At 70.7% G+C, this 56,335-nt stretch carries 49 protein-coding genes and 7 pseudogenes (1 of these 56 cut by a window edge); 26 read left to right on the top strand and 30 right to left on the bottom strand.

Annotation, left to right across the window (positions count from 1 at the left end):
- The 3 genes from ACIP79_RS18290 to ACIP79_RS18280 form a co-directional block, all read left to right on the top strand.
- A protein-coding gene (locus ACIP79_RS18290; protein ID WP_401224407.1) for a helix-turn-helix domain-containing protein crosses the window boundary here: on the top strand, positions 1-811 show its 3' portion. 53 nt of this gene lie to the left of the window's left edge; only the last 811 of its 864 coding nucleotides appear in the window; its start codon lies off the left edge, out of view; the stop codon is at positions 809-811.
- A 199-nt stretch (positions 812-1,010) separates the two neighbouring features.
- Complete coding sequence (locus ACIP79_RS18285) at positions 1,011-1,412, top strand: hypothetical protein (protein WP_383688593.1); 402 nt, start codon at positions 1,011-1,013, stop codon at positions 1,410-1,412.
- A gap of 63 nt (positions 1,413-1,475) precedes the next feature.
- Entirely contained in the window at positions 1,476-2,393 is a 918-nt protein-coding gene (locus tag ACIP79_RS18280) for a hypothetical protein (RefSeq protein ID WP_401224405.1), read from the top strand.
- Positions 2,394-2,421: 28 nt separating this feature from the next.
- Here ACIP79_RS18280 and ACIP79_RS18275 read toward each other — a convergent pair whose 3' ends face one another.
- Positions 2,422-3,915 (bottom strand): amidohydrolase family protein, encoded by a 1,494-nt coding sequence (locus ACIP79_RS18275; protein ID WP_401224403.1) that lies wholly within the window; start codon positions 3,913-3,915, stop codon positions 2,422-2,424.
- Positions 3,916-4,015: 100 nt separating this feature from the next.
- A pseudogene (locus ACIP79_RS18270) lies at positions 4,016-4,159 on the bottom strand (IclR family transcriptional regulator); the annotation flags it as partial.
- A 46-nt stretch (positions 4,160-4,205) separates the two neighbouring features.
- On the opposite strand from ACIP79_RS18270, the gene ACIP79_RS18265 reads away from it, so the two are divergent.
- On the top strand, positions 4,206-4,433 hold the full coding sequence (locus ACIP79_RS18265; RefSeq protein WP_401225015.1) for a hypothetical protein: 228 nt from the start codon (positions 4,206-4,208) through the stop codon (positions 4,431-4,433).
- Between the two features lie 47 nt (positions 4,434-4,480).
- Here ACIP79_RS18265 and ACIP79_RS18260 read toward each other — a convergent pair.
- The 6 genes and pseudogenes from ACIP79_RS18260 to ACIP79_RS18235 all read right to left on the bottom strand — a co-directional run.
- Positions 4,481-4,606 (bottom strand): annotated as a pseudogene (locus ACIP79_RS18260) (helix-turn-helix domain-containing protein); the annotation flags it as partial.
- A 134-nt stretch (positions 4,607-4,740) separates the two neighbouring features.
- Positions 4,741-5,031 (bottom strand): hypothetical protein, encoded by a 291-nt coding sequence (locus tag ACIP79_RS18255; RefSeq protein ID WP_401224400.1) that lies wholly within the window; start codon positions 5,029-5,031, stop codon positions 4,741-4,743.
- Between the two features lie 100 nt (positions 5,032-5,131).
- A complete protein-coding gene (locus tag ACIP79_RS18250) occupies positions 5,132-5,839 on the bottom strand; it encodes a hypothetical protein (protein WP_401224398.1) in 708 nt (235 codons plus the stop codon).
- A gap of 118 nt (positions 5,840-5,957) precedes the next feature.
- On the bottom strand, positions 5,958-6,767 hold the full coding sequence (locus ACIP79_RS18245; protein ID WP_401224396.1) for a hypothetical protein: 810 nt from the start codon (positions 6,765-6,767) through the stop codon (positions 5,958-5,960).
- A gap of 78 nt (positions 6,768-6,845) precedes the next feature.
- Positions 6,846-8,645 carry a substrate-binding domain-containing protein gene (locus ACIP79_RS18240; protein WP_401224393.1) on the bottom strand — a complete coding sequence of 600 codons (1,800 nt, stop codon included), beginning with the start codon at positions 8,643-8,645 and terminating at the stop codon, positions 6,846-6,848.
- A gap of 243 nt (positions 8,646-8,888) precedes the next feature.
- A complete protein-coding gene (locus ACIP79_RS18235; RefSeq protein ID WP_401224391.1) occupies positions 8,889-12,656 on the bottom strand; it encodes a S8 family serine peptidase in 3,768 nt (1,255 codons plus the stop codon).
- Positions 12,657-13,050: 394 nt separating this feature from the next.
- Between ACIP79_RS18235 and ACIP79_RS18230 the strand changes: the two genes are divergently transcribed.
- The 7 genes from ACIP79_RS18230 (at position 13,051) to ACIP79_RS18200 (ending at position 24,410) form a co-directional block, all read left to right on the top strand.
- Positions 13,051-14,148 (top strand): LacI family DNA-binding transcriptional regulator, encoded by a 1,098-nt coding sequence (locus ACIP79_RS18230; RefSeq protein ID WP_401224389.1) that lies wholly within the window; start codon positions 13,051-13,053, stop codon positions 14,146-14,148.
- 124 nt (positions 14,149-14,272) lie between these two features.
- Positions 14,273-15,871 (top strand): FAD-dependent oxidoreductase, encoded by a 1,599-nt coding sequence (locus ACIP79_RS18225; protein WP_401224386.1) that lies wholly within the window; start codon positions 14,273-14,275, stop codon positions 15,869-15,871.
- A gap of 97 nt (positions 15,872-15,968) precedes the next feature.
- Complete coding sequence (locus tag ACIP79_RS18220) at positions 15,969-18,098, top strand: hydantoinase/oxoprolinase family protein (protein WP_401224384.1); 2,130 nt, start codon at positions 15,969-15,971, stop codon at positions 18,096-18,098.
- Complete coding sequence (locus tag ACIP79_RS18215) at positions 18,095-18,694, top strand: hypothetical protein (protein WP_401224381.1); 600 nt, start codon at positions 18,095-18,097, stop codon at positions 18,692-18,694. Before ACIP79_RS18220 ends, ACIP79_RS18215 begins: the two co-directional genes overlap by 4 nt.
- A gap of 3 nt (positions 18,695-18,697) precedes the next feature.
- The gene (locus tag ACIP79_RS18210) at positions 18,698-19,978 is read left to right on the top strand and encodes a TRAP transporter large permease subunit (protein ID WP_401224379.1); all 1,281 of its coding nucleotides are present in this window, start codon (positions 18,698-18,700) and stop codon (positions 19,976-19,978) included.
- A 47-nt stretch (positions 19,979-20,025) separates the two neighbouring features.
- Positions 20,026-21,027 (top strand): hypothetical protein, encoded by a 1,002-nt coding sequence (locus tag ACIP79_RS18205; RefSeq protein WP_401224377.1) that lies wholly within the window; start codon positions 20,026-20,028, stop codon positions 21,025-21,027.
- A gap of 254 nt (positions 21,028-21,281) precedes the next feature.
- Positions 21,282-24,410 (top strand): discoidin domain-containing protein, encoded by a 3,129-nt coding sequence (locus ACIP79_RS18200; RefSeq protein ID WP_401224376.1) that lies wholly within the window; start codon positions 21,282-21,284, stop codon positions 24,408-24,410.
- A gap of 202 nt (positions 24,411-24,612) precedes the next feature.
- On the opposite strand, the gene ACIP79_RS18195 is transcribed toward ACIP79_RS18200, so the two are convergent.
- A complete protein-coding gene (locus ACIP79_RS18195) occupies positions 24,613-25,173 on the bottom strand; it encodes an SMI1/KNR4 family protein (protein WP_401224373.1) in 561 nt (186 codons plus the stop codon).
- 360 nt (positions 25,174-25,533) lie between these two features.
- Between ACIP79_RS18195 and ACIP79_RS18190 the strand changes: the two genes are divergently transcribed.
- Positions 25,534-26,781 carry an MFS transporter gene (locus ACIP79_RS18190; RefSeq protein ID WP_387187392.1) on the top strand — a complete coding sequence of 416 codons (1,248 nt, stop codon included), beginning with the start codon at positions 25,534-25,536 and terminating at the stop codon, positions 26,779-26,781.
- A gap of 2 nt (positions 26,782-26,783) precedes the next feature.
- Here the strand turns inward: ACIP79_RS18190 and ACIP79_RS18185 are convergent, their stop codons facing one another.
- Positions 26,784-27,707: an SDR family NAD(P)-dependent oxidoreductase gene (locus ACIP79_RS18185; protein ID WP_401224371.1), complete on the bottom strand. Its 924-nt coding sequence runs from the start codon at positions 27,705-27,707 to the stop codon at positions 26,784-26,786.
- Between the two features lie 499 nt (positions 27,708-28,206).
- On the opposite strand from ACIP79_RS18185, the gene ACIP79_RS18180 reads away from it, so the two are divergent.
- Positions 28,207-28,599 (top strand): ATP-binding protein, encoded by a 393-nt coding sequence (locus tag ACIP79_RS18180; RefSeq protein ID WP_401224369.1) that lies wholly within the window; start codon positions 28,207-28,209, stop codon positions 28,597-28,599.
- Positions 28,600-28,623: 24 nt separating this feature from the next.
- Here the strand turns inward: ACIP79_RS18180 and ACIP79_RS18175 are convergent, their stop codons facing one another.
- Positions 28,624-29,364, bottom strand: a complete 741-nt coding sequence (locus tag ACIP79_RS18175) for a VOC family protein (RefSeq protein ID WP_401224366.1) — start codon at positions 29,362-29,364, stop codon at positions 28,624-28,626.
- A 226-nt stretch (positions 29,365-29,590) separates the two neighbouring features.
- On the opposite strand from ACIP79_RS18175, the gene ACIP79_RS18170 reads away from it, so the two are divergent.
- Positions 29,591-30,355, top strand: a complete 765-nt coding sequence (locus ACIP79_RS18170) for an SDR family NAD(P)-dependent oxidoreductase (protein ID WP_401224364.1) — start codon at positions 29,591-29,593, stop codon at positions 30,353-30,355.
- Between the two features lie 55 nt (positions 30,356-30,410).
- Here the strand turns inward: ACIP79_RS18170 and ACIP79_RS18165 are convergent, their stop codons facing one another.
- Positions 30,411-31,019 (bottom strand): TetR/AcrR family transcriptional regulator, encoded by a 609-nt coding sequence (locus tag ACIP79_RS18165; RefSeq protein ID WP_401224362.1) that lies wholly within the window; start codon positions 31,017-31,019, stop codon positions 30,411-30,413.
- A gap of 289 nt (positions 31,020-31,308) precedes the next feature.
- Between ACIP79_RS18165 and ACIP79_RS18160 the strand changes: the two genes are divergently transcribed.
- The gene (locus ACIP79_RS18160) at positions 31,309-31,884 is read left to right on the top strand and encodes a hypothetical protein (RefSeq protein WP_401224360.1); all 576 of its coding nucleotides are present in this window, start codon (positions 31,309-31,311) and stop codon (positions 31,882-31,884) included.
- Positions 31,885-31,949: 65 nt separating this feature from the next.
- On the opposite strand, the pseudogene ACIP79_RS18155 reads toward ACIP79_RS18160, so the two are convergent.
- A pseudogene (locus tag ACIP79_RS18155) lies at positions 31,950-32,204 on the bottom strand (TetR/AcrR family transcriptional regulator); the annotation flags it as partial.
- Between ACIP79_RS18155 and ACIP79_RS18150 the strand changes: the two are divergent.
- The 3 genes and pseudogenes from ACIP79_RS18150 to ACIP79_RS18140 form a co-directional block, all read left to right on the top strand.
- Positions 32,112-32,555 (top strand): annotated as a pseudogene (locus tag ACIP79_RS18150) (fumarylacetoacetate hydrolase family protein); the annotation flags it as partial. The pseudogenes ACIP79_RS18155 and ACIP79_RS18150 overlap by 93 nt on opposite strands.
- Before the next feature lie 18 nt (positions 32,556-32,573).
- Positions 32,574-32,969, top strand: coding sequence for a DoxX family protein (locus tag ACIP79_RS18145; protein ID WP_401224358.1), 396 nt, complete (start codon positions 32,574-32,576; stop codon positions 32,967-32,969).
- A 485-nt stretch (positions 32,970-33,454) separates the two neighbouring features.
- Positions 33,455-34,006, top strand: a complete 552-nt coding sequence (locus ACIP79_RS18140) for a type 1 glutamine amidotransferase domain-containing protein (RefSeq protein WP_401224355.1) — start codon at positions 33,455-33,457, stop codon at positions 34,004-34,006.
- 384 nt (positions 34,007-34,390) lie between these two features.
- On the opposite strand, the pseudogene ACIP79_RS18135 reads toward ACIP79_RS18140, so the two are convergent.
- Positions 34,391-34,549 (bottom strand): annotated as a pseudogene (locus ACIP79_RS18135) (alpha/beta fold hydrolase); the annotation flags it as partial.
- 773 nt (positions 34,550-35,322) lie between these two features.
- Between ACIP79_RS18135 and ACIP79_RS18130 the strand changes: the two are divergent.
- A pseudogene (locus tag ACIP79_RS18130) lies at positions 35,323-35,624 on the top strand (sodium-independent anion transporter); the annotation flags it as partial.
- A gap of 62 nt (positions 35,625-35,686) precedes the next feature.
- Here ACIP79_RS18130 and ACIP79_RS18125 read toward each other — a convergent pair.
- The 9 genes from ACIP79_RS18125 to ACIP79_RS18085 form a co-directional block, all read right to left on the bottom strand.
- Positions 35,687-36,181 carry an SRPBCC family protein gene (locus tag ACIP79_RS18125; protein WP_401224353.1) on the bottom strand — a complete coding sequence of 165 codons (495 nt, stop codon included), beginning with the start codon at positions 36,179-36,181 and terminating at the stop codon, positions 35,687-35,689.
- A 136-nt stretch (positions 36,182-36,317) separates the two neighbouring features.
- Positions 36,318-37,346 (bottom strand): iron-containing redox enzyme family protein, encoded by a 1,029-nt coding sequence (locus tag ACIP79_RS18120; RefSeq protein WP_401224351.1) that lies wholly within the window; start codon positions 37,344-37,346, stop codon positions 36,318-36,320.
- On the bottom strand, positions 37,343-37,603 hold the full coding sequence (locus ACIP79_RS18115; RefSeq protein WP_401224349.1) for a CDGSH iron-sulfur domain-containing protein: 261 nt from the start codon (positions 37,601-37,603) through the stop codon (positions 37,343-37,345). The genes ACIP79_RS18120 and ACIP79_RS18115 overlap by 4 nt, the downstream gene beginning before the upstream one ends.
- 43 nt (positions 37,604-37,646) lie before the next feature.
- Positions 37,647-38,327, bottom strand: a complete 681-nt coding sequence (locus tag ACIP79_RS18110) for a HemK2/MTQ2 family protein methyltransferase (protein WP_401224347.1) — start codon at positions 38,325-38,327, stop codon at positions 37,647-37,649.
- Positions 38,328-38,483: 156 nt separating this feature from the next.
- Positions 38,484-38,714 carry a DUF6479 family protein gene (locus ACIP79_RS18105; RefSeq protein WP_401224345.1) on the bottom strand — a complete coding sequence of 77 codons (231 nt, stop codon included), beginning with the start codon at positions 38,712-38,714 and terminating at the stop codon, positions 38,484-38,486.
- A 172-nt stretch (positions 38,715-38,886) separates the two neighbouring features.
- The gene (locus ACIP79_RS18100) at positions 38,887-39,726 is read right to left on the bottom strand and encodes an RNA polymerase sigma factor SigF (RefSeq protein ID WP_401224342.1); all 840 of its coding nucleotides are present in this window, start codon (positions 39,724-39,726) and stop codon (positions 38,887-38,889) included.
- Between the two features lie 206 nt (positions 39,727-39,932).
- Positions 39,933-41,471: an FAD-dependent oxidoreductase gene (locus ACIP79_RS18095; protein ID WP_401224339.1), complete on the bottom strand. Its 1,539-nt coding sequence runs from the start codon at positions 41,469-41,471 to the stop codon at positions 39,933-39,935.
- Between the two features lie 123 nt (positions 41,472-41,594).
- Positions 41,595-42,785 carry an aromatic acid exporter family protein gene (locus ACIP79_RS18090; RefSeq protein ID WP_401224338.1) on the bottom strand — a complete coding sequence of 397 codons (1,191 nt, stop codon included), beginning with the start codon at positions 42,783-42,785 and terminating at the stop codon, positions 41,595-41,597.
- Positions 42,786-42,940: 155 nt separating this feature from the next.
- Positions 42,941-43,540, bottom strand: a complete 600-nt coding sequence (locus ACIP79_RS18085) for a flavodoxin family protein (protein WP_401224336.1) — start codon at positions 43,538-43,540, stop codon at positions 42,941-42,943.
- 319 nt (positions 43,541-43,859) lie between these two features.
- Here ACIP79_RS18085 and ACIP79_RS18080 point away from each other — a divergent pair, with 319 nt between their 5' ends.
- Positions 43,860-44,435: a helix-turn-helix domain-containing protein gene (locus ACIP79_RS18080; RefSeq protein ID WP_401224334.1), complete on the top strand. Its 576-nt coding sequence runs from the start codon at positions 43,860-43,862 to the stop codon at positions 44,433-44,435.
- Between the two features lie 35 nt (positions 44,436-44,470).
- Positions 44,471-45,532 (top strand): threonine aldolase family protein, encoded by a 1,062-nt coding sequence (locus ACIP79_RS18075; protein WP_401224331.1) that lies wholly within the window; start codon positions 44,471-44,473, stop codon positions 45,530-45,532.
- Between the two features lie 179 nt (positions 45,533-45,711).
- Here ACIP79_RS18075 and ACIP79_RS18070 read toward each other — a convergent pair whose 3' ends face one another.
- Complete coding sequence (locus ACIP79_RS18070) at positions 45,712-46,947, bottom strand: MFS transporter (protein ID WP_401224328.1); 1,236 nt, start codon at positions 46,945-46,947, stop codon at positions 45,712-45,714.
- Positions 46,948-47,156: 209 nt separating this feature from the next.
- Here ACIP79_RS18070 and ACIP79_RS18065 point away from each other — a divergent pair, with 209 nt between their 5' ends.
- Both ACIP79_RS18065 and ACIP79_RS18060 read left to right on the top strand, forming a co-directional pair.
- Positions 47,157-47,291, top strand: a complete 135-nt coding sequence (locus tag ACIP79_RS18065; protein WP_383688437.1) for a hypothetical protein — start codon at positions 47,157-47,159, stop codon at positions 47,289-47,291.
- Between the two features lie 99 nt (positions 47,292-47,390).
- The gene (locus ACIP79_RS18060) at positions 47,391-48,890 is read left to right on the top strand and encodes an aKG-HExxH-type peptide beta-hydroxylase (RefSeq protein ID WP_401224325.1); all 1,500 of its coding nucleotides are present in this window, start codon (positions 47,391-47,393) and stop codon (positions 48,888-48,890) included.
- 60 nt (positions 48,891-48,950) lie between these two features.
- Here ACIP79_RS18060 and ACIP79_RS18055 read toward each other — a convergent pair whose 3' ends face one another.
- The 4 genes from ACIP79_RS18055 to ACIP79_RS18040 form a co-directional block, all read right to left on the bottom strand.
- Complete coding sequence (locus ACIP79_RS18055) at positions 48,951-49,670, bottom strand: LuxR C-terminal-related transcriptional regulator (protein ID WP_401224322.1); 720 nt, start codon at positions 49,668-49,670, stop codon at positions 48,951-48,953.
- Between the two features lie 116 nt (positions 49,671-49,786).
- Complete coding sequence (locus ACIP79_RS18050; protein WP_401224321.1) at positions 49,787-50,131, bottom strand: STAS domain-containing protein; 345 nt, start codon at positions 50,129-50,131, stop codon at positions 49,787-49,789.
- Positions 50,132-50,152: 21 nt separating this feature from the next.
- The gene (locus ACIP79_RS18045) at positions 50,153-51,412 is read right to left on the bottom strand and encodes a PP2C family protein-serine/threonine phosphatase (protein ID WP_401224319.1); all 1,260 of its coding nucleotides are present in this window, start codon (positions 51,410-51,412) and stop codon (positions 50,153-50,155) included.
- Positions 51,409-52,218 carry an alpha/beta fold hydrolase gene (locus ACIP79_RS18040; protein WP_401224317.1) on the bottom strand — a complete coding sequence of 270 codons (810 nt, stop codon included), beginning with the start codon at positions 52,216-52,218 and terminating at the stop codon, positions 51,409-51,411. Before ACIP79_RS18040 ends, ACIP79_RS18045 begins: the two co-directional genes overlap by 4 nt.
- Positions 52,219-52,540: 322 nt before the next feature.
- On the opposite strand from ACIP79_RS18040, the gene ACIP79_RS18035 reads away from it, so the two are divergent.
- Positions 52,541-52,840: a hypothetical protein gene (locus ACIP79_RS18035; RefSeq protein ID WP_401224314.1), complete on the top strand. Its 300-nt coding sequence runs from the start codon at positions 52,541-52,543 to the stop codon at positions 52,838-52,840.
- A 17-nt stretch (positions 52,841-52,857) separates the two neighbouring features.
- Complete coding sequence (locus ACIP79_RS18030; RefSeq protein ID WP_401224969.1) at positions 52,858-53,226, top strand: low affinity iron permease family protein; 369 nt, start codon at positions 52,858-52,860, stop codon at positions 53,224-53,226.
- A 217-nt stretch (positions 53,227-53,443) separates the two neighbouring features.
- Here ACIP79_RS18030 and ACIP79_RS18025 read toward each other — a convergent pair.
- Positions 53,444-54,190: pseudogene (locus ACIP79_RS18025) on the bottom strand (TetR/AcrR family transcriptional regulator); the annotation flags it as partial.
- Between the two features lie 142 nt (positions 54,191-54,332).
- Between ACIP79_RS18025 and ACIP79_RS18020 the strand changes: the two are divergent.
- Positions 54,333-55,466: an FAD-dependent oxidoreductase gene (locus ACIP79_RS18020; protein WP_401224312.1), complete on the top strand. Its 1,134-nt coding sequence runs from the start codon at positions 54,333-54,335 to the stop codon at positions 55,464-55,466.
- Between the two features lie 90 nt (positions 55,467-55,556).
- Here ACIP79_RS18020 and ACIP79_RS18015 read toward each other — a convergent pair.
- Positions 55,557-56,335 (bottom strand): ABC transporter permease (locus ACIP79_RS18015; protein WP_401224310.1); only part of this gene is annotated, 779 nt, incomplete at its 5' end.

Below are 56,335 nucleotides of genomic sequence, written 5' to 3'. Positions count from 1 at the left end.
GACGGAGCGTCTGAGGCCCGGCGTACTGCGCTACCACGGTTTCCGCGCCCAGTTCAGCCGCCCGCGGCGACGACTGGAACTGCCGAGCGGGACGGTGACCCTCGTGGTCGGATTCGACGAGAAACTCTCGCTGGACAACGCCCAGGGCCACGACGCCGACCTCTACAGCGCGGTTCTCGCGGGAGTGCACGCTTCCGCGGGCAGCGGTGGCCACCAGGGCCGACTGTCCGGCATGGAGATCGTGATGACGCCGTGGGCCGCCTACTCGTTGCTGGGAGCGGCGATGCACGAACTGGCCGGCCGCCACCTGGCGGCCGAGGACGTGCTGGGACGCCGACTCGGCCCGCTCGCGGACGCGTTGGCATCGGCACCGGACTGGCCGCGGCGCTTCGCCCTGGTGGACGCGGCCCTCGTCTCCTGGAGAGCCGCCGGCCCGTCCTGTTCACCGCTCGTGGCACGGGCCTGGGACGAGGTGGGCGTACGACGCGGCCTCGTCACCACCGACATGCTGGCAGAGACCGTGGGCTGGGGGCGCAGGCAGTTGGAGAAGCGCTTCCGTGAACAGATCGGCGTGTCCCCGAAGATCGCCGGACGGATCGTACGCCTCAACCACACCCTGCGCGCACTGGCCGCCGGTCGCGGTCTGTCCGAGACGGCGGCGGCCGTCGGCTTCTCCGACCAGTCACATCTGAGCCGGGAGTTCAAGGCGATGACGTCTCTCAGGCCGCGCCAGTTCGTTCAGGCGATCGCCGAGCACCGCGTCGTCGAGCGCATCCCCGGACACCTGACGAGCGTGCTGCTGGAGAACTGAGCGGCGAGCCCAGGAGCAGTCTCCAGAGCTAGCTCAGGCGCGGCATCGAGGGCCCGCTCAGGCGCTGTCTCAACAGCCCGCTCGGGAGCTAACTGACAGTGCGCATTCCTTCAAGACCGCGCCACCGCGCCGCTGTCAGTGTGCAGGGCGACGGGCGGACACCAACCAGTCCGTCCGCGGTCCGAAGGGGGAGCATCCCATGAAGAAGACCTTGTCCGCGCTGGCGGCCTCGGCCGTCGTCGCCACCTCGCTGGTCGTCCTGGCCCCGGCCGCCGAGGCCGCGCCCCAGGCGTGCGCCACCGCGGAGATCCGCACCGGCTACCGGGGTCCGGGCACCGTTGTGAACAAGTCGTCGACGAGCACCTGCAACGACCTCAACCTCACCGCCTCGTACGAGAACAGCGCGGCGACCAGTGACCTGTACGCGGGCTTCTACCGCAACTCCTCCGGCACCTGGATCCGGGGCTCCCGCGGCTACATCCGCGCCTACGACGGCGGGCACAGCCCCTGGATCGTCCTGCTGTCCGACGTCAACAACGGTGTGCCGATGAGCGTCGGCAGCTACAACACGAGCAACGACATCGCCGACGTCGCACACTGACCAGCGGAACCAGGGGCCCGCGCCCGTCGCGGGCCCCGACTCCCGTCACAGAGAGGATGGCCGGTGCCACACCGCCTCCGTCCGGCGCAGTTGGTGCCGGCCGTGCTTGTGATGATCGCGGCGATCGGCGGATGCTCCGCGTCGGCGAGCCCCGCGTCCGACCGGCCCGCACCGGCCGGCCGGACCACGGCAGCAGCCCGGTTGTCCCACGCGCTCCCCCAGGATCCGGTCCCCATGGTGCTTCCGGCGACCGGTGCCGACAGCCGGTTGACCGTGGGTCTTGGCACCTTCGGCCAGACCGTCGGCGCGGCGGTGACCGCCCGTTGCACCTCCGACGCCGGGCACCCGCCGCCGCCGGGGCCGCCTCCCATGTTCGTCCGGCTCGGGGCGCTGCCGGACCTGGATCTCCTGGAACGCACGGGCTTCAACGGCGGCCCCTCACCCGAACTTCCGAGCGTCCTGCGGACCTCCGCGCCACCTGCGGAACCCGGTGCCGACGGCAACGGCCACGGCGACTCCGACAGGGTCGTCCGCCGTTGCGCCTCAGCCGGAACCGCCGCGGTCCGCGCCCTGGACGCGCTCTCTTCACCCCTGCAGGGCAAGTGGTGGAACGAGCTCGAAACACTGCGGGACCAGCCGCAGGCGCGGCATGCGCTGGCCAAGGTGCCAAAATGCCTGGACCACCGGCACAACCTGCGGGTGAACAGCGAGGACGACTTCTTCGCCCTGGTCGACAGCCGGCTCGCGGACCATGCCGACGACGCCGCCGCCCTCGTACGGGAGGACCGCGAGTTGGCCGCCGTGTACGCCGACTGCATGCGACCGGTGGAAGCCGTCCGCGAGCCACTCCGCAAGAAGCTGCGCGAACGGTTCGTCGCGGAGAACAGCCGTGAGATCGCTTCCCTCCGCGCAGAACTGGGGCCGGTCGTACGGGAGTTGGAAAAGCGCCACGGGGTCCGCATCTCCTTCCCGGCTCTCTAGGGTCGCGCTCCTCCTCCCCCGAGTGACGTCACTTCTCCGACGACGTGTCCGCCGAGGCAGGTTTCCCTGGGGCGTTGCGGTAGTCGGTGTAGGTGTAGGGGTTGTCGAGGACCTTCGACTCGGGGATGTCAGGGTGCATGCCGGCGGTCCACTCCTCCTCGCCCAGGGTGCCGCGGAGATGCTCCAGGGTGTTCTGGATCGCCCGACGGGCCTTGGGGAGGTCGGCACCGACGAGGTGGCCGTCGTACTTCACCAGTCGGCCGTTCACCAGGACGGTGTGCACGTCGCCGCGTTGGGCCTGGAGCACGACGTGGCCGTAGGGATTGATGATCGGGAACATGGCGGGTGACTCGTCGTTCTTGATCAGTACGAGGTCCGCGCGCTTGCCCGGTTCGATGCTGCCGACGATCCCGTCCAGCCCGAGTGCCCGGGCGCCTCCGCGCGTGGCGTACTCGACGACGTCCTCCGCTCGCAGCGCGATGTGGGTCACCGTGTCACCCTTCGCGTGCGCCTCAAGGTGCTCGCGGGTGCGGTCGGAGGAGAGGGTCGACCTCATCGCGGCGAACGCGTCGGCGCTCCACCACACGCTGGTGTCGACCGAGAGGGAGATCGGGATGCCGTGGCGGCGCAGTGCCCAACTCGACGGGTAGCCCTGGCCGCAGGACGCCTCGCTCTCGGCGGAGACCGACGCGTGGCCGCCGGTGGCCGCGATGCGTTGGTAGGAGTCGTCCGAGAGGGTCGCGGCGTGGACGTAGACCGTTTCGGGGGTCATGAAACCGTGCTCGTGCATGAGCCGGATGCCGTTGTCGTTCGTGGCGCCCCACACGCCCGCGTGGGTGGTGACGGGGGCGCCGAGTTCGCGGGCCGCCTCGAAGGCCGCCTTCTCCGGGAAGTCGGGGTCGCCGGTGACGTCGAAGGCGAGTTGGAAGCCGAGCATCTCCGAGCGGGGCATACGGCGTTCCACGAAGCTGCGGAAATCAGGGGAGGCGGTCCACTCCCAGGGCGCGCCGTGGATGTTGCCGTAGCCGAAGACGAAACGCCCCGGTATCTCCTGGAGGGCGTCCACCGCGGCTTCGGCGTGCTCGACCGTGGACAGACCGTGCGACCAGTCGACGCTGGTGGTCACTCCGGAGTCGATCGCCTCGATGGCCGAGAGGAGGTTGCCGGCGTAGTAGTCCTCGGGGCGGAACTTCCTGCCGTGCTCAAGGTAGTTCCAGACGAAGTACTGGGTGAGGGTCCAGTCCGCGCCGTAACCACGCATGGCGGTCTGCCACATGTGACGGTGGGTGTCGATCATGCCCGGCATGAGGATGCCGCCGGACGCGTCGATCTCGACGGTGCCCTCCGGCACCTCGACGTGGGGGCCGACTTCCTTGATGGTGTCGCCGACGACGAGGACGTCGCCCGAGCGCAGGACGGTGTGTGCGTCGTCCATCGTCAGGACGAGGCCGCCACGGAGAACGACGGCGGGAGCGGCGGTGATCCCCTCCGGTGTCGGAGTGGGTGGGCTGCGGTCTGGCACGGCGAGTCCTCCGGTCGTATGGGGCGGCGAGATCAGATCGTACGGCGCCCCCGGCGTCCCTCAACGGCACCGCGATCGACCGGATGCCCGGCGCCAGTTCCTCGTCGGCCAGGGCCCAGCCCCGCGCGCGTACCTCCGCCAACTCCGCGGCCAGCGCCTTGCGATCGACCGGTTTCGTCACCACCCAGGAGAGCGAGGGTGTGTCGAGCGCCTCGGCGAACTCCTCGTCACCGAGCTGGGCGAGGAGCACCTTGCCCTGAGAGGTGGGCGGGGCCGGGAACTTCGTCCCGATGTCGACCCGCAGAGTGATGATCTTCGGCACCGAGACCCGCGCGACGTACACGATGTCCGAGCCGTCGAGCTGGGTGATCGAGGAGGACTCGCGCGTACGCGCCACGAGTGCCTCCATGTGGGGGCGGGCCATCTCCCACAGGCCGAGAGAGCCGGCGTACGCGACTCCCAGCCGGAGTACCTGCGGTGTCAGGGCGAAGCCGCCCTCACCCGTCGCGCGGACGTAGCCCAACTCCTGGAGCGTCAACAGCAGTCGCCGTGCCGTCGGCCGGGCCAGGCCGGTGGCGACGGCGACCTCGGAGAGGCTCAGTTCTCGGCGGGTCGCGTCGAAACACGTGAGCACGTCCAACCCGCGTGCCAACGCCTCGACGAAATCCGCACCCTTGCCTCGTCCTGCCATGTCATCCTCCGCTCGGCGCCTGCCGCCTCGTAGGCACGCCTACCGTCACCTGCCCAAAAACCCTCCGGCGTGTTCGTGACCCGCGCGACCGGTACGAGAGGACCGTCCCCGCTGCGGCGCCCTGGACCGCACCGTCAGGCGTCGTCGAAGCCGGGGACGAGCAGCCCGGGATCGATGTCGGTCACGCAGTCCGCGTAGTCCAGCGCGCTGGCCGCCGCCATGAGCCGGTCGTACTCGTCCCGACTCAGCGCGAGCCGGAACGAGTTGACCGTGTTGACCAGGTGGTCGACCGCGATTTCCGCGTCACCGTTGGCGACGAGTCCTCGGACCGAGCCGAGGGCCCCTACGGTCTGGCCTCGGGCCGCGGCTCGTTGCTCCAGAGCGTCGGCCACCGCGGTGATGACGCCGTCCGGGGAACTGTTCATGGCTGAGTGTGATCTCCCGATCGGGGGAAGGACGTTCGCGCTTCACGGGACAGGACCGGCGACGGCCTCCCTCTGGGCTGGGTCGGACCGATCGTGCCCGTCACCACCGCTTGCGCGGCCAGCAGGCCCACGCTGCGGCGCAAACCACTGCATGGACGGACGCGATGGAGGCGAGAGCGGTCACGAGGGGCTCCGCCCTGCCCTCGTCCAGCCGTTCGGCACTGACCGGTCGCGCCCAGCCGCCCGGAACGACGGAGACCTCGACGACCGCGCCGACCGGAGTGCGCGAGCGCGGTCCGAACGACATCCATCCCAGGTCCTGTTCGGTCGCGGCGTCGGCGAGCCGGTAGAAGACCTGCCCCGAACCCTTCTCCGCCTTTTCCGCGGCATTGGGATCCGCCGCCATGACCCGGGCGAGGACGGGCCGCCCCACCGCCTCGTGCACCGCCCATGGGGCCAGGAAGGGCGCGGCGCCGAGAAGCACGGCGGCGGTGACCAGGGGCGCCGAGGTCAGGCGCTCCCTCGCGCTCGCGCCCGATCCGTAGTCCCAGGTGCCGAAGACCGCGACACCGAGGGGCAGGCAGGCCACCGCGGGGAGGACCGCGGCCAGCCCCCACGCGCCGCCCCGCGCACCGAACAGCGCGGCCACCGGCACGACGATCAGCGACCAGCCCAGCACCGCGGCCAGCAGCGGCTTCTTACGCCGGGGCCGCGTGTGCACCATGACGAACTCCAGGGACGCTGACAGGAGTTGTACGCACCACAGAAGCGCCTCGGACAGGCGGCCCGTTCTACGTCCGGAGCTCATACGTCCGGAGACCATCCGTCCGGGACGCATATGTCCGGAGCCCACACGTCCGCCGCGCCCGTGTTCCGCCCGGCCCGACTAGGACGTCCCGCGCGTCCGGACATGTCCGGGTTCCGGGTCACCTTTCTTCCCTCCGGGCCGGCCCGGTGTCGTGCAGGGAGCGGCTGATCTCGTCGAGCCTGTCGAGCCCGGCCTGCACGGCCTCCAGCTCGTGTTCGAGGGAGGTGAGGTCCGGCTCGGACGCGGTGGCGTCTCCGGCGGCGTGCAGGGAGACAAGCAGCGAGCCGCGGTCGGCCGCGGCCTCCAGACGCAGCACGGTCGATTCCAGCGTGGCCATGAGGACTTCGCGCAGCTCCGCCAGGCGCGCCAGCGAGTCGGCGCGTTCGCCGATGGCGCGGGCGGACGCCTCCTTGGCCTCCCGCATGGCTCCCCGCGAGGTCTCGGCCTCCTTCTTCAGCCGCCGCTGGTCGTGGCGCAGTGCCTCGTGGTCGGTGTCGGCGGTGGCCGCGTCGATGACCCGGACCGCTTCGGCCCTGGCGTGGAGTTCGTCGGCCGCGCCCCGGACGAACGTGACCGCGGTGGTGAGCGCCTCGGTCAGAGCGGGCGAGGTGTTCTCCCGCCGGTGCCGGTCGAGTCTGCCCGCGGCGGCCGAGGCACGTTCCAGCCAGAGCTTGGCGTCCGTCGGGGGTTCGGGCCGCGCGGAATCGGTTCCTACGGGTCCGGTGCCGGCGGACGCCGACGGCGACTCGGCGTCGGACGGGCGCGTCAGGCGGTCGGTGACGGTGTGGGCCGCCCAGACCAGAAGGCCGATGCCGAGTCCGGCGGGCAGGGCCACGGCGGTCGTGGCTCCCGCCAGGCCGACGGCCACGGCACCGGCCGCGCCCAGCACCGTGGCCGCGGCGACGGCCGGGAGGAGTTCGCCTTTCATCGTGTGCTCACCGCCTTTCGGCCTCTCCCGCACAGGGCGGGAGGGTGGTGGCCGTGTCGTCGAAGGAGTCGGCAGGGGCTAGAAGTTGCTGATGACGGAGACCATCACTTTGTCGATGACGGCGGGGTCGCGCGCGTCGTACGAAGTGGCCTTGGTCGCCGCGGAGATGTCGCTGAGGGTGTCGAAGTCGGCCTGGTCGCTGAAGGCGACGGTGAAGACGCGTACGGAGCGTTCCAGTCGGGTGGCGTCGATGTCGCTCAGCAGGGAGTCGAGGTCGTTGTCGGCCGGGTACTCGTTCTTGCCGTCGGTCAGGACCACCACGGCGTTGATCCGGCCGGTGTCGAGGTCGGCGAGCACGGCCTGCTGGGCGGCGCGCACGGTGGAGTAGAGCGCTGTTCCGCCTTCGGCGCTCAACCCGTTGATGGAGTTGGCGAGTTGGTCCTTGGTCTCCCCGACGGGTTTCGGCGGAAGGATCTGCCGGTACGGTTCGGGATGGTCGCCGGTCTCGGTGGAGAAGGCCCACAGCCCGACCTCGTCGTCGGGGTGGTACTGGCCGAGGGTGTTCACGGCGGCCTTCTTGGCTGCCTCAAGTCTGCTCTGTCCGTTTCCGGCGGGCTGGTTCATGGAGCCGGAGACATCCATCACCAGCAACACCCTTGCCTTCTTGCGCAGTTCGTCCCAGCTGTCGAGGACCGCGCCGAGCACGTCGGGGGCGGGCGGCTCGATGAGTGACAGCTTTCGTTTGCCCTCGTCGGGGAGGCTGACCGATTCGGCCAGTTCACGACCGGCGTTGCCCTCGTGGTCGCGGAAGCCGTGCTGCTGGAAGCGGCGCTGCTGTGCGGGTTCGAGGAGGAAGGCGCGGAAGTCGTCGGCCGCGGCCCGCTGATCCTCACTGGCCGAAGGCAGGACCACGAAGGGATGGTCGAGCATGAGGGTGCCGTCGTCCGGGTGCACGGCCACCAGCGGCACCTTCGGCTTCCTGCCCTTGCCGAGCTGCTCCACGTCGCCGGTGGGACTGCCCTGGTTGTAGAGGTGGATCAGCTGTTCCTGGACGGTGATGGCGCTGGCGTAGGAGAGTGCCTGGCCCTTCGCGTCCGCCTCGGCGAGGTTGGCCATGTAGGCCGTCGCGTCGGAGCCGTAGTGGAGCACTCCGGCCTCCACTCCCGCCACGAACTTCCTGGCCTCGGTGTCCTTGACCTCGTCGAGGGTGAGGTCGCTGGAGCGGCCGGTGGCCGCGTAGAAGGCGGCCACCGTTGCGGCCAGGCCCGAGGTCGAGGTGTGCGGGTTGTCCTTGCCCAGGTGGAAGCGGCCCCACTCGGGGTGGCCGAGCGAGCCCCACCCCTTCTCGGTCAGCGACAGCACGTCCCGCCAGCCGATCTTCTTCTCCGGCCAGCCCACGGCCTCGGCCATGGGCCGCGGCATGGCGATGGCCAGCGGGCTGGTGGCGAGGGAGACGGGCTTGTCCCCGGTGAGGACCGTACGGTCGGACGCGGCGCCCCGCTCGGTGAGCAGCGTCAGCCACAGCGAGGCGGTCGGTGTCCAGGCCTGCGGTTCGGGCGCCTCGTCGCGCGCCTCGTCCCAGCCCTCGGCCAGCGCGTCCATCGCCACGCCCGAGCTGGTCTCCGACACGGACACGCGGGCGCACTCGCCGCCTTTCAGCTCGCGGTCCGATTCGTTGTACTCCCCCGCGAGTTCGGCGAGCAGATCACCCTTCTCCGTGGAGGAGTTCACCTCCAGCCTGACTCCGCAGTCCCGTCCGGCGCCGTCTGACACCTGACGGGTCACCAGGAAGCCGGCGAGTATCGCCACCAGCCCCACAGCCGTGCTCACCAGAAGCGGCAGCCGGCGCGACAAGAGTCCACCCGTGCGTCGGTTCATGGTCCCCCCTGGAATCACTCGCGACCGGACGTTGCGGAACGGACGGCCCTGCGTGACCGTCCATCCTCCGCAAGCCCGAGAACACCCGTTCAATTGTCCTGCTCATCGCTTTGACGCAGCGAAGTGCCTTACTGGTTGCGGCAGTTGGGGTGCGTGGTGGAATCGGCCGGGCACCAGAGCCCGGCCACGCGGCTGTCACCGTCGAGGGCGGGTCCGGCCATGGCGCCGGACCCGCCCCGCCGGTCATCGGACGATGCCCGCGGCCCTCACCACCGTCTGCGTGACGGTGTTGCCCCGGCTGTCGCCCGCGGCCACCCGCAGGGTGACGTACTGGGCGGACTTCGGCGCCTTCAGTACGGTGCTGACCTTGCCCTCGCCCCGGCCGCTGAGGCGGGCCGTGGTCCAGGTGGCGCCGTCGTCGTAGGACAGCTCGACCTTCCGGGTGTGCAGCGCCGCACGCGGTCCGCCCGCCAGGTGCAGCGGCGTGACGGTCAGTGTCGCGTCACGCGCCGCACCGCCCTCCTCGGTGGTGGGCAGGGTGTAGTCGAGCTGTACGAGCGGCAGTTGGGCCGTGCCGTCCTTGTCGCGCGGAGCGTCCGAGATGAAGCTCCACTCGGTTCGTGTCGCGGTCGAGTACGGGAACTCGGCCGTGGCGTCACGCGTGGCCGTGTGCACCAGCCGGTAGGCGCCCTTCGTCGCGGGCACGGTCGCCGCCACACCCGAGGAGCCGGTGGCGAGCAGAGTGCCCCCTCGGTACAGCTCGGCCGTCTCCTCGACCGCCGTGCTGCCGAACGCGGCGTAGTTGGCGTGGTTGCCACCCGAGTCGCCCCAGGCCGGGACCGTGACATCGATCCGGTCGGCGGTACGGGTGGGCGGCTGGACGGTGGCGTTGAGGCGGGGCCGGGTCACGGTGCCGAACCAGTGTGCGTCCGTGGTACGGCCCGCCGGGTAGCGGACGGGGCCGGACGCGCTGAACACGACCGGGTACAGCAGGGCTTCCTCGGACCACGTGAACGTGGGGTCGGTGGTGACGTAGTCGGTGCGGTGGACCCCGGCCGTACTCAGACGCGTGGTGGCGACGTTGTACGTGGTCCACGGGTGGACGTCGTACCGGTTCTCGTACACCTCCCGGCCCTCGGGGTTGCGGTAGCGCGTCTCGACACGGGCGAGCTGCCGCTCGGTGGGCGCGTAGGTGAGGTCGGAGGAGATGCGGCCCTTCCAGGTGCGGACCAGGTCGTAGAGGTAGTCGGTGTCGGGGCGGGAGGCGGCGTGCAGGGAGACGGCGTGCGAGGGGCTCGCGTCGACGCGGGCGATCAGTTTCTCGCCCTCGGTGCGGGACAGACCGGCTACTTCGATGGTCGATCTGATGATGGGCTGGCGCAGCCGTCCGTCGAGGTCGTGGACGAACAGCAGCAGTTTCACACCGGCTTTCTGCGCGGCCCTGATCTGGTCGTCGGCGGTGTCCTCGTCGTCGGAGTCCCAGCGCACCACGGCTGCCTTGCCCGCGGCGTCGACACCCTCGTAGTCCTCGGCCAGACCGTCGCCGGGGTGGATCAGGTCCAGGTCGTGGTCGCCCCTGGGGAGCTTCGCCGAGCCGGGCAGGATCCACAGGTCGTCGAACTCCTGCGATCCGGCTGTCACCGACAACAGCGGCTGCTGGTTGCGCCAGCGGGCCGTCAGATACTGCTCGCCGTCGGCGGCCGGCGTCGCCGGGGCCGTCCACATGCTGTCGAACCCGTCACCGATCTGCGCGCTGTCGGTGACCGAGGTGCCGTCGCCGAACTGACGGTGGTAGTCGAGGCGCCGGGCGAAGTTCTCCGTCTTCTTCGGGGTCACCGCGCCGACCTGCCGCAGCTTCCTGCCGTCGAACACCAGGTCCGTGTCGCCGGTGATGTCCACCTGCGGCAGGATCATGCGGGCGTATCCGGCCGAGGAGGCTCCGTGGGTGCCCTCGACGCGGAAGTCGGCGTAGACGGTGTACCTGCCGGGCGGCAGGAGTTCGTCGGAGGCGCCGTTGCCGTAGAGGTAGGTGCCCGCGTACTCGTCTCCCTTGCGGAAGAAGGTGAGGGTTCCCTCGGTGGCCTCACCCGAGCGGCCGGTGACGGTGGTGCGGACATGGGCGAGGCGCTGCCGGGTGCTGACGCCCAGCAGGGTGCTCGTGCACACGCTGCCGTCGACGGACCCGGTGAGCCGGCCGGTCCGGCGCTGCGACTGGCCCGCCTTGCCCAGGTCGGTGGTGACGGTGACGCTCGCCGTGCCGTGCGCCGGGACCTCCAGGCGGTCCTGGGTGACGGTGAAGACGCCTGCCGGGACGCCGGGCGCGTCCACGGACAGGTCCACGGCGACGGCCTGGTCCGCGGTGTTGGTCCAGGTGGTCACGGACTCGACGGTGCTCTCCCCCGTGTCGGGCGGGTGGATGCCGGCGTCCGCCTTGCCGGTGGCGGTGAGGGTGCTCGTCGCCGCCGCGGCGACATCGACCCGGCCGTTTCCGCCGTCGTCGACGGTGATGTCCGGGGTGGGCTTCACTGTGCTGACCAGCGCGTCCTTGATGCGGCTGCCGGTCCAGTCGGGGTGCGCGGCGGCGACCAGCGCGGCCGCGCCGGCCACGTGCGGAGTCGCCATGGACGTACCGCTGAGGCTCAGGTAGGAACCGGAGCCCTCACCGGCGTACTGGGACCTGGCGGCGAGGATGCCGACGCCCGGTGCGGTGATCTCGGGCTTGAGTGCGTCGTCGCCGTAACGCGGTCCGCGGCTGGAGAAGTCGGCGATCGCGTCGGCGGAGTCGACCGCGCCGACGGTCAGGGCCGCGTCGGCCGTGCCCGGTGAGCGCACGGTCTGGGCGCCGGGACCGTCGTTGCCTGCCGCGATGGTGAACAACGCACCTGTCTCGGCGCTGAGTTCGTCCACGGCGCCGGCCAGCAGCGTCTCACCGTCGGCGTACTCGCTGCTCCCGAGACTCATGCTGACGACCCGGGCGTCCGCGTCCCGCGCGGCCCACTCCATGCCGGCCACGATCCAGGAGTCGTACCCGATGCCCGCGTCGCTCAGCACCTTGCCGACGTGCAGGTCGACGCCCGGCGCGACGCCCTTCTCCTTGCCGTCGGAGGCGGCTCCGCTGCCCGCGATGGTGGAGGCGACGTGCGTGCCGTGGCCGTTGCGGTCGGTGACGTCCTCACCCGGCACGAAGCTGCCGCTGTCCGCGACGACGTCCTTCAGGTCGGGGTGGCCGGGGTCGTAGCCGGTGTCGAGGACGGCCACGTCCACGCCCTCACCGGTGTTGCCGCCCGACCAGACCTCGGGGGCGCCGATCCGGGCGACCGAGTCGCTGAGCGCGGCCTCGGCCTTGCCGTCGAGCCACACCTTGGCGACGCCGCCCCTGAACGCCGAGGTCGTGTCAGGTGCCGTGCCCGCCCCGCCGGTGAGCGCGGACCACAGGACGTCGGTGTCCTCAAGGTCCGCCGCCAGCGCGACGCCGTTGACGCTGGTGAGCGGTCGTACGCCGGTGATGTCGCCCGGCATCGCGTCGCCCCGTCGGCGCAGGGTGGCCGCTGCGGCCTCACCGCCGCCGTAGGTCACGATGAGCGGCAGACGGCCCAGGTGCGCGTCGTCGTAACCGTCCGCCACGAGTTGGGTCACGTTGAACAGCCGCTGGTCCAGGGCTCCGGACGCCAGGTACGAACCGGCGGAGTCGGGATAGACGTAGGTGTCGCCGCCGACGGTCATCACCCGTGCGCCGACTGGCCGGTCGTCGGGGCCCGTCACGGAGATGGTGCCGGGTCCTTCGCCGGCGCCGGGAGCGATGGTGACCTTGTCGCCGGTGAGCAGGGTCACGACCGACTCGGCCGGCCGGGCACCGGACTTGGCAACGATGTCAGACTGCGCGGAGGGTGCCGCGTCAGGGACAGCGGGAGTATCTGCGGAGGCGGTCAGCTGCGGGGTCGCCGCGGTGACCAGGAGGGCGGCCGCTAGCGCGAACAGGCGCCGCCGTCTTCCGGATGGCTGGTGTGTCAACGGGATTCCCTTGACTCGATGGTCCTACAGGCCGACGGGAATCTAAGTCCTCGAACACGATCTTGGGAAGACGTGACATCGGCGGTAGCGAACCGTCAACTCCCCTGTAACAAGGGCAGGTTGCTAGCTCATCCACCTCAAGGGGTACGGCCGTTCCGCTAGCGGTACCCCGGGCGCGCCGAGGACCGGGCGGCACCCCGGCGCACCCGACGACCGGCCGCGACCACCGACCTCACCGCACGGTCGTGGACGAAGACGCCCCGCCGAACACTTCTGTCGCAACTCTTGACCGACCGGACGACGCAGTGCACAGTCTCTCGTTAATGCGCATTAGGTAATACGCATTAACGAACTGTCGAGGGAGCCGGATCCGGCCCCGGAGGAGAGAAACACTGTGGAACCCAGGAAGCGGCCCGGACGTGCCCCCGCTCCGGCCGGGCGTACGTCACGACCCCGGCAGGCCGAGGTGGCCCGGCTCGCCGGAGTGTCCCAGGCGACCGTGTCCCTGGTGCTCTCGGCGAGACCCGACGGCAAGGGACCCGCCATCTCCGAGGAGACCCGGCGACGGGTACTGGAAGCCGCCCGCAGTCTCGGTTACGTGCCCGACCCGGCCGCTCGGAGCCTGGCCGCCGCCCGCAACAACCTCCTCGGCGTCTTCAGCTTCACCGCCGCCTTCCCGACCGATGTGCAGCACTCGTACTACCCCTTCCTGGTCGGCGTGGAGCGGGAGGCCGCGGCGCTCGGCTACGACCTGGTGCTGTTCACCGGGTCGAGCACGGGTGGCGCGGGGGCCGCGGGGCCGGACGCCCTGAGCCGGGTACGGCTCGCGGACGGCTGTCTCTTCCTCGGCCGGCACACCCCCCGGGCGGAGCTGAAGCGGCTGGTCGAGGACGGCTTCCCGGTCGTACACCTGGGCCGCCGCGAGGAGTTGGAGGGCGTGGCCTGGGTCGGCGCGGACTATGTCGAGGCCACCCGTGACGTCGTGGGCCACCTGACCGAACTGGGTCACCGGCGGATCGTCCTGGTCCGCGAGGACGACGACGCGCCGGCTTCGACGGACCGCCAACAGGGCTTCCTGGAAGGGCTGGAGGCGGCGGGCCTGCCCGCGGGCCCCACCGCCGTCTTCCGGACAGCGGACCCGCAGCGCGATCTCACACCGGAACGGCTGCGCGCCTGGGCCGACGAGGGGGTGACCGCATTCGTCGCGGAGGAGACCGACACCGGGGCCGCCTGGCGCGGACTGCTCACCGCCGTACGCGGAGCGGGCCTCGACTGTCCCTCAGAGGTGTCCCTCGCCCTCCTCGGCAGCCCGCCCGCCGACCTGGCGGACGAACGCGAACCCACCGGATTCGACATCCCCCGGCCGCAGTTGGGTGCCGCGGCCGTGCGTCTGCTGGCCGGGCTCGTCTCGGGCGAGGCGGCGCGAGAGCCACTCGTCGGCTGTGTCTTCCGACCGGGCCTGACGGCCGGACCGCCCCTCGCTCGTCCCTGAACACGGTCCGCGCGGAAGCACGGTCCGGCGCGGAAGCACTCCGCGTCGAAGCACGGCCCCACGGAGCAACGAAGCGCGGTCCGTACGAGGCACCCAAGAACCCGCACCAGCAGCTAGGAGAAACGTGATACCCGAAGCCGACATCCTCGTCGTGGGAGGCGGGCTCGGTGGCGTGGCCGCCGCACTCGCCGCCTGCCGGGCAGGACGCAGCGTCGTGCTCACCGAGGAGACGGACTGGATCGGCGGCCAGCTCACCAGCCAGGCCGTACCGCCCGACGAGCATCCGTGGGTCGAGCAGTTCGGCACGACCGCGTCCTACCGGCGGATGCGCGAGGAGATCAGGCGGTACTACCGCCACTGGTACCCGCTGCGCGCCGAGGCCCTGGCACTCACCGACCTCAACCCGGGAGCCGGCCGAGTCAGCAAGCTCTGCCACGAGCCGAAGGTCGCCCTCGCCGTCCTCGAGGGCATGCTCGCCCCCCACCGGGCGGCGGGACGGCTCACCGTGCTGACCGAACACCGGCCGGTCTCCGCCGAGTCCGACAACGATGTCGTACGGTCGGTCACCCTCCAGGACCTGCGCGAGGGGACACGTCGCACGCTCACCGCGCGGTACGTCCTGGACGCCACCGAGACGGGCGAACTCCTGCACCTCGCGGGCGTCGAGCACGCCAACGGGGCCGAGTCGCGGGGCGAGTTCGACGAACCGCACGCACCGGACGAGGCCCAGCCCCTCAACCAGCAGGGCATCACGGTCTGTTTCGCGCTCTCCCACCACGAGGGCGAGGACCACACGACCGACCGCCCTCGGGACTACGACTTCTGGCGCGCCTACCGGCCCTCGTTCTGGCCGGGTCCGCTGCTCGGCTTCGAGGCGCCCGACCCGCGCAGCCTGGAGCCGGTGCCGCGGACCTTCGTACCCAATCCCGACCTCGACCCGCTCAGCGTGTCCGCGGACCAGAGCGCCGACGCCGGCGACAAGGAACTGTGGGGCTTCCGGCGCATTCTCGCCCGCAAGCTGCACTCCCCCGGCGCCTTCGACTCCGACATCACGCTCGTCAACTGGCCGCTCAACGACTACTGGCTCAAGCCGTACATCGGCCAGGAGGCCGAAGCGCTGCGCGAGGCACGGCAGTTGTCGCTGTCGCTGCTGTACTGGCTGCAGACCGAGGCACCGCGCGCGGACGGCGGTACCGGCCTTCCGGGTCTGCGGATCCGCCCGGACGTGACCGGTACGGCGGACGGCCTGGCCAAGGCGGCGTATGTCCGCGAGTCGCGCCGTATCAAGGCCGTCACCACCGTCACCGAACACGATGTGGCGATCGACCTGGTCGGCCCGCACGGCGGCACCAGGCACCGCGACTCCGTCGGCGTCGGCGGGTACCGCATCGACCTGCACCCCTCGACCGGCGGCGACAACTACATCGACATCGGCTCGGTGCCCTTCGAGATCCCCCTCGGGGCGCTGGTGCCGCGGCGGGTCCGCAACCTGCTGCCCGCGGGCAAGAACATCGGCACCACGCACATCACCAACGGCTGCTACCGGCTCCACCCGGTGGAGTGGAACATCGGCGAGGCCGCCGGCGCCCTGGCCGCGCACTGCGTCGCCGAGGACATCGAACCGCACCAGGTCCAGGCCGAGGACAAGCGGTTCGAGGAGTTCGCACGGCTCCTGGACCGAAGCGGCGTACAGCGCCACTGGCCCGACGTACGCGGCTACTGAACAACCCCCGAACAGGCGGGAGTTCGGGCGGGGCCACGCATCCGCCCCGCCCGGCGACCGCTCGCGCGACCGATCCAGCACAAGGAGGTGCCAGGACATGAACACTCCCCGCATCCGCGTCGGCATCGACGTGGGCGGAACCTTCACCGACGCCGTGGCCGTGGACGCCACGACCCTCGAACTCCTGGGGCAGGTAAAGGTCCCCACCAGCCACCATCACCAGGACGGTGTCGCACACGGCATCGTCGAGGCGCTCGACCGGCTCCTGGAGCACACCGGCCGAGCCCCTGCCGACGTGGCCTTCCTGGCGCACGGCACGACCCAGGCCACCAACGCCCTTCTGGAGGGCGACGTGGCGACCGTCGGACTGATCGGCATCGGGACCGGTCCCGCGGCGGTGCTCACCCGCCGCCTCGCCTCGTTCGGCAAGCTCGAACTCACCCCCGGCAAGCGGCTTCCGCTGCTCTACGCGCATGTCGCCGACCCCCAGGACACGGCGGCCGTCCGCCGAGCCGTCGAGCAGCTCAAGGGCGAAGGCGCCCAAGTCCTGGTCGCCAGCCAGCCGTTCAGCGTCGACCGCCCCGAGGGCGAACAGGCCGTCCTGGACGCGGCACGCCCCTACGGGCTGCCGATGACCGCCGCGCACGAGATCACCTCGCTGTACGGGCTGCACAAACGCACCCGCACCGCCGTCATCAACGCGGCGATCCTGCCCCGGATGCTGGCCACCGCCGACCTCGTCGACGCCTCCATCACCAAGGCGGGCGTGACCGCGCCCCTGATGGTGATGCGCTGCGACGGCGGTGTGATGGCGCTCGACGAGATGCGCCGTCGGCCGCTACTGACGGTCCTGTCGGGTCCTGCCGCCGGAGTCGCGGGCGCGCTGATGCGCGAGCGGGTGAGCGAGGGCGTGTTCCTGGAGACCGGGGGCACCTCGACCGACATCAGCGTCGTACGCCGCGGCAAGGTCGCCGTCCGGCACGCCACCATCCTCGGCAAGACCTCGTACCTGAACGCCCTCGACGTGCGCACCGTCGGCGTCGGCGGCGGCTCCATGGTGCGGATCGGCGACGGCCGGGTGACGGGTGTGGGACCGCGCAGCGCCCACATCGCGGGCCTGCCGTACGCCTGTTTCGCCTCCCCCGACCAGCTGCGCGACGCCAGGCTGGAAACCGTCAGGCCGATGGACGGCGACCCCGCCGACCACGCCGTGCTCGACGCGGCGGGCGGGCGGTTCGCCATCACCATGACCTGTGCCGCCAACGCTCTCGGCCGCGTCCCCGAGGGCGACTTCGCCCGCTGCGACCCCGAGACCGCACGCGCCGCGATCGCGCCGCTGGCCGCCGCGCTCGGCACCGACGTCGCGACCGCGGCCTCGCGGATCCTCGACGCGGGCGTCGCACAGGTGAGGACGGTGGTGGACGCCATGATCCGCGACTACCGCCTCGACAAGGACACGGCGGTCCTCGTCGGCGGAGGAGGCGGCGCCGCGTCCGTCACCCCGCACCTCGCCGACTCCAGCGGAATGGAGGGCCGGATCGCCCGTGACAACGAGGTCATCAGCCCCATCGGCGTCGCCCTGGCACTCGTCCGGGAACAGATCGAGCGGATCGTGCCCGGCGCCTCGCAGGAGCAGATCCTCGCGATCCGGGCCGAGGCGGAGCGGGCGGTCGTCGCGCAGGGCGCCGCGGCCGAAGGCGTCGAGGTCGAAGTCACCGTCGACCCGCAGACCAACACCGTGCGCGCCGTCGCGACCGGCGCCACCGAACTGCGCACCCAGGACCGGGCCCACCGCGCCGACGACACCGAGCGCCTCCGCGCCGCGGCGGCCAGCCTCAAGACCGACCCCGCGGCGGTCCAGGTCCTCGCCGGTACGGCCGCCCACACCGTCTACGGCACCCAGACGCACCGCCGGCTGCGGCCGACCCGCCGACCCGTCCGGATCGTCGACGCGGACGGCGTCGTACGCCACCACGCCGCCGACGCCCGCGTGGAGACCACCACCGTGGCGGGCGCCCCCGAGGTGCTCGCCCGACTGGTGGGCGAGTCCACCTCGTACGGCGACGGCGGGGTACGCGCTCCCGCGCTGCGGCTGCTGCTCGGTTCGCGCATCGCCGACCTGTCCGGCGTCCTCGACCCCCAGCCGCTGCTCGCCCTGGCCCGCAGCGAGTTGCGGGCCCGTGCCGCCGACGAGCCGGTGGTCGCGGTCCTGGAGGTGCGGTCATGACGGCGCCCGAACTCACTCTTCAGAAGGCCGAGTTGACGGATCTTTCGGCCGTCGACGACATCGAGTGGGGCGTCCGGCTCCTGGCGGCGACACCCACCCACGAGGGCCGCGACCGTGAGCTGCTGCGCCAATGGGCGTGCAGGGCAGACGAGTTCGGTTCCGGGCTCGCCGCCGTCACGTCCACCGCGAGGGTCGTCGAGCGGGACGGCGGTGTGCGGGAGATGCTGCTCGCCCGCTACACGTCACGCCCCCAGACGGTCGAGCTGTACACCGACACGCTGGCCCTCGCCGAGGAGTTGATCGACGCCCGCGGCTGGCGCGCCTGGTACCCGCCGGGTTCGATGCGCGCGGCGGCGCTCGCCCACGAGGCCGTGCACGCCCACCTCCACCACGGTCCGGCGAAGGCCGCGCTCAAGCAGGCTCTCGACCACACCGTGCTGCGCCTGGGACGTCACCGCCTGGCCGGCCATGTCGCCGGCGCCGAGGAGGTCGCCGCGCACGCCTACGCCCGAACCGTCTGCGGTCTCGGCCGTAGCCCCCTGCTCGTCACCGCCGCGCTGCGCGCGGCACTCACCCGGCCCGGAAGAGAGAACTGACCCATGGGTGTCGTCATCCTTCTCGTCATGGCGGCCGGCGTCGCCCTGATGCTCACCCGCAGACTGCCCACCGCCTTCGCGCTGGCCCTGCTCGCCATCGCCATCGCCTTCCTCGCCGGGGCACCGCTCACCGGCGAGAACAGCGTGCTGGACACCGTCCTCCAGGAAGGCGCGCCCGCCCTGGCCGCCACCATGATCGCCATCATTCTGGGCTCCTGGCTGGGCAAACTCCTCGACGAGACCGGCATCGCGGGCACCCTCGTCCGCAAGATCGTCGAGTTCGGCGGAGACCGGCCGACCGTGGTGGCCCTCGGCGTCCTCGCCGTGTCCGCCCTCGTCGGTACGGTGACGGGCTCGGCCCCCGCGGCCATGCTCGCCGGCATCATCGGCATCCCCGCCATGATCGCCGTCGGGGTGCCGAAGGTGACCGCCGCGGGCACGGTGCTGATGGGCATCGCCGTGGGCATCCCCTTCGAGCTGCCGGTGTGGCAGTTCTTCTCCACCGCGCTGGAACTGCCGATCCCGACCGTGCGCGGCTTCATGGTGAAGCTCTTCCCGTTCGCGCTCGCCGCCGCCCTCGCCTTCGTCCTCATCGAGACCCGGCGGCGCGGCACCGAGCACGCCTGGTCCCTCAAGTCCCTGGATGAGAGGCCCCGTTCACGACGCGAGGAGCTGGGCGACGCACCCTGGTACGCGCTCCTCGCCCCGGCGATCCCGCTCGTCCTCGCGCTGGGCTTCGAAATCGCCATCATCCCCTCGCTGTTGGCGGGCGTCCTGTACGCGCTGTTCACCACGACCCGCCCCGGCGAACTGAACAAGCGCCTGCTGCGCACCCTGTACGGCGGCCTCGAGGTGGCGGCCCCGCCGATCGCCCTGTTCATCGCCATCGGCATCCTGCTCGCGGCGGTGAAGCTGCCCGGCGCCGTCGACGCGCTCGAACCGCTCGTGAAGGCCGTCAGCCCGCAGAACCCCGTGGTGTTCGTCCTCGTCTTCACGCTCCTGGTCCCGCTCTGCCTCTACCGCGGACCCCTCAACGTGTTCGGGCTCGGCGCCGGTATCGCCGGCGTGCTCATCGCCACCGGCATCTACCCCGCGGTCGCCGTCCTCGGCATGACCACCTCGTACAACCAGGTGTTCGGCGTCGCCGACCCCACCAGCACGCAGACCGTGTGGAGCGCCCAGTACGCGGGCGTCACTCCACAGCAGGTCATGGCGCGCACCCTGCCGTACGTCTGGGCGGTCGCCCTCGGCGGCCTGTGCGTCACCGCCGCCACCTACCTCTGAGACCGCAACCCCGCAGAGCCGCACACCTTCTGGCATTGGAGACCACCATGCACGAGCAGCACCTCGACCGGCGTCTCTTCCTGCGAGCCACCGCCGCCACCGCAGCCGCGCTCACCGTCGGAACGGCCCTGGGCGCCCAGCCCGCGGCCGCGGCGCCCGGCGGATTCCCCGACTACACCTACGTCCGCACGCTCCTGACGCCGTCTCAGCTGAAGTACAACCCCACCGGCGAGATCATCTTCCCCTGCATCCGGGGTGTCTACGACAAGTTGAGCTCGCCGCTCGGCCGTTACTACCTGTACTACGCGCCGCACGACGCGCCCGGTGGCATCTGCCTGGCCTACGGCGACTCGCTGGAAGGCCCGTTCACGGAGTACCCGTCGAACCCGATCGTCTCCAACAACTGGTCCCCGCACTACTCCGTCAGCCACGTCTCCTCCCCCCACGTGCTGTGGAACGCGGACGCCAAGGAGTTCTGGCTGTACTTCCACGGCGAGAACACCACAACCCGCCTCGCCCGTTCTGCCGATGGAATCCACTTCACGTACGACAAGGTCGTCCTGTCGGCGTCGATGCTCCCGGCGGGCACCACGGAGACGTCGTACGCCCGCGTCTTCCGCCACGACCTGCCCTCACGCGGCGCCCGCTACGTGATGGTCTTCATGCTCAACAACACCACCAACCACCGTGACATCCACTGGGGTTGGTCCGCCGACGGCCGCGCGTGGACCTACGACCAGCAGCCGCTGATCCGGCACGGCGACGTCGGCGCGGTCAACGTGGGCGGCCCGCACCTCCTCCACCGCGACAACAGCACGTACGTCGTCTACAACAAGGACAAGGCGAGCGGCGGCGACATCATGATCACCGAGGTCGGCAACGACTTCAGCAAGCGAAGCCACCTCGGGGTCTTCTACAACTCACGCAGCGCCGCTCCGGAGAACGGGCGTGCCGCGGCGCCTTCCTTCGGCACCGACGGCGGCGTCCCGTACATGATTTTCGAGGCGGGAGAGCGGCTCGCCGGGGCCATCGCTCTGGCCAGGGGCTGACCCGGCCGGGCCGCCGACTCAGCGACCCCGGAAGGCCACGCCGCGAGGCTCAAAAGCCCTCGCCGCGAGAGACAGAAGGCCGCCCCGCGAGGCCCCGGAGAGCCTCCTCGGTGACGCCCGGGACGGCGTCACCGGGGACGGGCCCCGCGCGCGAGCCGCCGAATACCGCACGGTCAGCAAGAGCCTTGACGTGCGGTATTCGGCGGCCACAAAATGACCAGACACTTTGACAACGTTGTCGAGAGGTTCAGCCGATGTCGCAGCACGCCATGGGATTCACTCGCCGCCAAGCCGTGCAGTTGCTCGGCGCATCCGGCATCGCGGCCGGGATCCCGCTCGCGTCGGGCGCGGGGCGGGCGTCCGCCGCGACCCCTACGACAGCCCCGGCATCGGACCCCGTCTCCGACACGTACTACCGCGTCCTGCTCTCCCACACACGCTGGTCCGAGGAGCAGTGGGACGCGGCCCAGGGCCACTACACCGACAAGGACTTCGGTTTCGCGGTCGTCCTCGGCAACGCCGTCCTGCTGACCCGGGGCCCCTACGACGCCGAGCGTGCCGGAGTCGACAGGGACACCCTGCGCGCCAGGACCCTCGCCACGCTGAAGTACTTCGCGGCCGCCAACCGGCTCGCCGGCGGCACTCTTTGGGGGCGCAGGCTGTTCTGGGACAGCACGTTCCAGTCGTACTTCGTGCTCGCGGCCCGCCTGCTGTGGGACGACCTCGACGAGGCGACGCGCCGGAACGTCGACTCCATCGCCCGCGAACAGGCGGAGTTCACCACGCAGTTGGGCACGAGCGACGATCCCGACTCGGGCGGCTGGACCCCGCACGGGCTGAGCGGCGGTTTCGACGGCGACACCAAGCTGGAGGAGATGGGGGTCTACACCCAGTCGCTGGCCCCCGGTCTGGCCTGGGCGAGCGATGATCCGCGCCACGAGGCCTGGCGGGCGGCGTTCGGCCGGTGGGCCCGCAACGAGGCGGGCCTGCCCGCGGCGGACCTCGCCAACCCGGCCCGGGTGGACGGGGTCGCCGTCAGCGCGAACACCGCTCAGAACCTCTACGACACGTTCATCGTCGAGAACCACGGCTCGTTCGGCCCGCACTACCAGCAGGAACTCTGGCGCACGTCGGGACGCAACAGCGCCCACTTCCTCACCGCCGGCCGGCCGCTGCCCCAGGTCCTCACGGCGCAGCCGAACGCCGGCCTGCTGTGGCGCACCCTGCTCGGGGTCATGAGCGACGCCGGAGAGCCCTTGATGCCGATGGTCGCCGACCGTGAGCACCTCTACGGCCGGGACGTCATTCCGCTCGCCTTCCTCGCCCAGGTCGCGGGTGACCGTGCGGCGGCCCGCTGCGAAGTGGCCCTGGCCGAGCGGCTGGAGGCATACCAGCAGTACCCGCCGCAGTACCGGCTCGCGAAGTTCTCGGGCGAGCCCAAGTACGAGCCGGAGGCCCGCGCCGAACTGGCCATCAGCTACCTCCTGCACGAGTGGCGGGCCCGGTCGGGACAGGCGCCCGTGCGTCCCCTGTCGGAGCGCGAGCTCTTCGACCTGGCGAGCGGTGTCGCCGACTACGGCACGGGTCCCGGCCTCGTCTCCCACCAGTCACCGGGCGCGTGGGCCGGCGTCGTCAGCAAGCCCGGCTTCGTCAAGTTCGCCTGGCAACCGGCCCATGACGACTGGCTGTTCGCACTCAGCGGTACGACGCCGATGTTCCTGCCCGGCATCGGTGCCAAGGTCACGGGGCGTTCGGTCGTCACGTACTCACGGCCGCGGGACGGGTTCGACGGCAGCGCGAGCCTGCTCACGCTGGACCAGGGGTACGCGGGGTTCACCACGTTGCCGTCCGGTGCCGTGGTGTACGCGACCTCCGGAACGGCTTACGGCGAAGGCCACTTGGAGGTGCACAACCTCAGCATGCCCGGGGTGCCGGGGCTGGACGGGAACCGGACCTATCGGGTGACCGAGGGGAGCACGACGGTCACGGCCGGGAGCGGTACCGGCACGTCCGCCGGGCCACGGGTCGACGAACTCACTTTCCCACGCGGCCAGTTCCGCTATCTGCGCATGCTCGGGGTGCGCCCCGACCCGACGTACGGCTATTCGCTGTACGCCTTCGAGATACGTGACGGTGCCTCGGGCGACGACCTGGCCCGTGCGGCAGGGACGGTGGCCTCCGCCTCCTCCTTCGACCCGGGCAAGGAACCCGCCCTCGCCGTCGACGGCAACGCCACCAGCCGCTGGGCGGTTTCGCGCACGGACCGTCCCCGTACGGACAGTTGGATCGCCGTCGACCTGGGCGCGCCCCGGGACGTGGACCGGGTGACGCTTCGCTGGGAGTCCGCTGCGGGCCGTGCGTACCGGATCGAGGGATCGGCCGACGGGCAGCGGTGGACCGAGCTGGCCGCCTGGCCGCGGCCGGACCTCACCAGCCGGGGCGGATGGCTGGACATCGACGGCCGGGCGGGGCTCGTCGTTCGCGGGGGCACCAACCCGCTCTCCGTGTACGGCGACACGGTCGTCCTCTCCGACGGTCCTGCCGAAAGCGTGCTGATCGAGGCCCTTCCCGGCGCGACGCGCGACGAACTCCGTGCCGCGGCCGCCCACCCAACCCCGTCGGCGCAGTCCGCTCAGGTGAAGGCCGCTGTCACCGACCACCACCTGAGCCTGTTCAACCTCTCCTCGGAGGCGGTGACCACGACCGTGACGATCCCGGGTTCGTCCGCCGCGGGGATCCGCCTCTACGAAGGTGTGCAGACCGTCACCGCGTCGGGAACCGCTCTCCATGCCGAACTGTCCGCCGCCTCCGCCACCCTGGCGCCGGCCCGCGTCGTCCTCACGGGCACCCGCGTTCCTGTGGGCCTCCGCGCCGAGGTGTGTGACGGCCGTACCGTACGGCTCAGCGGGCCGTCCTGCCACGTCGTCGTCTCCGCGCAGGGCAGGAGCGTCGGTGCCTCGGTCCGTGCGGGCCGTACGACCACCGTCACCGTGCCGCGCGCCACGGCCTACCCCCTCGCCGACCTGGCACTCGGCCGCACCGTCTTCCCGACGGCACCGCTGCCGCCCGGCATGACGGACCCCAGGGCCGCGGTCGACGGCGACGCGGGCACCGCGTGGTCCCCCGGTCCCGACGGCCGCATGGTCGTCGACCTGGGCGCCGAACAGCACATCACCGAGATCCGGACGCAGTGGCGAGGTGGCGAAGTCCCGCCGTCTCAGGTCGAGTTCAGCGCGGACGGTCGCACATACAGCGGCGCGGCCCGCCTGTCGGCGCGCGGAGTCCTGCGCACCGACACCACGGCCCGCTACGTGGCGCTTCGCGTCACCGGATCATCCACGCGAGGCGCCTCACTCGTCGCGCTCAACATCGGGCAGGAGTGACCGCCGGCATTGTCCAGCAGTGACCCCCCGGCCGACCGCCCTGAAGTTCGGGGCGGTCGGCCGGGGGCAAGGAAAAGGGGACGGCTCGGGATTCGTACGGCCCCTCAGGACGGCCCGCCTCCGGTGCGTACGGCTCCAAGGACGGCCCGATCAGATGCCGGTCGGGACGGGCAGTGGACCACGGCTCACCGGCGTGGTTCGATCACGCGACGTCGAACCAGGGCTTGTTCGCCGCCCAGTGGGCGACCCAACCCGCGAACCCGGCCTCAGCGGTGGTGAAGCCGAACCGCGCCCCGAAGGGAACAGCGCCGACGTCACTGATCATCCAGACGTGCCCCCGGTGCGGACCGGTGACGACGAGGTGCCAGTTCATCGCGCATCCGTCGGTGCCGAGAACGATCGAGCCGTGGTTGTAGACCCGTTCAAGGATCTCGTCAGTGTCCTCGGCCGGCTCGGAGTCCTCCTCCCACATCCACGCCTCCGTCAGCGGGAACGGTCTGCTCAGGTCGCGCTCCTCCTCTTCACCACCCCAGTCGTCCGGCACCTCTGCCACCGACAGCAGTCCGTAGTCGGGCGGACCGGAGTACGAACCGTCCGTTGTCTCAGCGACAAAGGTCCGATACGGCTCGGGCAACACGATCCCCTGCTCCGCCTCGAAGGCACGCACCCCCTCCCACCCCAGAGCCGACTCCCCCATGTCATCGACATCGAACGCGGCCCGTATCGCCGCCAGTTCAGCGGGATCCGCATGATCAGTGTTCATCCGGAATGGATACCACCTCGCACCGACAAGACCTCGGGATGACGTCGTAGCGAGCAAGCCACCCCACCCCCACCTCGTTGACCAGGATAAATACGGACGTTCGACTGGAGTACAGTCCTCCCCGGGGAGAGCCGGCCGGGCCTGAGGGATCGGGCGTGACCCAGGTCACGAAGGTCTGGTACTCGATGTCGGTATGCCGGGCCGCTCTGTTTCTACCGCTGCCTTCGTCGGCTCGGTCTGTTCCGAGGTTGCCGGGCAATGGTGCTCAGCGCGACGGGCCGTGGAGGGTCCGGGAATGTCCCTGGGCTCGCCCGCAACCCCCATTCACCGGACCTCTGTCTCCGAAAGGCCTCCCGCACCATGCCCCTGGCACTGCTGGCCCTGGCCGTCGTCGCGTTCGGCATCGGCACCACCGAGTTCGCCACGATGGGGCTGCTCCCCCAGATCGCCGACGGGGTCGGGGTCTCCGTGCCGCACGCCGGCAACCTCGTCTCGGCGTACGCGCTCGGGGTCGTCGTCGGCGCCCCCGTCCTGACGGGCCTCGGCGCGCGCATACCCCACAAGCGACTGCTGCTGCTCCTGTCCACGCTGTTCGTGGTCGGCAACGCCGCGTCCGCGCTCGCGCCCGACTTCGGTCTGCTCTTCGCCGCACGCTTCCTGGCGGGCCTGCCGCACGGAGCGCTGTTCGGCGTCGGCGCGGTCGTCGCCTCCCGGCTGGTCGCCCCCGAGCGCGCGGCTCGCGCGGTATCGAAGATGTTCCTCGGACTGACCGTCGCGAACATCGTCGGCGTACCGGCCAGTACGGCCCTCGGACAGCAGCTCGGCTGGCGCTCCGCCTACTGGGCGGTCGCCGTCATCGGCCTTTTCGCCCTCGTCGCCCTGGCCTTCTTCGTTCCCCACCAGCCACGCGGGCAGCAGTCGGGGATCCGGCACGAGCTGCGGGCGATGGGAAACAGGCAGGTCGCGATCGGCCTCGGCACCGCCGTCATCGGGTTCGGCGGGTTCTTCGCCGTCTACAGCTACCTGGTTCCCATGCTGACGAACCTGACCGGCATATCCGACTCCTCGACCACCCTGGTCCTCGCGCTCTACGGCGTCGGCATGACCGCCGGCACACTGATCGCGGGCCCGCTCACCGACCGCGCACTTCGGCCTACGCTCTACGGGGGACTCGCCCTGCTCGCCGGAGGGCTGGTGACGTTCTTCTTCACCGTCCACCACACCGTGCCCGCCCTGATCACGATCGTTTTCATCGGTGCGATGGGCGCCCTCATCACCACGCCCGTCCAGATGCTCCTCATGGCCAAGGCGAAGAACGCTCCCACCATGGCGGCGGCCTCCAACCACTCCGCCTTCAACCTCGCGAACGCCGGCGGCGCCTGGCTCGGCGGCCTGGTCATCTCGGCGGGATGGGGCTGGGCCGCGCCCAACCTGGTCGGCGCGGCCCTGGCCGTGGCCGGCCTCGGTCTCGCCTTCACGGGCGGCCTGATGGACCGGGGCGGACCTCGTTCCAAGACGATCACATCACCCGCGGGAGAAGCCTCCGCGTCGGCGGCCCCGGAAGACTCGGCGGCCCCGGAAGACACCGTGCCGCAGCGCACGCCGTAGGGCTATTTGCAGAGTCCAAGGGCCCGGACACGGGCCCTGACCGGGCGTGCCGCGGTGGCGTCATCGCGCTTCGGGTAGTGGCGGCGCAGGTTGGCGGCGAGGATGCGGTCGAGCGTGCGGTCGGACAGGATCCGGGCCAGCCGGGTGACCACGGCGGCATCACGGCCCGCGGTATAGCGGGTACGGGGCCTGCGGGTCGTCACGGCCTTCGCGATGATCCGGGCGGCGGCGTCGGCGGTCAGGCCCGACGCGGTACCCGAGGTCATCAACTCGTTGTTCGCCCGGACCAGACTCCCGTAGCGCTCCTCCTGGTCCGGCGTCATCCGGCCGGCCAGTCGGTTCGCCGTCGCGACACCGCGCGCGGCCATCTCCGTGCGGACGCCGCCGGGTTCGATCACGACCACCTGTACGCCCAGCGGCGCGACCTCGCGGCGCAGCGAGTCGCTGACCGCCTCCAGGGCGAACTTCGCACCGGCGTACGCGCCGTAGGTCGCCATCGCGACCGTGCCGCCGATCGAACTGATGTTGATCACACGCCCGTTGGCACGCAGCAGCGCCGGCAGTAGCGCCTGGGTGACGGCGATGTGGCCGAACAGGTTCACCTCGAAAACGTGCCGCCACTGCGCCATCGGCAGGGCTTCGACCGGGGCGTTCACCTGGATGCCGGCATTGTTCACGAGTGCGTGCAGCGCGCGCGGGTCGTCGGCGACCCGCGCGGCGAGCGCCTCCACCTGCTCGGACTTGGTGATGTCGAGGATGACCGGCTCGATGCCGGTCGACCGGATGGCATCGGCGTCACGCTCGCGCCGCACGCCGGCCAGGACGTGGAACCCCTGGCGAGCCAGTTCACGGGCGGCTGACGCGCCCATGCCCGTGGAGGCTCCGGTCACGACGATCAGCTTCTGATTTTCAGATGACGTTGTCACATCGACTACGGTACCGGTTCAGATGACACTGTCAACCGTACGATCGCTTTCGTCGACTTCTCGGGAACACGTCGAGGGGCCCTGGTGCCGTATGGCACCAGGGCCCCGAAGGAACTGCTACACCATCTGCCGGCCCTACTGCCGCGCCGGCCTACTTGCTTCCGCTGACCCGACCAACCTGCCGTCGGGAACGCGGGGATCGCGGTTGCTCGACCGGAGACCACCTCACTGTCGATGTCCTGCGGTACCCGGGCTCAGCAGTTCCGCCCAGGCGATCCTGATGGCGCTCGACTTCCTCCGCTCTTACTGCGTCTCTGGGCTATGGAAGAAACTATAGCCAGGCGATCTCCTAATGTCTACTCTCGTCAACATAGATTTTGAGAGGTTCGCCAACCAGGTAATCGCCCTCCGCACAATGACCCAGGTTGATCGGGCACAGCCGGGGCATCAGATCGGCAGGCCTACAGGTATGGACGATCCGGAGACCAGGGTGCCTCTGATGGACACGATGAGCGTGAGCGCCGCATCCGCCCGTTCCGAGACCTCCGCCGCGGGCGCACGCCAGAGAGCCCGGGCCTTCATCGAAGGGCTCGGAGAGCGGCCCGCCGTGGCGGGGGCCGCCGACGCCGTCGTCCTGGTCGTCTCCGAACTCGTCACAAATGCCCTCCGCCACGGCGGCGGCACCTGCACCCTGAATCTGACCGCCCACCCGGGCACCATCGAGGTGGCCGTGCACGACCACAGCCCCCAGGCGCCCCGTCTCCGCGACCCCGACCTGACCGGCGGCACCGGAGGATTCGGCTGGGCCATGGTCAAGCGCCTCGCCCGCGCCACCGCGGTCACCCGCGGAACGGGCGACGGCAAGACCGTGAGCGCCCTCCTCGCCTGGTGACGCCAAGGCATCGGCGCCTCCCCGTCAGGACAGAGCGAGGACACAGAACTCGTGCCCCTCCGGATCGACCAGACACGTCCACGGGACATCGCCCTGGCCCAGGTCGAGGTCGGTGGCGCCGAGATCCCGCAGCCGTGCCACCTCCGCCGCCTTGTCGTCACCCGGGTACGGCAGCAGGTCGAGATGTACGCGGTCCGGCACGGTCTTCACGCCGGGCGAGCGGAGAAATTCGAGGTAGGGGCCGGAACCCTTGGCGGAGCGCAGTACCGCCTGGTCGTCGGACACGTCCCGCACGACCCAGTCCGTCGCCTCGCCCCAGAACCGGGCCATGGCCCGTGGGTCCGCACAGTCGACCACCACCGCGGCGATCGGTCCGGTGTCCCGGTAGACCTCCCGGGGCTCCAGCACACAGAACTCGTTGCCCTCCGGGTCGGCGAGGACCGTCCACGGCACGTCACCCTGGCCGACGTGCACGGGCGTCGCACCGGCAGTCCGCAGGCGCGCCACCAACTCCGCCTGATGGGCCTCGGAGGTGGTGGCGAGATCGAGATGCAGACGGTTCTTCGTCGCCGTCTTGGGTTCCGGAACGGGAACGACGTCGACGCCGACGGCGACCGGGTCCGGCCAGACGAGACCACCGGCGGGTCCCACGTAGGTGGTCACGCCGGGGCTGTACGCGCTCCAGCCGAGCGCCGCCGCCCAGAACCGGCCGACCGCCGGGGCGTCAAGGGCCTTGATGTTCACCTGAACAGGTCGCAACGCCATGCCGGCAATCCTATGCACCCCGCAGGAAGAGCCAAGCACTCTCGGATGAGGTGCCGAGCACTCCCCGGATGACTGAATACCACCTGTTTTTTGGACTTGCAGGTCCATTTTGTTCGTCGCACAGTGGCACTCCGCCCTGGCTTCCCATAGCCCCGACCGGTCGAACGCGCCATGTGTGGTTCGACCGTGCGGTCCGTGGCGGAGATCGAAACGAACGGAGTGGACCATGTCGACGCGCCTTGAGGGCAAGACCGCCCTGGTGACCGGAGCGACCAGCAACATCGGACGAGCCATCGCGGAGGCCTTCGCCGCCGAGGGGGCGCATGTCGTCGTCTCGGGCCGCAGCGCCGGACGCGGCCAGGAGGTCATCGACGGCATCCGCGCCCGAGGGGGCCGCGCCGACTTCGTACGGGCCGCCCTGGACGGCAGCGCCGCCGCGTCGCGCGCCCTGGCCGAGGAGGCGACGCGGGTCCTCGGCGGCCGTATCGACATCCTGGTCAACAACGCGGGCATCTACCCCGGCGACCCCACTCCAGCCACCGATGAGAAGACCTTCGACGAGGTCTACACGGTCAACGTGAAGGCCCCGTTCTTCCTCACGGCAACCGTCGCCCCCGCGATGGCGGAGGCCGGTGGCGGAGCGATCATCAACCTGGGCTCCTGGATCGCGCGCCTCGGTATTCCGGTCGGCGCCCTCTACAGCTCCACCAAGGGAGCCGTGGAAACCCTCACCCGGGCCTGGGCGGCGGAGTTCGGACCGCGGGGTGTCCGGGTGAACGCGATCTCCCCGGGCGTCGTGCTGTCGCCCGCCCCCGGCGAGATCCACCCGGCCGAGGCCATGATGAAGGGCACCCCGGCGGGCCGGATGGGGACCCCCGACGCCATCGCGAACGCCGCCGTCTACCTGGCCAGTGACGAGTCCGCCTTCGTCCACGGCACCGTGCTCGACGTCGACGGCGGCCGCACCACCGCCGCCGTCATCGCCAACTGACACGCGGTGTCGCCCCGGGGCGGCGTTGATGCGGGAAGCGCTGTGTCGCAGGGGATCACGGACCGTCGCCGCCCGCGCGGCGCAGGTCCGTGATCCCCTGGCCGAGGGCGGCCCGCAAGTGGGTTGACTGACCGGTCGAGAGCAGGATCGACACGCCCCCTTGAATCGCGGCCAGCAGTGCGGCAGCCCTCGTATCGACATCGAGTTCGGCGGGAAGCCGCCCTGCGGCCTGCAACGACCGGATGCCCACCGCCAGGCTCTCCTGCCAGCGGCGCATCAACTCGACCACGATCGCCCGCGCTCCGGGGGTCGAGCGCCCGATCTGAAGGAACAGCGACCCGAGTGGACACTCGTCCCCCTGGGCCTCGTAACGCCTGATCACCACGTCCCGCCACTGCTCCCAGGCTTCCCACGAGTCCAGACGCCCCAGATACGGCTGCTGGTCCTCCATGACCTGATCGGCCTCGAACTGGGCCACCGCGACCAGGAGTTCGTCCTTGCCGGCCGGGAAATAGTGAAACAGCTGACTCTTGCTGGTGCTGGTCCGCGCCATGATGTCGTCCAGCGTCGCCGATCCGACACCCTTCTCCCGCAGCACCGCCGCGGCCCCTTCGACGATCCGGCCGCGTGTCGCCCTCCCCTTCGTCGTCAGCTCTCCACGCATGACCGCCTCCAGGAAATGGACTACGGAGTCCATTGTAGTCGGACGCCCCGGCAGAGGCTTACGGCCACGACTCCGCGGCGGGTGCGAGACCATGACCTCGCATCCGCATGCCATCTGCCGCCGTCGGTCGCGACCCGCACGCATGCGGGCGGATCCAGTCGAACCGGATGCGCCTGTTTGAAGACGAGGCCCGCGCGCCGGCAACGTGGTGATCGGTTCCGACCGAAGGACGGACCATCGGCGCGTAGCCTCGCGCACGAACACGGACGAGGAAGCTCGCGGAGGTCGCATGGATCAGGGTTGGTCCGCGCTCATAGCCGGATTGGCCGGCCTCGTCGACGCCGCGGTCGGCGGTTACTTCGCCAAGGCCGGAGCCGTGCAGGGCGCGAAGACGGCTGCCGACGCGGTCGCCCGGCAGGTCGAGGAGCAGCAGGCTCACGAACTCACCCAGTGGATCCGGCAGGAGCGGCGGGCCGCGTTCGGTGAGGTCGTACGAGCCCACGGTGAGCTGGCCGGTCGACTGGCGGCTCTTCGTGTCGCCGTGGAGCGGGGGTCGGTGGTCGGCGCGACGGGCGAACAGGTCGATGAGGCATGGACTCTGCTCTCACTCGCGTGCAGCGGCGTCCATCTGTTCGGGCCGGAGCCGGTCTGGATCGCGGCGGACCGGGTACGGAGCACCGCTCATGAGTGCGTGATCGCGCACCGTCCCCTCATGACCCCCGCGTCCGACACCGATGAACGGCAGCGGGTTCTGGCCCGGCACGATCTGGCCCGGCACGATCTGGCTCGGCCTCGCGAGGAGATGCGGTCGGCCATGACCGACTTCTCGGCCCGCTCCCGCGAAGCCCTGGAAGTCTCCTCGTAAAAGCGTCCCTCGCCGAGGCAGCGTGGGTGGTCTCGGCCGACGCGTGGGGACCCGCGTCGCCGGCCTCAGTCGATGACCGGCAGCGGGCGCCGGGCGACCTCGTGGGCGTCATCCGGCGGTACGCCCAGCATGCGCAGGACCATCTCGGCGAGGTTCGCCGCGGCCTCGTCGCCGTCCAGGTCGGGGCGCGCGAATCGCAGCTCCAGCAGGGACAGCAGGGTCCCGCCCAGTGCGGAGAGGCCGACGGTCGGGTCGAGGGCGGTGAAGCGGCCGGAGTCGATGCCGATCTGGAGGTCGCGGAGGCCCCGGCCAGCGACCTGCGGCTGAGGTTGTCGGTCAACGGCGCGCCCCGCCAGGACAGCACCCTCGGCGACATGATCGTCCGTCCGGCGCAGGCCCTCACGCTGCTCGCCCGCTTCCAGACCCTGGACCCCGGGGACCTCCTGCTGACCGGCACCCCCGGTGGCACCGCCCTCAAAGCCCCGCCCAAGCCGGTCGAGAAGATCGGCGCGCTGCTACCGCCCGCCATGAAATGGAAGGCGTTCTTCAAGAGCCAGGCCAGGAACCCCAAGTACCTGCGGACGGGCGATGTCGTCACCGCGACCATCGTGACCCCGGACGGACGGATCGACCTCGGCGAGCAGCACACGCCCGTCACGCACGCCCAGTAGGCCAGGAACGAGCCGCACATGTACGTCTGCCTCCACGCCGCCGTGCTCTTCCTGGTGTTCCTTCCCCTGAGCCTGGCGAAGATCGCCGCGGTGGGGTTCATGCGCCGGGCGGCAGCGCATCTCGGCATGTCACCCGGCCTCTACCGCGTCATCGGCGCGCTGGAGCCGGCCGGAGTCGTCGGGCTGTTGCTCGGACTGGCCTCGGCCCCCGTCGGAGTGCTGCCGCGACCGGGCGACCCTGCTGACGGCCGCCGCGGCCGTGGTCCACCTCCGCCATGGCGACCCGCCCGTCCGGGCCCTGCCCGCGGCCGTACTGGCCTAGGCGGCAGCGGCTTACGCCGGGGCGGCGGTGGCCGCCGACCGACTGCCGGGAACGCCGCTCGGACAGGCGCGAAAGGCGTGCTCACCCGGTGAAACCTCCGTCGGTGCCGTCGGTCGTGGAGCCGCGAGGCGAGCGCGCCCGCTGCCGGCACAGATGGACACGTGCACCGGTGGACACGTCGCCTGGCGCGATTTCCCGGTCACCCTCCGGATTCACGCTCCGCCGTGCGCACCGCTGCCGCCCGGCGTCGGCGGATCAACGTGTCGGATCCGTCTCCACGGGTACGCGATCATTGCCCCCGGAGACCTGGTGGGAAGGGAACCCGCGGGCGAGCCCGTGGCTGGGCCGCCGCTCCACCGGCGGCTGACACGCCGATGTCGGCCGGAGTCCTGCGGCCGGCTCGTCGGGATAGCCATCTGGTGGGGTCCGAGTGGCCGGTCGCGTGCCCCTCGCCCACGGTGAGGAACCGCTGCGCTTTCGCCAGGCAGCCCGTGCCCGCCGCGGATCACGAAGCCCGGACAAGAAGCCCGGACAGGAATAGGGCCCTCGAACAGGCCGGAAAAGGAGACTGATCACGATGCGCATCGCGTTCCTCACGGCGCCAGAAGGCGTGGAGCAGATCGAACTGACCGACCCGTGGCAGGCCGTGCTGGACGCCGGTCACACACCCGTCCTCGTATCGACCGAGCGCGGCGACGTCCAGGCCTTCAATCACCTCGACAAGGCCGACACCTTCCCCGTCGACGAGGTCGTCTCAGACGTGACGGCCGACTCCTTCGACGGCCTTGTCCTGCCCGGCGGCGTCGCCAACCCCGACGCGCTGCGGCTCGACGAACAGGCCGTCTCCTTCGTCCGCGCCTTCTTCGACCAGGGCCGCCCCGTCGCCGCGATCTGCCATGCCCCCTGGACTCTCGTCGAAGCGGACGTCCTCTCCGGCCGGGTCCTCACCTCCTGGCCGAGCCTGCGTACGGACATCGGCAACTCGGGCGGCACCTGGGTCGACGAACAGGTCCGCGTCTGCGACCACGGCCCAAACACACTCATCACCAGCCGCAAGCCCGACGACCTCAAGGCGTTCCGCGAGGCGTTCCTCACCGAGTTCGCCAAGGCGGCAGCGAAGTCGGACTGACCTCGGAGCGCTACTTGAGGAACTCGCGGAGTACGGCGACCGTTTCGGTGCCTCGAAAGGCCAGAAGTGGCCGGAATCGAAGAGGTGCACGCCGCTTCCTCGCGGGAGTTTCGCGATGACTTCAGGGTCAGCGTAGAACTCGCGGGGCTGGACAGGGTCGTCCGATGCCTTCACCGGGCGTTCGGTCAGCAGGGAGTACGCCGTGCCGACTAGCCGGCGGGCATCCGCCATCACGGTGTGAGCGTCGGGCGAGGTGAACAGCACCTCTGGCACCTCCACCCCGACCTGCATCCCCAGCAGGAGCTGCCCCCGGCCGTATCGGATGACGCGGTTCCCCGTCCGGGCGACGAGGTGGTCGCCGACCGGAGTCCCCCTGTCGTGCGTGATCAGGCTGAACCGCTCTCTCTGAAGATGGTCGAGCAGGGCTTCGAGCTGGACGGCGACTCCCTCCTGACGAAAGTCGCCGATGCCCTTTTCGGACTGACCGTCGCCCTTCAGGTCGATAGCCAGGCAACGGTGGTCAGAGCCGAGGAGTTCAGCCACGAGTCGGGCCCCCTGGACAGATTTGTGTACGTGTGCGGGGATGCCTTGAGCGACATGATGAGTTCCTCTCGCGAACGGCCCGGGTTATCGGTTGGCCCTTCCCGCGAGGGCGAATTCGAGCTCTTCGACGGGCCCGCGGGTGCTGCACAGGAACGGCGCCCAGGCCGCGGTGTCCATGAAGCTCCGGCCGCCCGTCGGGACGACGTCCATCACGACGCGGTCGGGACGCCCCAGGACGGCCTCGGCACGACCCCGTCGCAACCAGGCGGCAAGGGTGCCGTCGTCCCGGAGTTCGGCCACGGGTGTCGCCCGGACGCCGAGCCCGTGGGCGAGTGCCCTCAGTGAGGGCGAGGGCTCGGCGGCGGTCAGGATGGCGAAGGTGTCGCCGAGTACGTCGTCGAGACGGGCCCGCCGTCCGTCGGCGTCGGTCCACGGCTGCGGACCGTAATTTCCCAGGAGGCGGCTGCTCCGTCGGGTACGGCGTCCGGTGAGCGGCCCGGAGGTCAGTGCCGGGCTGAGGTTAGCGGACGAGCGGAAGTGACGCTTTCGTTAGAACTGGCGCGGCCGTATCCACGACTTGACGCGGCACTATGCGGCGCGTGCGGCCCGGCGCGACCACAGACGCGCGAGCAGGAGGGCAAGAGGCAGCGCCCGGTGAACGGCGGCGCCGTCAGCGGGTGGGCACGCGGGTAAGACGTTCACCCAAGGTGGCGGCGAACTCCTCGGCCCGCGCCAACTGGGTGCGCAGGTGTCCACTTGTTCGGCGGCCTCGCGCGGTGATGGTGATGGTGTCCTTCGCGACCTTCGACTGGCACTCCATCGCCCTGAGGACGCTCAGGGCGAATGCCCGCCGGCGAGATCGCCGCTCGTCGGGCGGTTCAACTACGCCTCCGACCCCGACAAGGCCGTCATCGACCTCACCGCCGCACACATCTGGGACGCCTCCTCCGTCGCGGCCCTGGACAGCGTCGGGACCAAGTACGCCGAGCGCGGCAAGAAGGTGGAGATCATCGGCCTCAACGACCCCAGCGCCGATCTGCACGACAAACTCAGCGGCGAGCTCACCAGCCACTGACGGTCACCCCTGAGGGCCGCCCCTCCGCACGAGGGACCGGAGCGCACGCTTACGGACGTCCGTCACTTACGGGCGCCGGCGTGCGTCCCTCCGCCGGACTCCGATTGACCTGCCCCGCCCTCCGCCGCCACCCGTTCCACGGTTCGCGCGAGGCGGGGCAGCATGCTGCGGTGCCGCAGCTGGATCAGGAGGTCGAGAGGTGCGGCGTGCAGAGCTCCTCCCGGCCCGCGCAGCGGGTGTTCATCCACGATGACCAGGGTCTGGTCACCCCACGGGCGCACCTCGATGGCGATGCGCGCCGTACCCAGGCGCCCGCTGTCGGCCTCCAGCTCCAACCAGTGGGGCGGTTCCAGCCGCCGAACGATCGTCCGCCCTTCGTACGTCCAGGGGCCCAGACTCAGTCGGTAGGCCAGCGCGGCCCCGACCAGCGGCCACCGGCCGTCCAGTGGCCATGAAGCGGAGGTCCCCACCACCCAGTCGGCGTAGAAGTCGGGATTCTCCAGAGTCGCCCACACGACATGGGGAGGCTGCTCGATCACTTGATGCCGTACCGCCACGAGAACCCCTCAAATCGGACGAATAGGTTGACGTACGTCGAGTACCCCTCCGCCCTGGCGCCATGCCCGGGACAACCACAGGCGCCCCTCCACGGAGTGATCGGGTGATCCGCCCGCGAGTCCGGCCCCCGGCGGGTCAGCCCTGCGGCAGGGGCGTACGCAGGGCGGACCGATTCCGCTGCCAGGCGGTTCTGATGTGCTCGGCGAGCCGGTCCTCCAGCAGGACCGTGGCCGCGCAGCCGAAGGCGATGTCGGCTTCCAGGTCGGGTTCGTCGGCGAGCAGGCCGCCGACGACCTCGTGGCGTACGACCTGTTCGTGGACGGCGTCGGCCTCGACGTGCTCGGCGTAGAAATGCTCGGCGGCAGGACCCGCACCGCACCGGTGCATGGCCTTGGCCAGGCGGCGGGAGCCGGGAGACGACGTGACCTCGACGCAGGCGAAGTGACCCACCAGCGCACCGCGCAGTGCCCGGTGCAGGCCGAACAGCGACATCAGATTGACGGTGGCCAGGAGCGGCGCGGGGGCCTGGTCCAGATAACGGCCGTAGGCGGGGTCGAGGCTCAGGTCGGTCATGAGGTCGGCGAAGAGCCGGGCGTGGATACGGTCGGCATGCCCGGCGCCGAACTCGTCGTACTCGATGGCCACCATCCCGGCCTTGGCCCTCCCGGTCAGCCGGGGGATCACCCAGACGTGCGGATCGGCCTCCTTGAGGTGGTAGAGCGAGCGCAGCGCCGCGTATTCGCGCAGCTGCCAGAGCTCTCCGGTGGTTTCGAGCTGGTGGCTCAGGCTGTCGGAGAGGTCGACGGGTTCGACGAGCAGCGGCGCGAAGGCCTCCTCGACGGTGCGGGGTGCGTCGGCCAGGTCGGCGCGCAGGGCATGCAGGAACCGGGTTTCCAGCCCTTGGCGCAGGCGCAGCAGGTCCGGATCCCATTCCCGGTCGTCGTCGACGCCGTCGAAGCCCCGGTAATGGAGCTCGTACAACAGGTGGAGGGCGAGCTGAAGGTCCTCCCCCCACGGGTCGGCCATCAGGATCGACTTGGGTTCGTACGTGGGCGGCAGACCGGTGCGCAGAGACGCCACGACGGCCTCTGACAGGTTGCCTCGCCCTTCGACCAGGGCGGCGCCGGTGGCGGGCGGGGCGGCGGTGAGACCGGACGGATTCATCGGGGGTTCCTGTTCTTCGCGCTGGTCCTGCCCGCGAGAGGGTCGTGACCTTCGCGGGTCTGGTCCGTTTGTGCGGGAGTGCCCGCGTCGGCCTTCTCGCGGGCCCGGTGACTGGTGTCGCACCAGGGGTAGGAACGGCTGCGGCGGCATGTACAGACGGCGACCATGAAACGTTCGGATCGCGCGAGTGTGCCGTCCTTCAGAACGATCTCCACCGGCCCCTCGACCAGAACGGGTCCTTGAGGTTCGACGCTCACGCGGCGAGCCTGGCGGGGCGCCGGCGCCGCGGCGGGGGTGTCCTCAGAGTGCTCGGGCACGGATGATCACCAGTTCTTCCTGGTTCTGGCCGGCTTCGGCGAGTCCTTGCTTCTGCAGCCAGGCCCGGCGTGAGCGCAGAACCGGTCCCCAGGGCACGACTGCCGTCGCCAGGGCCTGACCTGCCAGACCGGCCTTCTCAAGCCGGTGCAGCGTGCGCTCAGCCCCGGACATGGCGGAGTGCACCATGAGCAGGGTGCCGCCGGGGCGCAGCAGGGAGGGGGCGGAGGCGCATATCCGGTCGATGACGAGGCGGCCGTCGGGACCGGCCTCCCAGGCGCGGGCCGGGCCTCTGGAGGGCAGCCCCTTGTTCGGCGAAGGCACGTAGGGGGGATTGGCGAGGATCATGTCGAATGTGCGGCCGCTCGTGCGGGCCGTGAAATCCCCGTGCAGGACCCGCAGCGGCAGGCGTCTGTGGAGGGCGTTGAGCCGGGCCGTGGCCACCGCCCGCCACGACACGTCCACGGCCGTGACCCGCGCCCCCCGGCTCGCCGCGCTCAGTGCCAGGGCTCCCGTGCCGGTGCCGATCTCCAGTACCTCGGCCGCGGGGCGCAGGTCCTCCCTGGCCAGGGCGTCGGCGAGGAGATGGGTGTCGGCTTGGGGCCGGTAGACGCCGGGCAGCGCCAGCAGTGGGCCTACGGGCAGTATTCCTTGAGTCACAGCCATGGTCGTCACCGGATGCCTCCAGAGTCGTTCGTCCGCGGCGCGCAGCCTGGTACGAGGGGTTTGTCGAGCGGAGTCGCAGGAGATTCCGCGCGGCCACGCTTCCTGGGCCGGGCTTCCTGTTTCGAGATGAGCGCGGGTCTCGCCGGAGGCGGCGGCTCAGTGGCGCGACTGCCCGTCGGGGCCGTCGTCGGGCGTCTGCCAGGAGTCCTTCCGCGCGGCCGCCTGCGGATTCTGGTCCGCCGGGCGGGGCCGGGGGGTCTTACGCTGTGCCGCGCGGCGGCTGCCGTACCAGAACGCGCCGATCAGGAGAGCGGCCACCACGACGCCTGCGACCAGCAGAAAAAGCGATGCCGAACCGTCGGCTGCGAGAAATCGTGAAGCGATCATGCTGACCGTGTACCCACGTTGCCGCATTCCTCTCGGAAAGCGATCAAACAATGCGCGAAGGCAAAGTCGTCCTGACCCAGTTCGGGCGGGGGCGGGCCCAGGCACAGCAGCGTGAACCCGCGGCAGTGCCTGCGCTCTCCGTATTTCCTGGGTTTCGTGCCGCCCCGTGTGCTCAGCGGGTGGTGAGCATGCCTTCGCGCAGCTTGGCGAGGGTGCGGGAGAGCAGCCGGGAGACGTGCATCTGGGTGACGCCGAGTCGTTCACCGATCTGGGCCTGGGTGAGTTCGTCGACGAAGCGCAGGTGGATGATGTGCCGCTCACGGTCGTCGAGCTCGGCGAGCAGAGGGGCCAGAGTGGTGAAGTCCTCGACGAGTTCCAGGGCCGTGTCCTCGGCGCCGATGAAGTGCGCCAGCGCGGCCTCGCCGTCGTCGCTCGAGCTGAGGGTGGCGTCGAGGGAGGACGAGGTGTAGCCGTTGGAGGCGAGCCGCGCCTCGTTGACCTCCTCCTCGCTGAGACACATCAGCTGGGAGAGTTCCTTGACCGTGGGCGTACGGCCGAGCCGGCTGCGGAGTTCCTCGGTGGCCTTGGCGAGCTGGACGCGGGCTTCCTGAAGACGGCGTGGGACATGGACGGCCCAGGAGGTGTCGCGGAAGAAGCGCTTGATCTCACCGACGATATAGGGGACGGCGAAGGAGGTGAACTCGACCTCGCGGGTCAGGTCGAAGCGGTCGATGGCCTTGATCAGTCCGATCGTGCCGACCTGGACGATGTCCTCCATCTCGTCCTGGCTGCGGCTGCGGAACCGCGCGGCGGCGAAGCGGACGAGGGTGATGTTCATCTCGATCAGGGTGTTTCGCGCGTACTGGTACTCGGGAGTGCCCTCCTCCAGGACGGCGAGCCGGTCGAAGAACAGCTTCGACAGCTCGCGGGCGTCCTTGGGGGCGATCTTCGAGGGGTCCGCTATCTCCGGCAGCACCACCGTGCGGGTTTCTACCGCTTCGGTCACTGTCATGTCAGGCCCCTCCCAGGTGACGTGGTCTCTACGCCGTCGGCTGCCGCAGCCGAGCACATGGCGGTGTACCCGCACCGGGGCAATGCATGCCAGGCAATTTCAAGAGCTGGCCCGGCACGCGATAGGCCTGGTACGACAGGGGGTCCGAGTCTCCGGGACCAGGAGGGCGCGGGCGGCCGTGGCCGTTCCGCCGCGGGTGTTGTTGATCACGCGTCGCCGTGAGTGTCCCTCCGTTCGAGGGGCCGGGTCGCCGGGCCCTGGAGAATCTCCCCGTCGGGGGCGAAGCGGGAGCCGTGGCAAGGGCACTCCCACGCGGCTTCCGCCCGGTTGAAGGCGACCAGACATCCCAGATGGGTGCACCGTGCGTCGACGGCGTGCAGCTCACCGTCCGCGTCACGGTGAACCGCGCAGCGGTGGCCCCCGACGCGGAGGACCGCACCGTCCCCGGGGGCGATGTCGTCCACGGAACCACCTGATGTCGGCGGGAGCCGGTCGCCGACGAAATGCCCGGCCACCTGGGCCTGGTGCTTGAGGAAGGCGGGCGCCTCACGCACGGCCGAACGAAGCCGTCGGGGGTCGTACAGCTCGCTCCACGGCGACTTCCTGCCTGCGATCAGGTCCGAGAGGAGGCGGCCTGCCATGATGCCGCCGCTCATGCCCCAGCCGCCGAACCCGGTCGCCACGTAGGTGTGCCGGCTGCCGACGTGCAGCGGTCCGACGAGTGGGACGGAGTCGGTGGAGTCGTTGTCCTGGGTGGCCCAGCGGTTCGTGAAAGCCGGTTTCCCGAAGTGCGCGCCGGCCCAGTCGGCGAGGCGCTCGAACCGCTTCCCGGCGTCGCTGGTACCCGGAGTGAAGTGCTCGCCGGTGACGATCAGCAACCGCTGCCCGTCCTTGTACGGGGCGGTGCGCACGGAACGCGTGCCCTGCTCAGGCGTGATGAACATGCCCTGCGGATCGAGTTCGGAGGGAATGGGCGCCGCCACGACGAGTTCACGGCGAGGGGAGAGCCGCGTGAAGAGCAGCGCACGGTCGAAGATCGGATAGTGCGTGGCGACCACGACGTCGGTCGCGGTGACCGTCGCCCCCGCTTCGGTCGTCAGGCGGCACGGCTCGCCCTCCTTGAGGCCCACGACCCGCGTGTGCTCGTGGATCAGCGCGCCCTGGCGGATCAGGTCGTCCGCGAGCGCCAGAAGATACTTCCGTGGATGGAACTGCGCTTGCCCTGGCACCCGGACAGCGCCCGCGACCGGGAAGGGCAGGCCCGTCTCGGTCACGAACTCGGCGGGCAGACCGGCCTCACGGGCGGCTTCCGCCTCCGCTTTCAGCTTCTCGACACCCTTGCTGTCCTGGGCGTAGGTGAAGGCCGGCCGCTCCTCCCAGTCGCAGTCGATGCCCAGTTCGTCCACGACAGCGGCGGCATGCTCGATCGCCTCCGTCTGGGAGCGGCCGTACAACTTCGCGGCCTCGACGTCCCTGGTGCGCCGCAACTTGTCGTAGATCAGGGTGTGCAGCGCGGTCAGCTTGGCGGTGGTGTGGCCGGTGACCCCGGCGGCGATCCGGTCGGCTTCCAGCACCGCCACGCTTCGACCGCTCCTGGCCAGCTCCCAGGCGGCGCTGAGTCCAGCGATCCCCGCGCCGACCACGGCCACGTCGACCGTGAGGTCGGCGGCCGGCGGCGGGTGAGCGGTTCCCGGTGGCGCTGTCTCGATCCAGTACGACCTCTGCTCGCCCGTGCGCTTGTCCATGCACCCCGGGTTCCCACGCTGTGTCGGACAAAGCGTGCCGAATTCCTTCGGCCGGTTGCCTGACGATCAGGCCCGCTGACCAGCGCGCGGCACCGTCCTTCTCCGGCTCTGCCCAGGCGCGGATCAGCCGCCGACCCGCGCCTGTTCGTGGCGGCGGGCGGAGGGGCTCGGAATGAGGGCCGCCTCGGGATCGGCGATGCGCAGAAGGGCGGACAGGAGTCTTCTGGTGTCGGCCAGGAGCCCGCTGGTTGTCGGCGCGACAGTACGGCCCTCGCCCGCGCACACGGCGGTCAGGCGGCGGTGCTCCGCGGAGGCCCGGGCCAGGGAGTGGCGGAAATCCCGGGTTCGTCCGGCGTCGTCGCAGGGACGCCCCTCGGCTTGGTGCGCGTACTCGTCGAACCGGCACGCGTCGCCGGAGGCGCGCAGAAGCGCGGCCAGCGTGTCTCGGGCATCGGAGGAGAGGACAGGCCTACGGGCAGGTTCGGCCAGCGTGCGTACCGTCGTCGCGATGTGCTCGGTGACCTGGTCCCACACCAGATCCCAGGTGGCGGAAGGCGGCGCGGGCGCGGCCCGGCGCCGCAGCCTGAGTCCCGGGTTGACGCGGTAGCTCTCGTCCGACCGGCGACGCTGCTCCCGCAGGTCGGTCACCCCGTCGGTGAGCCGCAGGGCACGGTCGTACCAGGCGCGTGCCTGCTCCTCGCTGTACCCCTCGGCGACACCGTCGGCGACTTCGTGCAGCAACTCGGCCGACTGGAGAGGGAGCCGGACACGCAGGTGGCGTACCCGACGCGTGTGGACGGGCGGGAACACCAGGGCGTTGACACCGATGCCGATGACCGCCCCGAGGAGGGTCTCCAGGAACCTGTGGGCGATGTCGTAGCCCGAATAGGAGCCGTAGGCGAGGACGAACAGTGCGGCGGTCGGCGCGTAGAGGCCCTGGGCGCCGAAACGGGCGTAGTTGCCGAGGAGGACGGTCAGCGGGAGAGCCAGTGCCATCGCGGCCATGGCGTTGTCCGTCAGCACGCCGGCCGCGGCGGCCAGGAGGGTGCCGACGACGACCATGGCGAACTGCTGCAATGCGGACAGCAGGGAGCGGTACACAGTGCTCTGCACCAGGAACAACGCGGTCCACGGCGCCATCAGCGCCATCGGGGCGTCCCACCACCAGCCGGCAAGCGCCCAGGCGAGGAGTGCCGCTCCGGCTGCCTTGAGGGACTGCACCGCCGTGTCGCGGTCGGCTCCCGGCTCGGTGACGGCCCGGCGGACGGACCGCCAGACCGCCCTGGCCTCCCGGGTCAGGGCATGCGCGTACACGTGAATAAGGCTTCTCCTTCGGTGACGGGCCGTGGCCCGGGGCCGCACGGTCGCGCCCATGGCAGGTCTGTGGGCACAGGGAACCGGGGCGGGCGTGCTCGGAGACCGCGCCGAGGGCGGCGATCCTCGCGGTCGGAGTAGCGCGCTCCGTGTTCTCAGCTGGGCGGATAGGGGTGAGCGGTGAGCTGGCGGGCCAGGTGTACGGCGTTGACGGCGAGGGTGTGAGTCGTCGCCTTCACGGCGTCGGGGGTCTCCTTGAGGTCCTGGTAGTCGGTGCCCTGCTGGGCCTCACCGACCCAGTAGGTGACCGCTCCTGGCGCGAGGGAGAAACCGATGTCGTTGAGCCCCTGGAAGACGTCGGAACTCACCTTGTGGGCCCCGTCCTCGTTCCCCACGACGGCGACGGCCGCGACCTTGTTGTAGGTGAGCAGGCGGCCCTCGTCGTCCGTCTCGGACAGCTCCGCGTCCAGCCGCTCCAGGACCCGCTGGCAGATGCTGGAGGGATGCCCCAGCCAGATGGGGGTGGCGATGAGGACGATGTCGGCCTGCATCACCTTCTCGCGCAGCAGGGGCCACTGGTCGCCCTCGCCCATGTCCAGTTCCACACCGGGCCGGACGTCGAAGTCCGCGACCCGCACCACCTCTCCCTCCACCTCGAGGTCACGGAATTCCGCCATCACCTGCTCCGCGAGCAGCTGACTGCTGGAGGACGTGGGCGAGGCGTTCAGCGAACAGACGAGGGACAGTGCGCGCATGGCGGAGAGGCTCCTGAAGTCGGTCGGCCACAGAACCTGGGGTCCGTGGTGGGAATGCAGGTGTCAGAGTTCCCAGGTTGAACCGATTAATCCCGGGCCGCGCGCTGAATTGGTTCATGCGACGTGCGGACGACTCGGGCCCGTCCCGCGCGCGAGTGCACGTGGTCACGGCGTACAGACCGTGACACCTCCCGATAGTTCAGTATAATGAACGTATGGTTCATCTTGTTGAGGCTCTAGAGGTAGGCGGGCAGGTCAGCTCGTACCGCCCCCGACGGGCTGGGCGGCACGTGGCGGGCCCGACGCGCTGGAGCCGCCGGTGACGCCCCCGCCGTCCGGCCGACAGCCGGTGAGCAGTACCGCGGCTGCTGTCGGCGCCAAGATCCGCCTGCGCCGACAGCAGCGCGGCATGAGCGCCGCGGAGATGGCCCGGCGCGCGGGGCTGAGCAAGGCCACGCTGTCGCAGTTGGAGGCCGGCAACGGCAATCCGACGATCGACACCCTGGACGCGATCGCGATCGCCCTGCGCATTCCGATCGCCGACCTGCTGGCACGGGACGCCGATACCGGCCCGGTCTTCCGGCCGGGTACGGACATCGAGCCGGGCGAGGTCTCACGAGAGCTGCTGCGGCGTATCAGCAGCGGCAACAGCCTGGAGATCTGGCGGCTGCGCATTCCCCCCGAGACGGAACTGCCCGGCGTCCCGCACGCCACCGGCACGATCGAGCACCTGCTCGTCGCCACCGGGCACGTCACCGCAGGCCCCGTCGACGCCCCGCGCGATCTGGGCCCCGGAGACATGCTCGCTTTCGCCGGGGACGCCCCGCACTTCTACCGCACCGGAGCCGAGGAAGTGGACATCACCGTCGTCTTCGCCTCCCCCATCAGCACCTGAGACCGGGCAGCACCCGAGACCAAGGAAGACCCCTCATGAGTACGACCCACGCCATCACCCCCTCCAGCCGCGCCTTCAGCAGCGACAACATGGCCGGAGCATCCCCGGAGATAGCCCGGGCGGTCGCCGACGCGGCCACCGGGCAGGTTCTTCCGTACGGCAACGACCCCTTCACCGACAGCGCCCGGCGCAGGCTCCGTGAGATCTTCGAGCGGGACGTCGACGTCTTCCCGGTGTCCACCGGGTCCGCGGCCAACGGCCTGAGTCTGGCCGCCCTCACCCCACCGTGGGGCAGTGTCCTCTGCCACCCCGACAGCCACATCAACACCGATGAATGCGGCGCGCCCGAGTTCTTCACCAACGGGGCCAAGCTCGTCGGTGTGCCGGGCGCCGACAGCAAGATCGACCCCGAGGCGTTGCGGGCGGCGGTGCGCCGCAAGGCCGGTGACGTACACAGCGTGCAGCCGTCCGCGATGAGCATCAGCCAGGCCACCGAGAGCGGCAGCGTCTACACCCTGGAGGAGATCCGCCGCCTGTCCGCCATCGCCGAGGATGCCGGACTGCGCGTCCACATGGACGGCGCGCGGTTCGCCAACGCCCTGGACCACCTCGGCGCCACCCCGGCCGAGATGACCTGGAAGTCCGGCGTCGACGTCCTGTCCTTCGGCGCTACCAAGAACGGCGCGATGACCGCCGACGCCATCGTCTGCTTCGATCCGGCGCTCGCCTCCGAACTCGCCTTCCGCACCAAGCGCGCCGGCCAGCTCGCCTCCAAGATGCGCTTCCACACGGCGCAGATCGACGCGTACCTCACGGACGGGCTCTGGTTGCGCAACGCCCGCCAGGCCAACGCGATGGCCACCCGGCTCGGCGACGGCCTGAAAGCCGTCCCCGGCACCGGCCTCCTGGCCACCCCGCAGGCCAACATCCTCTTCTGCCGCCTGCCCCACCAGGTGACCGAAGGACTCCTCGCCGAGGGCTACGCCTTCTACCACGACCGCTGGGAACCGGGGGTCGTCCGGCTCGTCACCGCCTTCTCCCACAGCGCCGCCGACATCGACCAACTCCTCGAAGCGGTGCGTCGCCTGAGCCGCTGAAGCCGGAAGCGTCGCGGCCGAGCGCGGACACTGCCACCGGCGTCGAGGCTGTCAGGCCTCGACCTCCGCGCCACCGCCGCGGATCTCCTCCAGGAAGTCCTGATCGCGACCCTCGCACGCACTTCGGCCGGGCCGCCGAGCGGCCGCACTCTCAAGGTCTCACCCGGTCTCACCCGGTCTCACCGGTAGAGCCTGGTGCGCCACGGCGCCAGATACCCGGCCACGCACACCGTCGCGAGGCCGGCGAGCGCCATGGACACGCCTGCGTCGGTGAACTCGGCGACCGCTCCGAACAGGACGGGACCCACGCCCTGGACGGACATCAGCCCGGCGTTGAGCAACCCGAACGCCTGGCCGCGGCGGGCTTCGGGGATCGCGTCGAGGAAGGGGCGCTGGAGTCCGAGGGCGTAGGCGAAGCCGGTTCCGGTGACCAGCAGGAGTGCCGCGCAGACCGGCCATGGCGGGTCCAGCGCGAAACCGGCCAGCGGCAGGCCGAGGACCACCACCAGAGTGACGACCAGGCGTTCCCGTACGGCTGGGCGGACGAAACGGGCTAGCGCCAGGTCGCCGGCGAGCATGCCGACCGGCAGGCAGGCGAGCAGCGGTCCTGCCGAACCGGCGGGCATGTCGTTGTCGCCCACGAAGGGGACGATCAGGCTCTCGGCGCCGGCGACGAACGCGGGTGGCAGCCACTGGGCCAGCAGGAGCGTGCGGACCCTGCGTTCGGCGAGCAGCTTCGTGTTGCCGTACCAGCTGTGGCGCAGTACGGAGCCCCTGCCCTGTCGCGATCCGGGCTCCGTCGCCCGCTCGGGTGCGGACAGGTCGGGCAGCCGGAGGCGGACGGCGACGGCGGCAACCAGGTAGGCGCCCGCGCTGAGCAGCAGGGCGGTCCGCGGGCCGAGGAGTCCGACCGCGGCACCGCCACCGGCGAGGCCGAGCAACTGGGCGGCGGACGCGGACATGTTGGACAGCGAGCGTCCCAGCACGTAGGCGTCGCCGGTGAGCGTCTCGGCGACCAGCCGGTTGGTCGCACCGCTGGAGACGGGGGTCAGGCAGGCCACGGCGGCAAGGAGGACCAGGATCACCGCCACCGGCAGGTGGACAATCCCCATGACGGCGGCCGCCGCGAACTGGAGGCCGTAGCCCGCGGTGATGAGGGGCCGCGGGCGGGCCCGGTCGGCGAGGGAGCCGAGCAGGAGTGAGCCGGCGAGTTGCGGCAGGAAGCCGATGCCGAACGTGAGGGCGCCCAGCAGAGGTGAGCCGGTTGTCGCGAACACGAGGACCGACAGGGTCATGATCCGCAGCGAGTCGGCCGTGACCGCCAGGGTCCGGGTCACGAACAGCAGCCGGAAGCGCCGGTCGGCCAGCACTTCCCGGTAGGTGGCGCGCCGTTCGGGGGCGGGGACGGAGGTCATGGCAGCAGCGTGCAGGGGGCCTCGCGACGCGTTCGGCCGTTACGCCCGGGGCGTAAGCCGTCGTCGTGTTTGCCGGAGGCATGGGACAAGATTCGGGACATCGAGCCCATCGGCGCGGGACACGGGGTGCCTGAAGATGATGCGTCGGGCAGGGCGTCATCCGTCCTGCCCGTGCCCACTCCGTCCAATGACGACCGAAGGGACCGGACATGCTGGTAGACCACATCGAGACCCCCGACCTGGCTCCGCAGACCTACCTCGACGACGAAACCCCGGCGATCGCCGTCGACGCTCCGGAGGAGCGCGCCTGGCTCCCGTCGTACCAGGCGGTCCGGACCGCCTGACCCGCGGCACGCCCTGCCGGTGCCGGGCCCGAGAGTGGGCCCGGCACCGGTGTCCCCCACGTCCGTGCCCGCCGCCCGACCCCGAAGGACGGTCCACCGTTGTCAGCTTCATCCTCCGCCGCCGAACCGGTCACCGGCCGGGTGGCACAGGCCGATGCCCTGCTCTGCGCCGACCGGCAGTTCGGCGACTCCGCCGCCATCGGTGAGCGCAACCTCGCCCGGTTCCGGCTGGGCCTGACCATGCTGGCGCGGCACGACGACGAAGCGGCCGACGTGCTGCGCGCGACCGCCGGAGCGAGCGACGAACGCCTCCGCCCGCTGCTGTACGACCCGGTACTGCGCAACTGCTTCGAGGTCGACCTCGCGCGGCTGGAGAGCGGCGAACTCGGGCGCAGTTCGTTCGGCGCCCACGTAGTCGGTCACACGGACGCCCCGTCCTCGATGGGACCCTGCGAAGCCCTCACTCACCCGCACGGACTGGCCTGGCCGGGCCTCGGCGACGCCTGGGTCCTGACCGAACCGGCACCGCACGGCGACGCGCAGGAGATGCTGGCCGACCGCCTCATGGAGCTGTACCGCGACGCGCTCGGCGGTGGCCCGGCGACGCGCCCGGTCGATCCGACGGACGACGTCCGCGCCGTCCTGAGAGAGGGCGCGGAACTCCTGGCGACGCTGCTGCCCGCTGCGGGAGCCGGGGTGCTGGAACACGTCACCATGGTGGGTTTCGCACACCGGGAGAGCGAAGAGGGCCCCCTGCAGTCCATGTCGGGCGGTGACCCGCTGCCCTCGACGGTGCTGCTGGCGCCGGAACGCTGCACGTCTCCGTGGCTCGCCGCCGAGAGCCTGCTGCACGAGGGCGCCCACCTCAAGCTCTTCGACGCGCTCCGTACGGGTTCCGTGGTCAGGAACGCCACCGAGCGCGTGCCGATCCCCTGGCGGATCGGTTCCTGGACGGTCATCCGGGTGTTCGTCGCGCTGCACTTCTACGTGCATCTGCTGGTGTTCCGGGCCGCGGCCACCGCCGCGGACGACGCGGTGCGCCGGAGGTTCGGCACGCCGCCGCCCGCCGAGGACCTCGACGAGCCGAGTCCCGGCACCCCCGCCGCCCTGAACGGCCAGTTCCGGACCAGTGCGGAACGGGCCCGCTACCTGGCCGAGTGCGTGCTGTCGCTGCCGGAGGAGGCACTCACGGAGAACGGACACCGGTTCGCCCGCTGGCTCCTGACAGCGCTGCGGCTCGTGGACGCCGAGGCGCCGCTGCCCCGTGACCCCGCCTCGGCGACGGCCCGGCAGACACGACCGGAACAGCCGCGGGTCCTCCCCGACGGCGCCCTCCAGCGGATCGCGCCGGTGGACGCCTGCGCCCTGCCCGGCCTGGGACAACTCGTCGTCAGCCCGGCGCGGACGGCCCGGATGCACTGGCTGAACGCGCGCTCGTGGACGGTGTACTCCCTGTGCGACGGACGTGACCTCGACGCGCTGCACACCGCCTACGCCCGGGCCGCCGGACTGCCGGCCGACTCGCAGGAGGTCGGCCGGCAGGTGAGCGACAGCGTGCGCTCCCTGGTGACCGCAGGCCTGGTCGTCCAGGACATCTGACACTCCCCCGGTCCGAATACGGGCCGGGTACTGGGCCGGGCACCCGTCCCCCACCACCGTTCAGCAGTTCTGCGGCTGCGGATCCAGACCCACGGAGCCCGTGGCGGGATAGGCGGTTTCCAGGCTGGCCAGCCGTGCGGAGACAATGGCCTCCAGCCGACTGGAGACATTGATTTTCGGCAGAATGGCCGAAACATAGTTGCGCACGGTCTTCTCCGATATGAACAGCTCCTGCGCTATCCGACGGTTTCCATAACCGAGGGATACGAGTCGTAACACTTCCCGTTCCCGGTTGGTCAGCGCCGGGAACGGGAGCGTTCCGTCTGCCTCCGCCAAGCGCACCAGGAGAGCGGACAGTTCACCGCCGGCCCGGGGCCCCAGCGTGAGATACCCGCGCCGCACGGCCCGCACGGTGCGCAGCAGATCCGCGGTCTCGGTGTTCTTGAGCAGGTAGCCCGTGGCCCCCGCTATCAGGGCGGTCAGCAGCAGGCTGTCGTCGTCGTGCTCCGGAGACACCGTGGCGATCAGCCGCGCCCCGGGGTGTCGCCGCCGCATTCGCTGGAGCAGCCCGATCCCCGCCCGGCCGGGCAGGTCGAGATCGACGATGACCACATCGGGGTTCTCCTCGCGGACCGCCCGCATCCCGGCGAGTGGCTCGTGGGTCGCAGCGGCGACGGTGATCCCGTCGTCTTCGAGCGCGGAACACAGGCCGCCCAGAATCAGCGGAATGCTCTCTATGACCACCACACGCATATCAACAGCACTGACCGCACTGGCCATTCGCAACACTCTTCCCCACGCCGAAACGATCAACGTCCAGGTGAAAGCGTAGATCTCCCGTTGATCGACTGGCCGATACGTCACATAGGTGGACCCGGCGGTGCGGGGCGGCCGGTTCAGCCGGCGGGATGCCAGGCGGCTGTGGCGGCCCGGGCCGTGGGATGGGTGGGGAAGACCTGGTCGAGGCCGACCACGCGGAAGATCCGGCTGACGCGTTCGGGGACCGCGGCCAGGGCGATGCTCGCGTCGTCCGCCAGGGCGTGGTTGCGGGCGGCGATGAGCACGGTGATGCCGCTGGAGTCACAGAAGGTGAGACCGTCGAGGTCGAGCACGAGTTGCTGGCCCCGGCGCAGGGCGAGGCCGGGCAGTGCGGCGCGGATCTGGTCGGCCGTGTGGTGGTCGAGTTCCCCGGCGAGTTCGACGACCGCTCCGGCCGGGGTCGTACGGGTGTGGAGGGTCAAGGGCTGGGGCACTGTCGCTCTTCACTTGGGGGGTAAGGGCACGTGGATGGCCAGCACGGCGGTGTCGTCGTCCACACCGGTGCCGAAGGTGTCGAGGAGGTCGCGGATGGCGCCGACGGTGTCCGATGCCGTGGTGGGCGCCAGGGCGGAGGCGAAGTCGAGGAGGGCGTCGTCGCCGTACCGGTCCCCGTCACCGGTCGTGGCGTTGGTGTGCGCCTCGGTGAGCCCGTCGGTGTGCAGCAGGAGCGTGTCGCCCGGCCCCAGGTGGACCGTGACGGTGGCGATGTCGACGTCACGCAGGACTCCGATGAGCTGGCCGCCCGGTGTGGGCAGGTAGACGGCCGTACCGTCGGCGCGCATGAGCAGGGCGGGAGGATGGCCGCCGCTGGCCAGGGTGACGCGGAATCCGCCGCGGTCGTGGTCGGGAGTGAGACGGCCGAAGATGACCGTGCAGAACCGGGGGTCGGTGCCCTGGTACTCGTGGTTGAGGACCGTGTTCAGGTTCTCCAGGACGGTGATCGGGTCCGGGTCGATGACGGCGGCGGCGCGCAGGGTGTAGCGGGCCAGGGAGGTGACGGCCGCCGCGGCGGCGCCCTTGCCGCACACGTCGCCCAGGAAAAGACCCCAGGTGCCGGTCGCCAGGGGGAACAGGTCGTAGAAGTCGCCGCCGACCTGGTCGACGGAGGCGATGTGGTAGTGCGCGGCCACGTCCAGGCCGGGCACGTTCGCCAGGGCGGGCGGGAGGAGCGACTTCTGCAGGGTGGTCGCCAGGCGCTGGAGGCGTTCGCGTTCACGTTCGGCTTCCTGGCGGGCGCGCAGCAGTTCCGTCTCGTAGGCGCGGCGGTCTCGGGCGTCGAAGAGGGTGGTACGGATCAGCAGCGGCTGCCCGTCGCTGCCCGACTTCACCGTGGACGTGACCAGGACCGGCAGGCGGGAGCCGTCGGCGGCCTTGAGTTCCAGGGCGATACCGCTGACCTCGCCCTGCATCCGCAGCAGCGGGGCGAAGTGGGTCTCATGGTAGATCCGTCCGCCGACGGTGAGCAGGTCGGAGAAGTGCCTGCCGTCCAGCAGCTCGGCACGCCGGTAGCCGAGCCAGTCCAGCAGGGTCGTGTTGACCTTGGCGATCCGGCCGTCCAGGAAGGTGGAGAGGTAGCCGCAGGGCGCGTGTTCGTACAGGTCCTCGGCGCTGTCCGCCAAGAGGGCGGAGAACTGTGCCTCGTCGGTCCCCGGCCCGTCGGCTCTTTCGGGACCGCCGTCGTCGTCACGGATGTCCCAAATCACCGGATCGCCTTGGTGAACGCGGTGATCGCCGCGATGGTCTCCTCGGGAGCGGCGAGCTGGGGGCAGTGCCCGGTGGCGTTCAGCGTGACCAGACGACTGCCCGGAATCCGGTCGTGGACGAACGCGCCCACCTCCGGCGGGGCGATCGCGTCGCTGGCGGACTGGGCCACCAGGGCGGGCACCGTCACCTTGGCGAGGTCGGCGCGGTTGTCGGACAGGAACGTCACGCGGGCGAAGACCCGGGCGATGGCGGGATCGGTGCGGCAGAAGCTGTTGGTCAGCTCCTCGCCCAGCTCCGGGCGGTCCGGGTTGCCCATGATGACCGGCGCCATCGCACCCGACCAGCCGAGATAGTTCGCCTCAAGCGACTCCAGGAGTTCGTCGATGTCGTCGGCGCTGAACCCGCCCCGGTAGCCGGTCGCCGGGTCGTCGACGAAGCACGGAGAGGGCGCCAGCAGCACCAGTCCGGCGAAGGCCGCGGGGTCCTGGGCGGCGGCCAGCACCCCCATCATCGCGCTCACCGAATGGCCCACGAACGTCACGGGGCCGAGCTCCAGCTCCCGGCACAGCTCCAGTACGTCCTCGACGTACCCGTCCAGCGTCGAGTACCGCTCCGGGTTCCACGCCGACAGGTCCGAGTTCCCGGCACCCACATGGTCGAAGAGGACGACGGTGAAGTCGCGTTCCAGGGCCGGTGTAACCAGGCGCCACATGTTCTGGTCGCAGCCGAACCCGTGCGCGAGCATCACGACGGGCGCTCCGGAGCGTCCGGTCACCGTCACATGATTCCTACGCCGCGCGTCCATGCCGCCCATCCTCGCAGACACCCCTGGTGGTGCACCTGATCAGTCCCGTCGGCAGGCGCGGAAGCCCCCGCGCGGGTGCCGGGCTCACCGGAGGATCGTCCACGTCTCCACGGCACCGCCCTCCGCGCACGGCGGCATGCTCCGTGGTAAGCGGGGTACGTGCGGCTCATCGCCCTTGAGGCGCCTGCGTGAGGGCGTACTCACGACCCACTGATCCCAGAGCCGACGAAGCCCACGACGGCCCTCCCCGTGGCGCCGACAGCTCGTGTGCATCGCCACACGAATGCCGCTGCGCCCCAGCACGTCTCAGAGAGGACTTGTGGTGAGCGAACACCGCGCCAGCCTTCCGGAGGTCGACGCGCCTGAGGGGATCCCGCTGCGCCTCCTCGGCGCGCCGCTCGCAGTCCGCGAGACGATCCGCCCGACAGCGCCCGGCGGAATCGTCGCGGGCGGCCCCGCAGGGTCCCGCGCGTGGACCGGCCGTGCGGCGAACGGGGTGTCGACGGCCACGAGCGGCGTCACGTTTCTGGCCGGGACGGCGACGGGTGCGCTGTCGCGCGGGCGGTTCGACGAGGAGCCGGGCCGGGCCCTGCGGGCTTCTGCCGACAGGACAGCCCGGTGAAGGCGGCCGGTGACCTCATGGTGCCGCAGCACCCCGCGGACCGGGACGGCGCCCGGCCCGGCCGGTTCAATCGTCTCGCCGAACACGCCTCCAACTTCACCAGCTCGCCCGCTTTCTTCGGCGTGTGCCTCGTTCTGGTCGCCTCCGCGATCACCGCGCACCTGCTGAAGCTGCCCACCCCCTGGCTGCTCATGGTGGGCGAGGCGATGTCCGCCGTGTCGCTGCTGCTCCTGGCGCTGCTGAAGAACTCCGAGCGGCGCGCCGAGCACGCCATCCAGCGCAAGCTGGACGCCATCGCGGCCGCACTGTTGGAGATCCAGCGGCAGGAACCGGGAGAGGCCAGCGAGAAGCTCCGGCAGGCCATCAGCATGGAGAAGCAGACCTGACCGTCAGCCGGACCACGGGTCACGCGTCCGGCTCGTTTCGCTCCGTCCGCGGGACCGCGGGTCACGCACCCGTCTCGCCGCTCCGGTCGCCGGCGGCCGGTCCGGCGGTCGAAGTACCCCGGTCGTGGAACCCGGTTCCTTCCGCACCGGCCCGCTCGTGGGCGCCTGCGCCGTCTCCGGCCGGGACTGTGCGGGGCCGGCCGGTCGGCCAACTGCGTGCGGTGATGCCCGCGAGGATGAGGTCGATCCCGGCGAGGAACTCCACGCGGTCGTCGTGCACGCGCAGTTGGTCGACGACCGACCTGGTGAACACGTACTGGTCGGGATCGATTTCGGTCCATTCGGTCGCCGCGGCGTCGAGGAACGCTGTCCGGTTCGTGCCCGGCGGGAATGCCCGTGCGTTGGCGGCGTTCTGGCCCGCCACTCCGAGGATGTAGTTCAACAACGCGGACGCCGCGGTGAAGTGGGCGCCTTCGGGCACGCGGAGCGCCTGGACCTGGCGTCCGATGCGCTCGAAGACCCGCAGCATCGGTGACTGTCCCGGTGCGCGGGCGAGCTGCGTACCGACCCAGGGATGGTCGTCGATCGCGTCGAACACACCGAGGGCGAGGGCGCGGATCGCCTCCTGCGGAGTCGCGTCGCCGTCGGCGTCGGAGACGGCTGCGTCAGAGAGGGCTACATCGGAGACGGCCGCGGCATTGGAGACGGCCGCGGCGTCGGAAGTGGCCGCGGCGTCCGAGATCGCGGTGGCGACGACGGCGTCGGTGGCGGCGTCGAGGAGTTCGGCCTTGCCCGTGACGTGCCAGTAGATCGCCCCGGGGCCGGTGGCGAGCCGTTCGGCCAGGGCGCGGAACGTGAGCCCGCTCTCCCCCACCGTGTCGAGAAGTTCGACGGCGGCGCTGACGATGCGCTCCCGGGAGAGCGGTTCCTGCCGTCGTTCCGGACGGCGCGTCCTGGTTGCCATGCCTCCATCCTAGAGCGCCCTGGAACATCGTTCCAGCTTGACAACGACTGGAACGCCGTTCCATCCTGGAATCGCTGGAACACCGTTCCAGGCCGACCCGCCGGGCCTACCCAGCGGGCCACGATCAAGGAAGGGAACCACCATGACCACCCACGTCACGATCATCGGAGCCGGACTCGGCGGCCTCACGCTCGCCCGCGTCCTGCACGTTCACGGAATCGCGTCCACCGTCTACGAGGCCGAGTCCTCTCCGGTGGCACGCACCCAGGGCGGAATGCTCGACATCCACGAGCACAACGGCCGGGCGGCCCTCGATGCGGCAGGTCTGACCGAGGAGTTCCGCGGCATCGTCCTGGAGGGCCGCGAGGCGACCCGGTCCCTCGCCCCGGACGGCACCGTGCTGTTCGACGAGCCCGACGACGGCGCGGGCACCCGGCCCGAGGCCCTGCGTGGCGAGCTGCGCCGGATCCTGCTCGAATCGCTCCCGGCCGGCACCGTCCGGTGGGACCACAAGGTCAGCGGCGTACGCGCCCTCGACGACGGCGGCTACGAGTTGTCCTTCGCCGACGGCACCTCCGTCGTCACGAACTTGCTGGTCGGCGCGGACGGCGCGTGGTCACGCGTCCGGCCGCTGCTCTCGGACGCCACGCCCGAGTGCGTCGGCACGTCGTACGTCGAGACCTATCTGTTCGACGCGGACACCCGGCACGCCGCCGCCGCGAAGGCGGTCGGTGGAGGGGCGATGTTCGCGCTCGTGCCGGGGAAGGGAATCCAGGCCCACCGGGAGAGCGGCGGGACCCTCCACACCTACGTGGCGCTCCGCAGGCCGCAGGAGTGGTTCGCCGACATCGACTTCGGCGATTCCGCCACGGCCGCCGCACGGATCGCCCGGGAGTTCGACGGCTGGGCACCGGAGCTCACCGCCCTGATCACCGACGGCGAGACCGCACCCGTCCTGCGCCCCCTTCACACCTTGCCGAGCGAGCACCGCTGGGATCGGGTTCCGGGAGTGACGCTGCTCGGAGACGCCGCCCACCTCATGATCCCGTCCGGCGAGGGCGCCAACCTGGCCATGTACGACGGGGCCGAACTCGGCAAGGCCATCGCCGCGCACCCCGATGACGTCGAGGCCGCGCTCACCGAGTACGAGCAGGCCCTGTTCCCGCGCAGCGCCGCGGAAGCCGCCGACGCCGTCGAACTGTACGAACTCATGCTCGGCGACAACGCGCCGCAGGGCCTCATCGACTTCTTCACCACCCATGGGCAGGAGGGGTGAACCACGACCACTCGGGCACCACAGGGGCGCCCGAGTACGTCGTTCCCCGCCGGGACGAGCCCTGTGAAGCGGCCCGTCCCGCCCTCACCGCTACTTCGGGTCGCGGTTGAAAACGGCCTTGGACCAGAAGTAGCCGAGCACGGCGAGGCCCAGGCACCAGGCGATGGCGATCCATCCGTTGTTGCCGATCTCGGTGCCGAGGAGCAGGCCGCGCAGCGTCTCGATGGCCGACGTGAACGGCTGGTACTCGGCCACCGGCTGGAACCAGCCCGGCATCGCGTCGATGGGGACGAAGGTGCTGGAGATGAGCGGCAGGAAGATGAGCGGCAGCGCGTTGTTGCTGGCGGCCTCGGCGTTCGGGCTGACCAGACCCATCCCGACCGCGATCCAGGTGAGCGCCATGGCGAAGAGCACGAGCAGCCCGAACGCCGCCAGCCACTCCAGGACCGTGGCGTCGACGGACCGGAACCCGATGGCCACACCGACGGCTCCTACGAGGACCACGCTCACCACGCACTGCAGCACACTGCCGACGACGTGCCCGATGAGCACCGAGCCTCGATGGATCGCCATGGTGCGGAAACGGGCGATGATGCCCTCGGTCATGTCCATGGAGACGGAGACCGCCGTCCCGATCGTGGTGCCACCGATGGTCATCATCAGGATGCCCGGGACGAGATACGCGATGTACTGGGACCGGTCCGCCCCGCCGTCCCCGATCCCGGCACTCATCACATCGCCGAAGATGTAGACGAAGAGCAGCAGCAGCATGACCGGCGTGAGCAGCAGGTTGAGGGTCATGGACGGGTAGCGCCGGGCGTGCAGCAGGTTGCGCCGCAGCATCGTGGACGAGTCGCGCACGGCGAGGG

The sequence above is a fragment of the Streptomyces sp. NPDC088747 genome, from assembly GCF_044751025.1.
Classification (GTDB): Bacteria; Actinomycetota; Actinomycetes; order Streptomycetales; family Streptomycetaceae; genus Streptomyces.
This window is presented reverse-complemented; position numbering and strand designations above follow the sequence as displayed.

Coding starts and splice junctions, on each gene's coding strand:
- ACIP79_RS18285 (WP_383688593.1), top strand. CDS start 1,011: ATGAAGAAGACCTTGTCCGCGCTGGCGGCCTCGGCCGTCGTCGCCACC.
- ACIP79_RS18265 (WP_401225015.1), top strand. CDS start 4,206: ATGTCGACCCGCAGAGTGATGATCTTCGGCACCGAGACCCGCGCGACG.
- ACIP79_RS18255 (WP_401224400.1), bottom strand. CDS start 5,031: ATGAACAGTTCCCCGGACGGCGTCATCACCGCGGTGGCCGACGCTCTG.
- ACIP79_RS18250 (WP_401224398.1), bottom strand. CDS start 5,839: ATGAGCTCCGGACGTAGAACGGGCCGCCTGTCCGAGGCGCTTCTGTGG.
- ACIP79_RS18245 (WP_401224396.1), bottom strand. CDS start 6,767: ATGAAAGGCGAACTCCTCCCGGCCGTCGCCGCGGCCACGGTGCTGGGC.
- ACIP79_RS18240 (WP_401224393.1), bottom strand. CDS start 8,645: ATGAACCGACGCACGGGTGGACTCTTGTCGCGCCGGCTGCCGCTTCTG.
- ACIP79_RS18220 (WP_401224384.1), top strand. CDS start 15,969: ATGAACACTCCCCGCATCCGCGTCGGCATCGACGTGGGCGGAACCTTC.
- ACIP79_RS18215 (WP_401224381.1), top strand. CDS start 18,095: ATGACGGCGCCCGAACTCACTCTTCAGAAGGCCGAGTTGACGGATCTT.
- ACIP79_RS18210 (WP_401224379.1), top strand. CDS start 18,698: ATGGGTGTCGTCATCCTTCTCGTCATGGCGGCCGGCGTCGCCCTGATG.
- ACIP79_RS18205 (WP_401224377.1), top strand. CDS start 20,026: ATGCACGAGCAGCACCTCGACCGGCGTCTCTTCCTGCGAGCCACCGCC.
- ACIP79_RS18200 (WP_401224376.1), top strand. CDS start 21,282: ATGTCGCAGCACGCCATGGGATTCACTCGCCGCCAAGCCGTGCAGTTG.
- ACIP79_RS18195 (WP_401224373.1), bottom strand. CDS start 25,173: ATGAACACTGATCATGCGGATCCCGCTGAACTGGCGGCGATACGGGCC.
- ACIP79_RS18190 (WP_387187392.1), top strand. CDS start 25,534: ATGCCCCTGGCACTGCTGGCCCTGGCCGTCGTCGCGTTCGGCATCGGC.
- ACIP79_RS18180 (WP_401224369.1), top strand. CDS start 28,207: ATGGACACGATGAGCGTGAGCGCCGCATCCGCCCGTTCCGAGACCTCC.
- ACIP79_RS18175 (WP_401224366.1), bottom strand. CDS start 29,364: ATGGCGTTGCGACCTGTTCAGGTGAACATCAAGGCCCTTGACGCCCCG.
- ACIP79_RS18170 (WP_401224364.1), top strand. CDS start 29,591: ATGTCGACGCGCCTTGAGGGCAAGACCGCCCTGGTGACCGGAGCGACC.
- ACIP79_RS18165 (WP_401224362.1), bottom strand. CDS start 31,019: ATGCGTGGAGAGCTGACGACGAAGGGGAGGGCGACACGCGGCCGGATC.
- ACIP79_RS18160 (WP_401224360.1), top strand. CDS start 31,309: ATGGATCAGGGTTGGTCCGCGCTCATAGCCGGATTGGCCGGCCTCGTC.
- ACIP79_RS18145 (WP_401224358.1), top strand. CDS start 32,574: ATGTACGTCTGCCTCCACGCCGCCGTGCTCTTCCTGGTGTTCCTTCCC.
- ACIP79_RS18140 (WP_401224355.1), top strand. CDS start 33,455: ATGCGCATCGCGTTCCTCACGGCGCCAGAAGGCGTGGAGCAGATCGAA.
- ACIP79_RS18120 (WP_401224351.1), bottom strand. CDS start 37,346: ATGAATCCGTCCGGTCTCACCGCCGCCCCGCCCGCCACCGGCGCCGCC.
- ACIP79_RS18110 (WP_401224347.1), bottom strand. CDS start 38,327: ATGGCTGTGACTCAAGGAATACTGCCCGTAGGCCCACTGCTGGCGCTG.
- ACIP79_RS18105 (WP_401224345.1), bottom strand. CDS start 38,714: ATGATCGCTTCACGATTTCTCGCAGCCGACGGTTCGGCATCGCTTTTT.
- ACIP79_RS18100 (WP_401224342.1), bottom strand. CDS start 39,726: ATGACAGTGACCGAAGCGGTAGAAACCCGCACGGTGGTGCTGCCGGAG.
- ACIP79_RS18095 (WP_401224339.1), bottom strand. CDS start 41,471: ATGGACAAGCGCACGGGCGAGCAGAGGTCGTACTGGATCGAGACAGCG.
- ACIP79_RS18085 (WP_401224336.1), bottom strand. CDS start 43,540: ATGCGCGCACTGTCCCTCGTCTGTTCGCTGAACGCCTCGCCCACGTCC.
- ACIP79_RS18075 (WP_401224331.1), top strand. CDS start 44,471: ATGAGTACGACCCACGCCATCACCCCCTCCAGCCGCGCCTTCAGCAGC.
- ACIP79_RS18070 (WP_401224328.1), bottom strand. CDS start 46,947: ATGACCTCCGTCCCCGCCCCCGAACGGCGCGCCACCTACCGGGAAGTG.
- ACIP79_RS18065 (WP_383688437.1), top strand. CDS start 47,157: ATGCTGGTAGACCACATCGAGACCCCCGACCTGGCTCCGCAGACCTAC.
- ACIP79_RS18055 (WP_401224322.1), bottom strand. CDS start 49,670: ATGGCCAGTGCGGTCAGTGCTGTTGATATGCGTGTGGTGGTCATAGAG.
- ACIP79_RS18040 (WP_401224317.1), bottom strand. CDS start 52,218: ATGGACGCGCGGCGTAGGAATCATGTGACGGTGACCGGACGCTCCGGA.
- ACIP79_RS18030 (WP_401224969.1), top strand. CDS start 52,858: ATGGTGCCGCAGCACCCCGCGGACCGGGACGGCGCCCGGCCCGGCCGG.
- ACIP79_RS18020 (WP_401224312.1), top strand. CDS start 54,333: ATGACCACCCACGTCACGATCATCGGAGCCGGACTCGGCGGCCTCACG.